General features: G+C 56.0%; 47 protein-coding genes (2 of these 47 cut by a window edge). 19 read left to right on the top strand and 28 right to left on the bottom strand.

Features of this window, described 5'->3' with window-relative positions; genetic code table 11:
* The 3 genes from PSR63_RS23385 to PSR63_RS23375 all read left to right on the top strand — a co-directional run.
* Window positions 1-557 carry the final stretch of an FdhF/YdeP family oxidoreductase gene (locus PSR63_RS23385; protein ID WP_274328093.1) on the top strand. The gene continues 1,627 nt to the left of window position 1, outside the view, so 557 of the gene's 2,184 nt are visible here — the last part of the coding sequence; its start codon lies beyond the left edge, outside the window; its stop codon occupies window positions 555-557.
* A gap of 102 nt (window positions 558-659) precedes the next feature.
* The gene (locus tag PSR63_RS23380) at window positions 660-1,106 is read left to right on the top strand and encodes a MarR family winged helix-turn-helix transcriptional regulator (protein WP_274328092.1); all 447 of its coding nucleotides are present in this window, start codon (window positions 660-662) and stop codon (window positions 1,104-1,106) included.
* A 21-nt stretch (window positions 1,107-1,127) separates the two neighbouring features.
* Entirely contained in the window at window positions 1,128-1,646 is a 519-nt protein-coding gene (locus tag PSR63_RS23375; RefSeq protein ID WP_274328091.1) for a DinB family protein, read from the top strand.
* On the opposite strand, the gene PSR63_RS23370 is transcribed toward PSR63_RS23375, so the two are convergent.
* From PSR63_RS23370 to map, 6 genes are all read right to left on the bottom strand, one after another.
* Window positions 1,643-2,305: a metal-dependent transcriptional regulator gene (locus tag PSR63_RS23370; protein ID WP_274328090.1), complete on the bottom strand. Its 663-nt coding sequence runs from the start codon at window positions 2,303-2,305 to the stop codon at window positions 1,643-1,645. The two genes, PSR63_RS23375 and PSR63_RS23370, sit on opposite strands and share 4 nt — an antisense overlap.
* Window positions 2,306-2,391: 86 nt before the next feature.
* Complete coding sequence (gene cysN, locus PSR63_RS23365; protein ID WP_274328089.1) at window positions 2,392-4,323, bottom strand: sulfate adenylyltransferase subunit CysN; 1,932 nt, start codon at window positions 4,321-4,323, stop codon at window positions 2,392-2,394.
* A gap of 125 nt (window positions 4,324-4,448) precedes the next feature.
* A complete protein-coding gene (cysD, locus tag PSR63_RS23360; RefSeq protein WP_274328088.1) occupies window positions 4,449-5,357 on the bottom strand; it encodes a sulfate adenylyltransferase subunit CysD in 909 nt (302 codons plus the stop codon).
* 171 nt (window positions 5,358-5,528) lie between these two features.
* Window positions 5,529-6,194 (bottom strand): 16S rRNA (guanine(527)-N(7))-methyltransferase RsmG, encoded by a 666-nt coding sequence (rsmG, locus tag PSR63_RS23355; protein ID WP_274328087.1) that lies wholly within the window; start codon window positions 6,192-6,194, stop codon window positions 5,529-5,531.
* Window positions 6,195-6,305: 111 nt separating this feature from the next.
* On the bottom strand, window positions 6,306-7,598 hold the full coding sequence (locus PSR63_RS23350) for a hypothetical protein (RefSeq protein ID WP_274328086.1): 1,293 nt from the start codon (window positions 7,596-7,598) through the stop codon (window positions 6,306-6,308).
* 99 nt (window positions 7,599-7,697) lie between these two features.
* Window positions 7,698-8,495 (bottom strand): type I methionyl aminopeptidase, encoded by a 798-nt coding sequence (gene map / locus PSR63_RS23345; RefSeq protein ID WP_274328085.1) that lies wholly within the window; start codon window positions 8,493-8,495, stop codon window positions 7,698-7,700.
* A 320-nt stretch (window positions 8,496-8,815) separates the two neighbouring features.
* On the opposite strand from map, the gene leuS reads away from it, so the two are divergent.
* The 3 genes from leuS to PSR63_RS23330 all read left to right on the top strand — a co-directional run bounded on the left by leuS (window position 8,816) and on the right by PSR63_RS23330 (window position 13,826).
* Entirely contained in the window at window positions 8,816-11,650 is a 2,835-nt protein-coding gene (gene leuS / locus PSR63_RS23340; protein ID WP_274328084.1) for a leucine--tRNA ligase, read from the top strand.
* Window positions 11,651-11,823: 173 nt separating this feature from the next.
* Complete coding sequence (locus tag PSR63_RS23335) at window positions 11,824-12,372, top strand: inorganic diphosphatase (RefSeq protein WP_144973769.1); 549 nt, start codon at window positions 11,824-11,826, stop codon at window positions 12,370-12,372.
* Window positions 12,373-12,533: 161 nt separating this feature from the next.
* Window positions 12,534-13,826: a glucose-1-phosphate adenylyltransferase gene (locus tag PSR63_RS23330; RefSeq protein ID WP_274328083.1), complete on the top strand. Its 1,293-nt coding sequence runs from the start codon at window positions 12,534-12,536 to the stop codon at window positions 13,824-13,826.
* A 54-nt stretch (window positions 13,827-13,880) separates the two neighbouring features.
* Here PSR63_RS23330 and PSR63_RS23325 read toward each other — a convergent pair whose 3' ends face one another.
* The 7 genes from PSR63_RS23325 to rpsD form a co-directional block, all read right to left on the bottom strand.
* A complete protein-coding gene (locus PSR63_RS23325) occupies window positions 13,881-14,321 on the bottom strand; it encodes a hypothetical protein (protein WP_274328082.1) in 441 nt (146 codons plus the stop codon).
* A 70-nt stretch (window positions 14,322-14,391) separates the two neighbouring features.
* Window positions 14,392-14,799, bottom strand: coding sequence for a hypothetical protein (locus tag PSR63_RS23320; protein ID WP_274328081.1), 408 nt, complete (start codon window positions 14,797-14,799; stop codon window positions 14,392-14,394).
* A gap of 28 nt (window positions 14,800-14,827) precedes the next feature.
* Entirely contained in the window at window positions 14,828-16,138 is a 1,311-nt protein-coding gene (locus PSR63_RS23315; RefSeq protein WP_274328080.1) for an MJ0042-type zinc finger domain-containing protein, read from the bottom strand.
* Window positions 16,139-16,329: 191 nt separating this feature from the next.
* A complete protein-coding gene (locus tag PSR63_RS23310) occupies window positions 16,330-17,712 on the bottom strand; it encodes a 2-oxo acid dehydrogenase subunit E2 (RefSeq protein ID WP_274328079.1) in 1,383 nt (460 codons plus the stop codon).
* Between the two features lie 96 nt (window positions 17,713-17,808).
* Window positions 17,809-20,511, bottom strand: coding sequence for a pyruvate dehydrogenase (acetyl-transferring), homodimeric type (aceE, locus tag PSR63_RS23305; protein WP_443111105.1), 2,703 nt, complete (start codon window positions 20,509-20,511; stop codon window positions 17,809-17,811).
* Between the two features lie 284 nt (window positions 20,512-20,795).
* Window positions 20,796-22,226 (bottom strand): dihydrolipoyl dehydrogenase, encoded by a 1,431-nt coding sequence (gene lpdA, locus PSR63_RS23300; RefSeq protein ID WP_274328078.1) that lies wholly within the window; start codon window positions 22,224-22,226, stop codon window positions 20,796-20,798.
* 199 nt (window positions 22,227-22,425) lie between these two features.
* Window positions 22,426-23,034: a 30S ribosomal protein S4 gene (gene rpsD / locus PSR63_RS23295; RefSeq protein ID WP_274328077.1), complete on the bottom strand. Its 609-nt coding sequence runs from the start codon at window positions 23,032-23,034 to the stop codon at window positions 22,426-22,428.
* Window positions 23,035-23,417: 383 nt separating this feature from the next.
* Between rpsD and PSR63_RS23290 the strand changes: the two genes are divergently transcribed.
* Window positions 23,418-24,719 (top strand): Gfo/Idh/MocA family oxidoreductase, encoded by a 1,302-nt coding sequence (locus PSR63_RS23290; RefSeq protein ID WP_274328076.1) that lies wholly within the window; start codon window positions 23,418-23,420, stop codon window positions 24,717-24,719.
* A gap of 86 nt (window positions 24,720-24,805) precedes the next feature.
* On the opposite strand, the gene PSR63_RS23285 is transcribed toward PSR63_RS23290, so the two are convergent.
* Window positions 24,806-25,648, bottom strand: a complete 843-nt coding sequence (locus PSR63_RS23285) for a hypothetical protein (protein ID WP_274328075.1) — start codon at window positions 25,646-25,648, stop codon at window positions 24,806-24,808.
* Between the two features lie 12 nt (window positions 25,649-25,660).
* Entirely contained in the window at window positions 25,661-26,062 is a 402-nt protein-coding gene (locus tag PSR63_RS23280; RefSeq protein WP_274328074.1) for a VOC family protein, read from the bottom strand.
* Window positions 26,063-26,311: 249 nt separating this feature from the next.
* Here PSR63_RS23280 and tdh point away from each other — a divergent pair, with 249 nt between their 5' ends.
* The 5 genes from tdh to PSR63_RS23255 all read left to right on the top strand — a co-directional run bounded on the left by tdh (window position 26,312) and on the right by PSR63_RS23255 (window position 33,275).
* Entirely contained in the window at window positions 26,312-27,343 is a 1,032-nt protein-coding gene (gene tdh / locus PSR63_RS23275; protein ID WP_274328073.1) for an L-threonine 3-dehydrogenase, read from the top strand.
* Window positions 27,344-27,401: 58 nt separating this feature from the next.
* The gene (locus PSR63_RS23270; RefSeq protein WP_274328072.1) at window positions 27,402-28,589 is read left to right on the top strand and encodes a glycine C-acetyltransferase; all 1,188 of its coding nucleotides are present in this window, start codon (window positions 27,402-27,404) and stop codon (window positions 28,587-28,589) included.
* A 175-nt stretch (window positions 28,590-28,764) separates the two neighbouring features.
* A complete protein-coding gene (locus tag PSR63_RS23265; RefSeq protein ID WP_274328071.1) occupies window positions 28,765-30,072 on the top strand; it encodes a homoserine dehydrogenase in 1,308 nt (435 codons plus the stop codon).
* Window positions 30,073-30,217: 145 nt separating this feature from the next.
* Complete coding sequence (locus tag PSR63_RS23260; protein ID WP_274328070.1) at window positions 30,218-31,420, top strand: cofactor-independent phosphoglycerate mutase; 1,203 nt, start codon at window positions 30,218-30,220, stop codon at window positions 31,418-31,420.
* 73 nt (window positions 31,421-31,493) lie between these two features.
* Entirely contained in the window at window positions 31,494-33,275 is a 1,782-nt protein-coding gene (locus tag PSR63_RS23255) for an aspartate kinase (protein ID WP_274328069.1), read from the top strand.
* 100 nt (window positions 33,276-33,375) lie between these two features.
* Here the strand turns inward: PSR63_RS23255 and PSR63_RS23250 are convergent, their stop codons facing one another.
* On the bottom strand, window positions 33,376-33,777 hold the full coding sequence (locus PSR63_RS23250) for a bifunctional nuclease family protein (RefSeq protein ID WP_274328068.1): 402 nt from the start codon (window positions 33,775-33,777) through the stop codon (window positions 33,376-33,378).
* A gap of 277 nt (window positions 33,778-34,054) precedes the next feature.
* Here PSR63_RS23250 and PSR63_RS23245 point away from each other — a divergent pair, with 277 nt between their 5' ends.
* Complete coding sequence (locus tag PSR63_RS23245) at window positions 34,055-34,855, top strand: trypsin-like serine peptidase (protein ID WP_274328067.1); 801 nt, start codon at window positions 34,055-34,057, stop codon at window positions 34,853-34,855.
* Between the two features lie 45 nt (window positions 34,856-34,900).
* Here PSR63_RS23245 and PSR63_RS23240 read toward each other — a convergent pair whose 3' ends face one another.
* From PSR63_RS23240 to truB, 4 genes are all read right to left on the bottom strand, one after another.
* Window positions 34,901-38,059, bottom strand: coding sequence for a valine--tRNA ligase (locus tag PSR63_RS23240; protein ID WP_274334232.1), 3,159 nt, complete (start codon window positions 38,057-38,059; stop codon window positions 34,901-34,903).
* Window positions 38,060-38,191: 132 nt separating this feature from the next.
* The gene (gene cimA, locus PSR63_RS23235; protein ID WP_274328066.1) at window positions 38,192-39,814 is read right to left on the bottom strand and encodes a citramalate synthase; all 1,623 of its coding nucleotides are present in this window, start codon (window positions 39,812-39,814) and stop codon (window positions 38,192-38,194) included.
* 476 nt (window positions 39,815-40,290) lie between these two features.
* On the bottom strand, window positions 40,291-43,203 hold the full coding sequence (locus tag PSR63_RS23230; RefSeq protein WP_274328065.1) for a DNA translocase FtsK: 2,913 nt from the start codon (window positions 43,201-43,203) through the stop codon (window positions 40,291-40,293).
* A 178-nt stretch (window positions 43,204-43,381) separates the two neighbouring features.
* The gene (truB, locus tag PSR63_RS23225) at window positions 43,382-44,260 is read right to left on the bottom strand and encodes a tRNA pseudouridine(55) synthase TruB (protein WP_274328064.1); all 879 of its coding nucleotides are present in this window, start codon (window positions 44,258-44,260) and stop codon (window positions 43,382-43,384) included.
* A 353-nt stretch (window positions 44,261-44,613) separates the two neighbouring features.
* Here truB and PSR63_RS23220 point away from each other — a divergent pair, with 353 nt between their 5' ends.
* On the top strand, window positions 44,614-45,726 hold the full coding sequence (locus PSR63_RS23220) for a hypothetical protein (RefSeq protein WP_274328063.1): 1,113 nt from the start codon (window positions 44,614-44,616) through the stop codon (window positions 45,724-45,726).
* Between the two features lie 62 nt (window positions 45,727-45,788).
* On the opposite strand, the gene PSR63_RS23215 is transcribed toward PSR63_RS23220, so the two are convergent.
* From PSR63_RS23215 to PSR63_RS23205, 3 genes are all read right to left on the bottom strand, one after another.
* Complete coding sequence (locus PSR63_RS23215) at window positions 45,789-46,202, bottom strand: carboxypeptidase-like regulatory domain-containing protein (RefSeq protein WP_274328062.1); 414 nt, start codon at window positions 46,200-46,202, stop codon at window positions 45,789-45,791.
* Between the two features lie 104 nt (window positions 46,203-46,306).
* Window positions 46,307-47,275, bottom strand: a complete 969-nt coding sequence (locus tag PSR63_RS23210; protein WP_274328061.1) for a DUF1559 domain-containing protein — start codon at window positions 47,273-47,275, stop codon at window positions 46,307-46,309.
* 461 nt (window positions 47,276-47,736) lie between these two features.
* Window positions 47,737-49,263: a class I adenylate-forming enzyme family protein gene (locus tag PSR63_RS23205; RefSeq protein ID WP_274328060.1), complete on the bottom strand. Its 1,527-nt coding sequence runs from the start codon at window positions 49,261-49,263 to the stop codon at window positions 47,737-47,739.
* A gap of 179 nt (window positions 49,264-49,442) precedes the next feature.
* On the opposite strand from PSR63_RS23205, the gene PSR63_RS23200 reads away from it, so the two are divergent.
* A complete protein-coding gene (locus PSR63_RS23200; RefSeq protein WP_274328059.1) occupies window positions 49,443-49,931 on the top strand; it encodes a hypothetical protein in 489 nt (162 codons plus the stop codon).
* Here PSR63_RS23200 and PSR63_RS23195 read toward each other — a convergent pair whose 3' ends face one another.
* Window positions 49,932-51,527 carry a family 43 glycosylhydrolase gene (locus PSR63_RS23195; RefSeq protein ID WP_274328058.1) on the bottom strand — a complete coding sequence of 532 codons (1,596 nt, stop codon included), beginning with the start codon at window positions 51,525-51,527 and terminating at the stop codon, window positions 49,932-49,934.
* Between the two features lie 209 nt (window positions 51,528-51,736).
* On the opposite strand from PSR63_RS23195, the gene PSR63_RS23190 reads away from it, so the two are divergent.
* From PSR63_RS23190 to PSR63_RS23175, 4 genes are all read left to right on the top strand, one after another.
* Window positions 51,737-52,222 (top strand): hypothetical protein, encoded by a 486-nt coding sequence (locus PSR63_RS23190; RefSeq protein ID WP_274328057.1) that lies wholly within the window; start codon window positions 51,737-51,739, stop codon window positions 52,220-52,222.
* 64 nt (window positions 52,223-52,286) lie between these two features.
* Window positions 52,287-52,892 (top strand): YcxB family protein, encoded by a 606-nt coding sequence (locus tag PSR63_RS23185; RefSeq protein ID WP_274328056.1) that lies wholly within the window; start codon window positions 52,287-52,289, stop codon window positions 52,890-52,892.
* A gap of 594 nt (window positions 52,893-53,486) precedes the next feature.
* Window positions 53,487-54,401 (top strand): DUF1559 domain-containing protein, encoded by a 915-nt coding sequence (locus tag PSR63_RS23180; RefSeq protein ID WP_274328055.1) that lies wholly within the window; start codon window positions 53,487-53,489, stop codon window positions 54,399-54,401.
* A gap of 99 nt (window positions 54,402-54,500) precedes the next feature.
* Window positions 54,501-54,902, top strand: coding sequence for a carboxypeptidase regulatory-like domain-containing protein (locus tag PSR63_RS23175; RefSeq protein ID WP_274328054.1), 402 nt, complete (start codon window positions 54,501-54,503; stop codon window positions 54,900-54,902).
* A 67-nt stretch (window positions 54,903-54,969) separates the two neighbouring features.
* On the opposite strand, the gene PSR63_RS23170 is transcribed toward PSR63_RS23175, so the two are convergent.
* The 4 genes from PSR63_RS23170 to PSR63_RS23155 all read right to left on the bottom strand — a co-directional run.
* On the bottom strand, window positions 54,970-55,458 hold the full coding sequence (locus tag PSR63_RS23170) for a hypothetical protein (RefSeq protein WP_274328053.1): 489 nt from the start codon (window positions 55,456-55,458) through the stop codon (window positions 54,970-54,972).
* 124 nt (window positions 55,459-55,582) lie between these two features.
* Window positions 55,583-55,912, bottom strand: a complete 330-nt coding sequence (locus PSR63_RS23165) for a hypothetical protein (protein ID WP_274328052.1) — start codon at window positions 55,910-55,912, stop codon at window positions 55,583-55,585.
* Window positions 55,913-55,948: 36 nt separating this feature from the next.
* Window positions 55,949-56,425: a cupin domain-containing protein gene (locus tag PSR63_RS23160; protein ID WP_274328051.1), complete on the bottom strand. Its 477-nt coding sequence runs from the start codon at window positions 56,423-56,425 to the stop codon at window positions 55,949-55,951.
* Between the two features lie 69 nt (window positions 56,426-56,494).
* Window positions 56,495-57,671, bottom strand: the 3' portion of a protein-coding gene (locus PSR63_RS23155; protein WP_274328050.1) for a CASTOR/POLLUX-related putative ion channel. 794 nt of this gene lie beyond the right edge of the window; only the last 1,177 of its 1,971 coding nucleotides appear in the window; its start codon lies beyond the right edge, outside the window; the stop codon is at window positions 56,495-56,497.

Below are 57,671 nucleotides of genomic sequence, written 5' to 3'. Positions count from 1 at the left end.
ATCGTACTCCCATCGATTGGAAATCGATGCAAGACACGAACAAGATTCGTGCTGCCCTGGCGAAGGTGGTGCCTGGCTTTGAAAAGATCGCCCATATCGACAAAACCAAAGAAGAATTTCAAATCGACGGGCGAACCTTCCACACGCCCAAATTTCCTACGCCCAGCGGGCGACTGATCTTGCATCACGATGAGATCCCTGAGCTAAAAGGGACCGGAAAAAACGAACTTCGGTTGATGACGGTGCGTAGTGAGGGGCAATTCAATACTGTGGTGTATGAAGAATACGACATCTATCGCGGCATCGACCGACGGGATGTCATCGTGCTTCACCCTGATGACTGCAAGCGTCTGGGCGTTGCCGCAGGCCAGAAAGTGATTATCAAGTCGAATATCGGTCAGATCGACAATTTCGTCGTTCACGAGTTTACCGACATCAAACCAGGAAACGCCTTGATGTATTACCCGGAAGCCAATACCCTCGTTTCCCGAACGGCCGATCCCAAATCGAAAACGCCTGCGTTCAAGGGAGTCGTGGTGACCGTTCGCCCCGCTTAGGCTCCCGCCGATTGAATCCCTCCCCATTGAATTGCTTTTGCCCCGCATGCGCCCATCGCTAGAATTGATGTGCGAGGCAACCTCTTTTTAAATACCCTCCGAATGAATTGGAAAAAAGACGACCTGCTCTGCTTTCATCTCGGCGTAGCGATGCGAAAGATTTCGCGAATTTACGCCGACGGTTTGGCAGCGTACGAAGTTACCCCAGCCCAACTGTTTATGCTTTCTTGTCTTGAGTGCCAAAACGGACAAAAGCCAAGTGAACTGGCGGAAGAGGTCCACTTGGATGCCAGTAGCATGACAGGCCTTTTGGATCGTACGGAAAAGGCGCAGCTGATTCGCCGCATGCGAGATCCAGCTGACCGGCGCGCGTTGCGGATTTACCTGACGCCGCAAGGCCAAGAGACGCTGCAGCGACTCAAGCCGGTCATTACCCAGCTACAGGAAAAGGTTCACGAGGACTTCTTTGGCGGTTACAGCGAAGAGCAAGTTTCGTGCTTCTTGGAGATACTCCGCAATGCGGGCTCTTCCCTTGATCGACCTAGCTAGTCCCATCCCAGGAGAGACACCATGTCCATGATCGAGCGTCTACAACATCAACTTGAGTCGGCCCGCGGCTTCACGACAAGAATCCTGGGAGACTTCCAAAAGCCGGAGGATTGGGTGGCGCAGGTCTGCAATCAGAGCAACCATGCCCTGTGGTTTATTGGTCACATGGCCACGACCGACAACTTTTTCATTTCGCTATTAGCCCCAGAGAAAGCGGAGACAAAAGAGAATTATCAAGAGATGTTCGGTTTGGGCTCGACCCCATCCCCCAAGCTGGAAGATTACCCGCCGATCGAAGAAGTCCGAGGGTACATGGACGAGCGACGCCAGGTACTTCTCAAGATACTGGGATCACTGAGCGACGATGACCTGGCGACGAAAACACCGGACGGTACGCCTGACTTCCTGGCAGACTACGGGCAAGTGTTCGAGACCGCCATCTGGCACGAAGGCCTGCACAGTGGGCAGCTCACCATGGTCCGTCGCTCGCTAGGCCATCAGCCGGCAATGACTCCGCCGCCGAGCACACCAGGGGTTTAACTGACGGCGGCGACCATCAGCTTTTCGGCCGCTTCCAATCCCAGCGCCGTGGTGCGGCCCTCGATTTCGATGGTGACGATGCCCGCTTCCACTCGGCTGCTGATCAGCTTCGCTTCGCAGCCTGGCTGGAGCGACTCTTCGCTGAGGTAACGCAGGAAGTCCGAGCTTTGGTCCATCACGCGTACCAGGCGAAACGGCTTGCCAGGCTCCCACTGGGTGAGCTTGACGCCTTGTTCGGTGCGAATCTTTCCGTCGGCCGTCGGAATGGGATCGCCATGCGGGTCGGACGAAGGATACCCCAGAAACTGATCGATCCGATCGACCAGGAAATCGCTGACGGCATGCTCCATGTTCTCAGCCTCTTCGTGGACTTCGTCCCACGCCAGGTCGAGGGTGTGCACCAGAAACAGCTCGATCAATCGGTGGCGACGCAGCACACGCAACGCCAGCTTGCGGCCACTCTCGGTCAGACGAACCCCTTCGTACTTGGTGTACGAGGCCAGACCGGTCTCGCTGAGGGTCTTCAGCATGCTAGTGACCGTCCCCGGCGAGACTTCCAGGGCAATCGCGATTTCACCGGTCGAGGCCGCCTTTTCCGGTGCCTGAAGCGCAATCTGATAGATCGCTTTTACGTAGTTCTCAATCGTCAAACTGGGCATGGGGGTCGGCTCCGGAGAATTCAAGGCACCGGAATTTTAGACGGTTCGCCCCAAGGCGACAATCTGAGGCACCACGCACCGCGACCTTAATCGATCATGCCGCGGGTTTGCAGCATCTCGTAAATCTTGTCGACGCACTCGTCCACGCTTAGCTCGTGCGTGGGGAGAACCAGGTCGGCATTTTCAGGAGCTTCATACTCGTAGCTGACGCCTGGGAAGTTGGCGATCTCGCCACTGTCCGCTTTGGCGTACATGCCCGAGTCTTCTCGTTCGCGGCAAACTTCGATCGGAGCCGAGAGATAGACCGTCAGGAAACGATCGGAACCAACCACTTCGCTGGCTCGCTGGCGAACTTCGGCATTGGGCGCCAGGAAGGCCGCAATACAAAGCATGCCAGAGTCGTTAAGCATCCGGGCAATCTCGCTACCGCGACGCAGATTTTCGCTACGCTGCTCGGCGGTGTAGCCCAGATCCTTGCTGATACCGCGACGGAGGTTCTGGCCATCGAGAACGACGCTCGTCTTCCCTTCGTCGAACAGTCGACGTTCCAAAGCATAGGCAATCGTGGTTTTGCCGGCACCAGTCAAACCGGTGAGCAGCAAGGTCGCTGGCTTCTGACCAAAGCGAGCTGCTCGTTCGTCGGCGGAAACGTTCCCCTTGGTGCTCTGCAGGGTCTCGTCCCCTTCCACGTCCCACAGTTCGTCCGTATCGGTGGCATCGCGATCGATGATCATCCCGGCACCCACGGTGCGGTTGCTCATATAGTCGATCAGAATGAACGCACCGGTCGTCTTGTTCTTTGCGTACGGGTCGTACGAGACCGGTTGATTCAGCTTGATACTGCACCGACCGATTTCGTTGAGCTTCAGGGCCGGCGTGTCTTCGCGATGAAGCGTATTCACGTCGACGTTGTAACGAACCCGCGAGACGGTACCGGTCATCATCTTCGTCGTGTGTTTAACGAAGTACTGCTTACCCGGCACCAGCGGCTCGTCCGCCATCCAAACCACCATCGCGTCGAACTTGTCGTCGACTTTCGGGCGGTTGCCAGGACGCACGATGATGTCACCGCGGCTACAGTCGATTTCATCCTCGAAGGTCAAGGTGACCGACATCGGCGGATAGGCTTCTTCGACATCGCCATCCATTGTGACAATGCGTTTCACCTTGCTCGTCTTCTTCGACGGCAGGACCATGACCTCTTCGCCTGGGCGAATCGTACCGGACGCGACCGTCCCGCAGAAACCACGGAAGTTGAGGTCAGGTCGGTTGACCAACTGCACTGGAAAGCGGAAGTCTTGCAGGTTGCGGTCGGAACCGATGTACAGGTTCTCGAGCATGTGCATCAGCGTGGCGCCTTCGTACCACGGCATCTTCTCGCTCTTCTCAACCAGGTTGTCCCCCTTGAGGGCCGAGAGCGGAATGAAGTGGACATCGTCGGCCGACATCTTAGCAGCGAAGTCGATGTAATCTTGCTTGATCTTCTCGAACACTTCCTGGCTGTAATCGACCAGGTCCATCTTGTTGATCGCCACCACGATATGGCGAATACCCAGCAGCGAAGTGATGAAGCTATGCCGCTTGGTTTGAGTCAGCACGCCTTGGCGAGCATCGATCAGAATGATGGCCAGGTCGGCGGTTGAAGCACCGGTGGCCATGTTGCGGGTATATTGCTCGTGACCTGGCGTATCGGCAACGATGAACTTTCGTTTAGCGGTCGAGAAGTAACGATAGGCCACGTCGATCGTGATCCCCTGCTCGCGTTCTTCTTTCAAACCGTCGGTCAAAAGTGCCGGGTCGATCTCGCCACCGACCGTACCATGCGTGGCCGATTCCTTTTCGATGGCCGCCAACTGATCTTCGTAAGCCGCTTTCGATTCGATAAGCAGCTTGCCCAGCAGCGTACTCTTCCCGTCGTCGACACTACCGCATGTCAAAAATCGCAGCAGTTCCTTCTTCTCGTGCTGAGCGAGATAAGCATTAATGTCGGTCGCGATCAGGTCAGATTTGTGAGACATAAGTCTAGTTTTCAGTTATCAGTGTTCAGTTTTCAGTAGGATTCATGGTTCAGCTTTCGCTGCGATTCAGTCTTCTTCTCTTTGCTGAAAACTGAAAACTGAAAACTGAACACTCGCCTCGAGCGTTAGAAGTAACCCTCTTCCTTCTTCTTCTGCATCGAGGCGCCCTGATCCTTGTCGATCGCGCGGCCTTGGCGTTCGGAGGTGGTCGTCAGAAGCATTTCCTGAATGATTTCGGGAAGCGTATCGGCTTCCGATTCCACCGCACCAGTCAGCGGATAGCAGCCAAGCGTACGGAAGCGAACCATCTTCTCTTCCACCTTCTCGCCGGGCTGAAGGTTGATGCGGTCGTCGTCGACCATGATCCACATATCGTTTCGCCATACGACGGGGCGCTTGGCCGAGTAATACAACGGCACGATCGGAATCTTTTCCAGGTGGATGTATTGCCAGACGTCGAGTTCCGTCCAGTTGGAAAGGGGGAACACGCGAATGCTTTCCCCTTTGTTCACCTTGGTGTTGTACAGGTTCCACAGTTCGGGACGCTGATTCTTCGGATCCCAGCGGTGGTTCTTATCACGGAACGAGAAGACACGTTCTTTGGCTCGCGACTTCTCTTCGTCGCGACGGGCGCCACCAAACGCGGCGTCGAACTTGTACTTGTCGAGTGCCTGCTTCAGCGAGACCGTCTTCATCAAGTCGGTATGGCGGACACTGTCCTCGAACGGATCGATTCCGACCTTTTTGCCTTCTTCGTTGATATGCACGATCAAATCGAGCCCCAGTTCGTTGCGAGCATAATCTTCGCGGAACTGAATCATTTCCTTGAACTTCCACGTCGTGTCGACATGCATCAAAGGAAACGGGGGCTTGGCCGGATAGAAGGCCTTCAGGGCCAGTTGAACCATGACGGAAGAGTCTTTTCCGACGGAATACAACATCACCGGGTTCTCAAACTCAGCCGCGACCTCGCGGATGATGTGGATGCTTTCTGCTTCCAGTTGTTTGAGATGCGTAATCTGATAACTGGACATCAATCAATCGCTGTGGGTTGAAGTTAGGTAGCTTGGCCATTTTGCATCGGGCCAACTACCGCTGGGGTCGGTCTCTCTCTACTGCCTGGGTAAGCCAGGAGAGAATCGTCTGATTATACGGGTCGTAACTAATATCAACAACGACACTAATCGGCCGTAAGTTGAACTGGCTTAAGGCTCTTTGCGACCTTTCGGCCAAACTTTTACGATCACGCTTGGGTGATCATTGCCGGGCGTCTCGTATTCGTGGGCGTTGCGGATCTCAACCCCCTTAGTCACGCCATGATGACGGGCTTCTTTCACTTCTTCGAGCCAGCGGCCACCTTTGATCGTCAGCAGCCGGCCAGCAGCTAGCCAATGCCCATCGAGCCACGTCAGCAGCTTCTTCATCGGCGCAACCGCACGGCATACGACCGCATCGAAGCTGAGGTCTTCGAGGATCTCTTCCGCTCGATTGTGGTAAACGGGAACCTCGAGATCGAGCTGCTCAACGATGGCCTGCATCGCGTGCGCTTTCTTGCCCACCGAATCACACAGTGTGACACGAACGTCTGGCCGCAGGATCGCGATCACGATGCCCGGAACGCCCCCGCCACTGCCCATGTCGAGGATCTCTTCGTTGGGCTTCAATTGGCCGGCCAATGCTAAGCTGTCGATCAAATCGCGGGCAACGAACTTGTCGTAGTCGGTATGCCGAGTCAGATTCAGCGACTTGTTGATCTCCCACAGCACATCGACGTACCGCTGAAGTTGATCGCGGATTTCCGCAGGCAGAGGAGCCCCATACTTTTGCAGGGCATCTTCAAGAGTGGCGCTGGGGGAACCGTCTTCGCTCATACTGGCTTTCAGTGAGAATTCGTCAAACAGACAGGCCGGAACCAAATCGCCTGTCAATTCCCACTATTTGACCATGATTCGCCCATTTGGGCCATGACACTCACCGCAAAGCTACTTCTTTTCGTGCCGTGATAGCACCACAATCCGGTGCGCGGTCAGATGCTGCTTGGTGTATTGATCCAGCGGAGAAATTTGTCCGTAAATGCCGACCTGCATCCGGGCATATCGCCGCAAGTTCAGCCCCGGCGAGGGACTGACGAATTGCAAGACATTCCCCTGAGAGTCGGTCAAGGCGAACGGAGGCGTGTATTGATTGGGATTTCGGGTCGAAGAGGCCCGCGTGATGACCGGCATCAGCCACCCTTTGCCGTCGTAACGTGGGTCGAAGCCATCCTTTTTGAACGAAGCGGCCGGATCGTTTGACGGCTCGACTTCTCCGAGTTCTTCGTCACTAGCCAGTGGGGTTTTCAGCGGAATCGATGAATTGGTCATCGCCTCCTTTGCAGCCAGCTTGCGTTCGTAAAGATCGTTGAATTGGTCGATCTTCTCCAGTAGCAACCGGGCCTTACCCCGCTCCAGCGGCGTTTCCCCTTCGACGATCAGTCGCTTGGCCTGATCTTTCAGAGGTTTGAATTTCCAGTCTTCGACCGGCTTGAGGCATTCGCGACTGACGTGCAGTTCGAGTTCGATCAGGTTCAAACTGGTGCCGGGACCGATCTCGTCCAGCGGTTGCAGTTCTCCGGTAAACGTGGCGCCGGGTTTGTCGGTCTCTTCATCGAAAGACACCGGCCGAACCGCACTCAGCTTCTGCTCAGTCTCTTTCCAGAACTTGTCATCCTGAATCGATTCGGCCATGGCCGCGGAATCGACCGTGGGCCCTTGCGTGCGAGGCTGAATGCCGATGGGTTCAACAAAGTGCTTGTTGATCCAGCGAAACTCACCGGCGGGTGGAGCGATGCGATAGAACGCTTCCTTTTTGCCAGTTTCTGGATCGCGTAGCTCGACAATTCCCAGCACTTCCAGGGGTTCGTCTTGGTCTAACTTAACATGGGTGATGTGGTGCTGGTCGCTAATTTGGCTCCCGACGAACGCCGGTGCTTCGGCTGTCCGAACGTAGGCAATCTGACGATCGTCGCCGTAGGAAAGATCGGCGGCCCGGACCAGGCTGAACTCGTCCTCGGTCGGGCGAATGGCCAGCCAACCGCCGACATCTTCGCGGTAGACATCCACGACCGAATTCTTTTCCAGATAGGCCGTTGGATAGTAGTTCTGCCCCGGTCCGCTACGGGTAAAAACCTGTGCCGTGGTCACGCGTCCTTTGTACGGCTCACTCGCCAGAGCAGTAACCGCACATGGCAAAGTAGCAGCCAGCATTAGCAAGCAAACGGGTCGAAAACAGAACATAGCCGGATCCCTCAGGCAAAAACTTGAGTCATTGCCCGAGGAAATACCAAAAACGCCCGATCGCTGGCAAGATTGATTTCAGTGCTATCGCGCCGCGATTTAGAACTTATGTCCCTTCTGAGGACCATCTTTCGTCATCGAAAGGATCTCAGGACCGTTCTCGGTCATCAAGATCGTATGCTCGAACTGAGCACTCAGGCTACGGTCGCGAGTACGGACCGTCCAGCCATCGGACGGATCGAGTTGCGTAGCTGCTCCGCCAATGTTGATCATCGGCTCGATCGTGAAGCAGACGCCTGGCAACAGGCGAACCGAATGAGCGGCACGTGTTGGGACGTGAGGAATCGAAGGATCTTGATGGAATCGACGGCCGAGGCCGTGCCCGACGAACTCTTCGACGACACCAAAGTTGTACTTCTTGGCTTCCTCGACAATAACGCGACCGATTTCCGAAACGCGGCATTCGGGATAGATCGCATCGATAGCCAGATACAGGCAATCGAACGCACACTGCGTGACCTGCTTCGCTTCAGGAGTTACTTCCCCAATCAGAAACGTTTCCGACTGATCGCCATGCCACCCGTCGACAATCGAAGTCAGGTCGACATTGACGATGTCCCCTTCTTTCAGCTCGTATTTGTCGGGAATCCCATGACAAATGACTTCGTTGATGCTGGTGCAGCAGCTCTTGGGGAAGCCTTGGTAATTCAAACAAGCAGGCGTGTGGCCATGATCGAGGGTGTACTCGTGCACCATCCGATCGATTGCCTCGGTCGTAATGCCCGCTTTGACGTGAGGGCGTACAAAGTCCATTAGTTGCGCGTTGAACTGGCAGGCAACTCGCATCGCGTCCCGTTCGGAATCAACTAGCTGAAGATGACGTCGTCCGTGAAGCATAAGGATTCAGGGGTTCGTGTTGGGGGAAGGTTGTTCGGCAAACCAGCAGTCTACCAGGGTAATCGACTCTGCAACATGCAATTCTCTCGAAATCCTTGCACAGATTTTATCCACCAGGTGGATTTAGCGCGAACGTTCCGGAGAACCAACGGGGTCCTTCAATTGTCAGTTTTCGAGAGGACCATTAGAATCGTTACCTTCGCGAGACTGCGGGAAAGCCCTATGTGATAACATTTTGCGGCGATCCCTGCCCATCGACCCAACTTGCAAGTAGACCAAGCTGCGGCAAGACCGCATATTTGACGACTGGATTATCACCCATGCCTCGCTACAACCCGGCCCAGATCGAACCCAAATGGCAGAAATACTGGGACGAGAATCAAACTTTCCGCACCCCTGACCTCCCCAAAAGCGAGAAGCTTTATGTCTTGGATATGTTTCCCTATCCAAGTGGTGCAGGTTTGCATGTGGGGCATCCGGAAGGTTACACGGCAACCGATATCGTCTGCCGCTTTGCCCGCATGCAGGGCAAAAGCGTCTTGCACCCGATGGGCTTCGACTCGTTTGGCCTTCCGGCAGAAGAATATGCCATTAAGCACAATGTCCATCCTCGCGAGACGACCGAGAAGAACATCGGTGAGTTCGTCCGCCAGTTGAAGATGCTTGGCTTCAGCTACGACTGGCAGCGGCAGGTCGCCACAACTGATGTCGACTACTTCCGCTGGACGCAGTGGATTTTCCTCGTACTTTTCGACACATGGTACGACCACGACGCCGGCAAAGGCCGCCCCATCGCCGAGCTTCCGATTCCTGACGATGTGAAAGCCGAAGGAGCCGAAGCCGTTCGCGATTACCAGGACGAGCATCGCTTGGCCTACGTCAACGAGGCTCCGGTCAATTGGTGCCCCGCGCTTGGCACCGTGCTTGCGAACGAAGAAGTGATCGACGGCAAGAGCGAACGTGGCGGCCACCCGGTTCAACGTTTGCCGCTTCGCCAATGGATGCTCCGCATTACGGCCTACGCCGAGCGGCTCGAAAGCGATCTCGAATCGCTCGACTGGTCCGACAGCATCAAGCAGCTTCAGCGTAACTGGATTGGCCGTAGCATCGGGGCGGAAGTCGATTTCTTCCTTGGTACCGCCGAAGAGTACACCCCCTGGGAGATTGAGCGAAAGAAGCTTGGCTATCCTCGCAAGCCTGGCACCGATGTCCTTCGCGTGTACACAACGCGGCCTGACACGCTCTTTGGGGCGACCTACATGGTCATCGCGCCCGAGCACCCGCTTGTCGATCAGTTGACCACCGCCGAGCAATCCGACGCCGTCCAGAAGTACTGTCAGGCAGCCGCGTTCAAGTCTGACTTGGAACGCACGGAGCTTGCCAAAGATAAGACCGGCGTGTTTTCTGGCTCGTATGCCATTAACCCAGTTACCGGCCAGCCTGTGCCGATTTGGATCGCGGACTATGTGCTCGCCAGCTACGGCACTGGGGCCATCATGGCCGTTCCGGCACACGACGATCGCGACTTCGAGTTCGCGCAAAAGTTCGACATCCCGGTGATTGCCGTGGTCGATCCCGGCGACAAGTCTGACATCGATCGCGACGCGGTCCTTGCCGGGAAGGCCTGTGCGACTTTCGATGGCGTGGCGATCAACTCCGGCAAATACAACGGCATGAAGACCGCCGAGGTCAAAGCGCAGATCGCTTTAGATCTCGAACAAAACGGTCTCGGCCGCGAAGCGACCAACTTCAAACTCCGCGACTGGCTCTTCAGCCGTCAGCGTTTCTGGGGCGAGCCCTTCCCGATTCTCAAAGAACTTGACGAAAACGGCGAGCCCAACGGCAAGATCCGAGCCGTGCCGGTCGACCAGCTTCCGGTCGACTTGCCACAGATCGAAGATTACAAACCGATTGGGCGACCAGAACCGCCACTCGAGAAAGCGGATGACTCCTGGCTTTACCCGGTGATTGACGGCGTGAAGTATAAGCGGGAAACGAACACCATGCCGCAGTGGGCCGGCTCGTGCTGGTACTACCTTCGCTTCATCGATCCGAAGAACAACGCGGTCTTCGTTGATCCTGAAAAAGAAAAGGCCTGGATGCCGATCGATCTCTACATTGGTGGTGCCGAACACGCCGTGCTTCACCTCTTGTATGCCCGCTTCTGGCACAAGGTGCTTTACGACCGCGGTTACGTCTCGACACCCGAACCATTCCAGAAGCTCGTCAACCAAGGGATGATCTTGGGCGAGATCGAGTACATGGGCTTCCAGCTTGAGGATGGCAGTTGGGTCGGCAGCAACCTCGTGAAGAAGCAGGAAGACGGATCACTTGTTGACGACAAGGGCAACCCGGTCAACTCCGTCGCATTGGCTGAAGCAGACGTCCTCAAGAAGGGCGACGGATTTGTCCTGGCCGCGGATAACAACATTCGGATCGATTCGCGGGCTCACAAGATGTCCAAGAGCCGCGGTAACGTGGTTAACCCGGATGACGTCGTCCGCGATTTCGGTGCCGATAGTCTTCGTCTTTACGAAATGTTCATGGGACCACTCGAAGCTACCAAGCCTTGGGCGATGGATGGTGTGAAGGGGGTTCGTGGCTTCCTCGATCGAGCGTGGCGAATGCTCATCGACCACAACGCGGAAGAGGTTGTTCTCAACGCAGCCATTCAAGACGTCGAGCCAACCGAAGAGCAGAACAAGATGCTCCATCGCACGCTCAAGAGCGTAACGAATGACCTTTCCAATATCAGTTTCAACACGGCCATTGCCCGCTTGATGGAGTTCACCAACTTCTTCACCAAGGAATCGACACGGCCGAAAAAGGCCATGGAATGGTTTGCGTTGATGCTTTCTCCCTTGGCACCTCACTTAGCCGAAGAATTTTGGCAATTGTTGGGCCACAGTGACACTTTGGCCTACGAGCCATGGCCACAGTTTGTCGAGTCGTACACCAAGGACAACGAGATCGAAGTCCCCGTGCAAATTATGGGGAAAGTTCGCGGCCGTATTACGGTTCCAGCCGACATTAAGAAGGACGATCTTGAAGCTCTCGCAAAGTCGGATGCTCGCGTCCAAGAGCTTCTGGAAGGAAAACAAATCGTGAAAACGATTGTCGTTCCGGGTCGTCTTGTAAATTTCGTCGTGAAATGAACTTAGCTTCCTTCCCCTGCGGTTGACGCGGCGCAAGTTACGACGGATGCTTACAAGCAATGATTCGCTTCCGTTAAACTATGGTTAACAGCGGAAGCCGGACCGAATATGGCAATTTGGCAAAGCTATTGGAGTCAGGAAAAAGACCTGATTCTTGAGGAAGATTCGCATCTATGACGCACGCTTGGCACGACGTGACCCCCGGTGAAGACATCCCTAGGGAATTCTGTGCGGTCATCGAGATCCCGACCGGATCCAGCATCAAGTACGAACTGGACAAGGATACGGGTCTGTTGCGGATGGACCGCATGCTTTATTCAGCCGTTCACTATCCAGCGAACTACGGCTTCGTCCCGCAAACACTTGCCGAAGACGACGATCCGCTCGACGTGCTGGTCCTGTGCCAGGAACCGGTCGCTCCGCTGACGTTGATCACCGCACGAGCGGTGGGTTTGATGACGATGGTTGATAGCGGCAAGCTCGATCATAAGATTATCGCCGTCGCGGTGACCGATCCGGAATATTCTTCCTACAATGAAGCGATTGATCTGCCTAATCATCGCCGGAACATGTTGCGGCGCTTCTTCCAAGATTACAAGATGTTGGAAGGGAAATCGGTTGAGGTCGACGAGATTCTTCCATCGGAATTAGCTCTACCGATCATCAACGAAGCACTGGAACGCTATAGCGAACAGCGTCGACGCGGATTTTATCGGAAGTAAGCGTCGTATCCGTTGCGGCGCGATAATTGCATAAAGTTACGCGAATATTGGGTGGGTCGATACGCATCGGCTTGCGTACCTGCGACGCTGCCCGTTATCGTTCGAACGCCAACAATTGAAATATCACCCAATGCTTTTCTTCCATAGAGAGAAGGTGACCTATGCGTAATGTCATCTGCCTGGTGCTGGGCGGTGGCCGTGGAACCCGGCTTTACCCTTTGACTAAATACCGCTCGAAACCAGCCGTTCCGCTGGCGGGCAAGTACCGCTTGATCGATATCCCTCTCTCGAACTGCTTAAACAGCCAGATGAATCGCATCTATGTGCTGACGCAGTTCATGTCGGTCAGTTTGCACCGTCACATCCGCCAGACCTACCGCTTCGATCACTTCAGCGGTGGTTTTGTCGAACTATTAGCCGCTCAGCAAACCGCGAGTGAAGGTTCTGACTGGTACCAAGGCACTGCCGATGCCGTTCGCAAGAACTTGCGTTACATCCAGCAGCACGGCATCGACTACGTCTTGATCCTTTCCGGCGACCAACTGTACCGCATGGATTACCGCGAGATGCTGAACTCGCACATCGAATCCGGTGCTGACGTCTCGATCGCAGGCCTGCCTGTCCACTCGAAGGACGCCAGCGGTTTGGGGATCATGAAGATCGACGAAACAGGCCGCGTCAATGGTTTCGTCGAGAAGCCCAAGACACCTGAAGAACTGGCCCATGTGCGAACCGACCCTGCCTGGATCGATGCCCGTGGCATTACATCGAACGGTCGTGATTGCCTGGCGAGTATGGGCAATTACCTGTTCAACCGGGACACCTTGGTTGAACTGCTGGAAAAGACCGACTACCAGGACTTCGGCAAGGAGATCTTCCCTGCAGCGATTCGAGCGAAGAAAGTGCAGATGCACATGTTCGACAGCTACTGGGAAGACATCGGGACGATCAAAGCCTTCTACGAATCGAACCTCGCCACGCTGGCCCCAACGCCTCCGTTCGAGTTCGTTGAAGAAGAAGCTCCGATCTTCACGCGGGCTCGTTTCCTGCCACCCACGATGGTCATGGAAGGCAATTTCGCCAACAGCATGATCGCTGATGGTTGCCAGATCGGCAAAGGCTGCACCATCAAGAACAGCGTGGTCGGTCTGCGTAGCGTGATCGAAGAAAACGTTACGATCGAAGACTCGGTTCTGATGGGCTGCGACTACTACGCGACCCGCATGGAAACTGAAGCCGACGAATCGTCCGGTCGACCTCGCATGAAGATCGGCTCTGGCAGCGTTATCAAGGGAGCCATCGTCGACAAGAATTGCCACATCGGCAACAACGTCCACGTGGTGAAGACCGATGACCTGGTGGACAAGGAATACCCAGAAGGCGTCACCGTCGTCGACGGAATCCCCGTCGTCGAAAAGGGTGCCTGCCTACCCGATGGCTGGACGCTAACCTAAGCGAAAGCTTCCACGAAGTAAATCTCTAGTTCCCTCTCCCATGAAGGGAGAGGGCTACGGTGAGTGATTCTCTTCGTCCTCACCTACCTTTGGTGAAACATCTACCTTAGTGCGATTGCTCGATATCGCACCCCAAATCGCCAGCGGAAATGCGATATAGTTGGCCACCTCAAACCAAATCGGATACGGCAGCATCCATTGGTTGAATCCCACCGCGACGAACAGCAGCGCCCCGACCAACAGTGCCGCGAATGACCCGCCAATCTTTCGCGCGATCCAGCAACTACAAAAAACGACCAACGCCCACATGGGCACGACGGCGGCCAAGACCCAGGCCGGGTATTTCTCGACGTGTGCGCAAACCTCTTCTTCCGTTCCCTCAAAACCTTCTGGAAACGGATGCACCACGGCGCTGAATAATTCGACCGCGATCACCAACAGAAAAGCGATCGCCAAGCCAGCAAGTAGCCCAAGGATGGCGCGAACAAGTACCAAGCGTTACTCTCCCATTCCAGCGGAATACTTGCAGGTGCTTCGTTTAGGAAGCAGAAGGACCTGAGCCATTCTACTCGACGGCATTGGATTCTGCCCAAGTCTGAAGTTCTTTCAAGTCCTTTCGTTTTGGGCGAAAGGACTCGGCCCTTAACAGTTTAAACACCTCTTGTGCCAACGCCTTGTGGGAACCCTGCTGGAAGCTCTCGTTATCGATCAACATAGCAACGATATGCAGACCAAGTTTCTGGGAACGCTCGCAATCTTGTTGTAGAAGATCCAGCAACTGCTCATCGGTCGGCCGGCAAACCGAGATGATGCAGGCCGCATCCTTTGGCCATAACTTGTACTCATCGAACGCCTGAACGAGGTGTGGCACCAAGGCGTTTGCTTCCGCAGGCGCAAGCTCCTCGATCAACGCGACATGCTTCTCGAGTTGTCCGCTATCGATGATCTGCTGAACAAGCTGACTGGCGTTCATGAGAAGACCAGGACGTTGATTGGGAGTCTTAAGGAAGCGTTATCGACTTCAAGCGAATCCGCCGCTGTTCCACCAGGACCTCGTCGACCTCACCAAAGGTGATCTTCGCAGCCAGTTCGTTGACATCGCCATCGTAAGGAAACACGATGACGCGCTCACGAATTTCTGGATCTAACCAATGCGCATACGCCTGGGCAAACATCCAAGGTTTGATGATTTCTCGAATCTTCTTGAACTGTTCCGAACTGATGGATTTGCACTCCAGACGTACCATTTTATCCTCGCCGTATCTTTTCTTCATGTCATTGATCGCATCCTGGGCAGGATCTCGCCGGTACGATCTGTCTGGCATGCCGGGGTTAAAACCTGGGCCAAACGGGTCGACAGTTCGGTCGCTGGGGGGCCGCTCGGAGTCTGGCATTGGCTGCCCAGACGGCTCGTAAGGCGGTTCATTTGAATTGGCGTTGGCAGCCGTAGACTCTTGAATCTCGTGTTCTTTAGCCTGCTGATCGTTTCTTTCTGCTTGAAGACGGCGATCGATCTCGGCCTGTTGCTGTGGCGTCCGGCTGTTCGCCTCATTCAACACGGCCACCAACTCCCCCAAAGCCGAATGGTAGTTCAGCGCCGCGGTGGTAACTTCAGGGCTCCGATAGTTCGCGAGTTTTGCTCCTGCTGCTTTCATCCGAGGCAACAAGCCGTCCGTCATCGGCTTGACCTTCTTCTCCATTCGCTTGTGCATGTACTCTGGCAAGGGCTGGATATCACGGATCTCAACTGCGTATGATCTTAGCTCGCTCGTCATTCCTACCAGGGTTGTGATGAACTTGGGAATATCGCCCTCTCCGTTGATGCCCTCGATCGCCGCGAGGAACTGCCTCGTACTTTCAAATTGTCTTTCCATCACAGCAAGATGGGCGGCAAAGGCCAAGTCATCGCTCGATGCTCCCTGGCCGCCGCCAGAGGGAGCCATGGAAGACAACGCCGAGATGGCGAAAATGACGACGACAACCAGGACCAAAACACCAGCCCCGCCCAGCACCAGTGGCACGATCGGCAGTGAACTGGACGAGCTGCGTTTCTTCTTGGGAGGTAGCGTCCCCAACGCAGGCCCCGATGACGCCGGCACGGATGTCGGAAAGTCACCAAACAGGTCATCGCCCAGCGGATCACTAGGCGAAGCCAGCATAAAGTCATCCTCGGGAGGCGGATCGGCTCCTTGGATTTCCGCAACGAATTTCTCAGAGCACTTCTTACAAGTGACCCGTCGACCAGCGAGCTTCTGATCGGCAACCGGATATTTGGTGCTGCATTTCGGACAGATAATGTGAAGCTTAGCCATGACCACCAATTCGCAGGATGAAGAATCAATTGGCGTCGATTATAACCACCAGAAATAGCCTATCGCACTCCATTCTTTTGGGTGGCCCACAACTTGGTAGCAACGCTGCTAATTTCCCACAAAAAAAGCCCTCTCGCGATCGGTCAACGCGAGAAGGCTTGTTCGTTCTAATATCGATAACGCTCGGGGAACTAGGGAGCCATCAGCAACTTGCTGGGGTTCTCTAGAAGACCCTTTACGTCGTTCAGGAATCGCTGGGCAGTTGCACCATCGACCAGGCGGTGATCGTACGACAGACTCAGCGGCATCATCAGGCGAGCCACGATCTGGTCTTTCACGACGACCGGCATCTTTCGCGAGCGGCCAACCAGAAGGATGGCGACTTCGGGAACGTTGATGATCGGGGTGCTGTACGTACCACCGATGGCACCCAGGTTGCTGATCGTGAAGGTGCCGCCTTGCAGGGCCGACATCTCGAACGTGTTGCCACGAATGTCGGAGGCCGTTTGCTGAAGGTTACGAGCGATGTCGGGAATCGACAGTCGATCGGTGTTCTTCATGTTCGGCACCATCAGGCCACGCTCGGAATCGACGGCGATCCCGACGTTCACATAGTCTTTGTAGATGACCTGCTCTTGTTCCATGTCGATCGTGGCATTCAGTTCCGGGTGCTCACGCAGAGCAACGGCAACGGCCTTGATCAGGAACGGCATGGTGGTCAGCTTGACGCCAGCTTCGGCGTAGTCGTCCTTGCTTTGCTGACGCAGCTCTTCGAGGGCCGTGATGTCCGCGTCGTCGAAGTTGGTAACCCGCGGAGCGGTCGTCCAGCTCTTGCTCATTTGAGCCGCAGTGACCTTGCGGATCTTCTTCATCTTCTCGATGCGAACCGGACCGTACTTGTCCTCGTGTGCTTCGCCGGTAAGCGATGGCAACGAACCAGTCGCCGCCGGAGCGGAAGCCGCACCTGACTTCGTAGCGGAACCGCCACCCTGGTTCAGGTCGCGAACCGTTCGCAGAACGTCGTCCCGTTCGATACGTCCGTTGGGGCCAGAACCTTGAACGTTACGCAAATCGACACCCACTTCGCGGGCAAAGCGACGCACGGCTGGGCCAGCAGGCACGCTGTCATCCGCAGCAGGCACTTCCGCCACTGGCGCCGGTGGGGGCGTAACAGGAGCAGGTGGTGCGAGTGGCTTAGGCGGCTGAGGAGTTGGTTTGGGGGCTTCCGCTGCGGGGGCAGGTTCCGCGGCCTTTGGCGGAGCGGCAGGCGGCTCGGGTTCCGGAGCCTTCTCTTCCTTTGGTGGTTCTGCCGCTGGAGCAGCTGCACCGCCGGAACCGGCAGCATCGAGTGTCACGATCGGCGCGTGAACAGCCACGGTGTCGCCAGCCTTGACGTGGACCTTTGCGATCTTGCCCCCTTCGGTGCTAGGGACGTCGACCGTAGCTTTGTCGGTTTCGATTTCGATCAGGGTTTGTCCCTTTTCGATCGTGTCGCCAACCGAAACATGAACGGCCAGCACGTCTCCCGATTCAATTCCATCGCCCAGATCAGGCAGTTGTACGTCTATCGCCATGGTGAATAACCTTGCTTGGAATGCGTATTTCAAGTCGCGTGGAAAAGCGGTCGTCGGCCAGGGGTCTATCCGGCCGACGATGCTGCCAATGTGCCGTTAGGCAAAATACGGATTTGGCTTTTCCGCGTCGTAGTTTAAATCCTTGATCGCCTGAGCGACTTCGGTTCGCTCGATCTTGCCGGTGCGCGCCAGCTCGTAAAGCGTGGCGATGACCACCGATTCAGCATCGACCTCGAAGTGACGACGCAGAGCTTCGCGAGTTTCGCTGCGGCCCATGCCGTCGGTTCCCAGAGCAACCATGTTGCCAGGCAGGTAAGGACGGATCTGTTCGCCCCAAGCCCGGACGTTGTCCGAAGCCGAGATGAAAGGTCCATCGACCCCATCCATGACCGTCTCGATGTATGACTTCTTCGGCTCTTCGGTGGGATGGAACATGTTCCAACGTTCGCACGTCTGAGCATCGCGACGCAGCTCGGTATAGCTGGTAACGGCCCACACGTCGCTGGCAATATTGTACTTCTCGGCCAGGATCTGAGCGGCGTCGAGCACGCAGCGGGTAATCGTTCCACTACCCATCAGCTGAACCGTCGCACGGGCCTTGTCGGCATCTTGCGTCTTCAGCTTGTAGATCCCGCGAATGATGCCCTCTTCGGCACCTTCCGGCATCTCAGGCATCGCGTAGTTTTCGTTTCCTACCGTGATGTAGTAGATGGCCGTTTCGCCTTGTTCGTACAGCTTCTTCATCCCGTCAAGCGTGATGACCGCTGTTTCGTAGGCGTAGCATACGTCGTACGAGCGAACCGTTGGGAAGGCAATCGCGTTCAGGTGGCTGTGGCCATCCTGGTGCTGCAGGCCTTCACCGTTGAGGGTCGTACGACCGGCGGTACCACCGATCATGAAACCCTTGGCACGCGTATCAGCCGCACACCAGACCAGGTCACCGATCCGCTGGAAGCCGAACATGCTGTAGTAGATGAAGAACGGAATCATGTTGATGCCGTGCTGCGAGTACGAATTGCCGGCCGAGATGAACGACGACATCGAACCCGCTTCGGTGATCCCTTCTTCCAGGATCTGACCGTCTTTGGCTTCCTTGTAGTACATCAGCTGATCGGAGTCGACCGGCTCGTACAACTGGCCAGAGTGGGCATAAATTCCAACCTGGCGGAACATACCTTCCATACCGAAGGTACGCGATTCGTCGGGCACGATCGGCACGATGTTCTGGCCGATGTTCTTGTCCTTGCACAGCTTGGAAAGCAGGCGGACAAAGCCCATCGTGGTCGACATTTCCTTCCCCTTGCTACCACCGAGGAATTCTTTGTATTCCTCCATGGTCGGGATGGTGGATGTCGGGTGAGTCGTCGGACGGGAAGGAACCGGGCCGCCCAGTTCTTCGCGTCGCTTCTTCAGATATCGCATCTCAGCGCTATCTTCCGGCGGACGGTAGAACGGAGCCTTCACGACCTCTTCATCCGAGATCGGAATGCTGAAGCGAGTCCGGAACTCTCGCAGTTCCTCTTCATTGAGCTTCTTCTGGTTGTGGGTAACGTTACGACCTTCGCCGGCTTCGCCCAAACCATAACCCTTGATCGTCTTGGCGATGACGACGGTCGGCTTGCCTTTGCACTCGGTGGCAGCTTTGTAGGCCGCGTAAACCTTTTCTGGATCGTGACCACCGCGAGCCAGCTTCTGGAGCTTCTCGTCGGAGTAGTTCTTCACCAGTTCCAGCAGTTCAGGATACTTGCCGAAGAAGTGCTTACGGATGTAATCGCCAGACTCGACGACGTACTTCTGGTACTGACCGTCGACGACTTCTTCCATTCGCTTAACCAGAAGGCCGGTTTTATCGGCTTCCAGCAGCGGATCCCAATCGCTTCCCCAGACCACCTTGATGACGTTCCAGCCGGCACCGCGGAAGACGGCTTCGAGTTCCTGAATGATCTTGCCGTTACCACGGACCGGACCATCGAGACGCTGCAGGTTACAGTTGATCACCCAAGTCAGGTTATCCAACTGCTCACGCGAGGCGAGGCTGATCGCACCCAAGGTTTCTGGTTCGTCGCATTCGCCGTCGCCGAGAAACGCCCAGACGCGAGTCTTGCTGGTGTCTTTCAGCCCTCGGTCATGCATGTAGCGATTGAAGCGAGCCTGGTAGATCGAGCAGATCGGCCCCAAACCCATCGAAACGGTTGGGAATTCCCAGAAGTCTTCCATCAGCCACGGATGCGGATAGGACGACAGGCCCATTTCCGGTTGCAGCTCGCGGCGGAAGTTCTCCAGGTTCTTTTCGGTCAGACGACCTTCGACAAACGCTCGCGAGTAAATACCCGGCGAAGCGTGGCCCTGGAAGTAAACCTGATCCCCTTCGTAGCCGCTTCCACGACCACGCAGGAAGTGATTGAAAGCAACTTCGACCAGCGTGGCGCTCGAGGCGAACGTGCTGATATGACCACCCAGGCCATCGAAGTTTTTGTTGGCCCGCGTGACCATCGCCATCGCGTTCCAGCGGATGATACTCTTGATACGGCGTTCAAATTCTCGGTTACCGGGATAAGCCGGCTGTTCCGAAGAATGAATCGTATTGATGTACGGTGTATTGGCTGCAAACGGCACGTCCACGCCGCGTGCGTGGGCTCGGTTTTCTAATGCCGAAAGAAGAAAGCGAACCCGGTCATCGCCTTTTCCTTCCAGAACGTAGTCGAGCGAGTCGAGCCATTCTTGCGTTTCGGCTGGGTCCACGTCTTGGGAAAAGGTCGACGGGTTGTTCCGCATCAAATTCTCTTCCGCAGGCATCATTTTGGCGTTCGCCATGCAACTTCCCTTTTTTCAGTCCGTTGCTTGCGCCAGGGAAAAATTTCTTCCATCGCGACTTCATGCGCGACGTTCGTCTGGCGAAGCAACCCTCGATTAACTTATCTCAAAGATCAATCTCGGTTTAGGCCCGAGGCGGGCTGAGAGCTTGAATTCTACCGCGCTGACCGTATTTGTCAGCGAGTGGTAGGCGAACCCTCTCCGTCTTCTGCAGACAGCAGAATCGGCACAAGCCCAAATAAAACCACAAGTTGTTTAACGCTAAGACGTTACGACTTCTTCTTTGGCTTGTAAATTTCGGTAGCTGTTCCGAAAAATACCTCGCCAGCGTTCATAACGGTCTCGCTCAAGGTCGGATGGGGGTGAATTGTCGAGGTCAGATCAAAGACTTCGGCTCGCATTTCTAGTGCCAAAACGGCCTCAGAAATCATTTCACCGGCACCTGGACCAACGATTCCACAGCCTAGAACGCGTTGGGTTTCAGGATCGATAATCCACTTGGTCAACCCATCGGTGCGTCCCAATGCTTGAGCACGACCGCTGGCAGCCCATGGATACATGGCCACTTCGACCTTCTTGCCCATCGCCTTGGCTTCGTCTTCCATCAGCCCTGCCCAGGCAATTTCGGGATCGGTGAAGATCACAGCAGGAATGGCAGCAGGCTCGAAGGAAACCGGATGGCCCAAGATGGCCTCGACGGCGGCACGCCCTTCGTGCGTCGCTTTGTGGGCGAGCATTGGGTTGCCGGTCACGTCACCGATTGCCGAAATCTTCGGATCAGCCGTGCGAAGCTGCTTGTCGACACCGATGAAGCCGCGTTTATCGACAACGCACTGCGTATTTTCTAGGCCAATTCCCTTGGTATTCGGCCATCGACCGATCGAAACCAGGACGCGGTCGTACTTGAACGTACCGAACTTGTTCGGCCCCTCGAATGCGACTTCAACCTGACCGTCGCGATCGCCCAGGGATCCAACCTTGGTATTGGTGAAGATGCGACCCTCGAACAGCTCTTCCAGCTTCTTAGCGAGCGGCTTGACTAGGTTACGGTCGGCACCCGGCAGAAGACCGTCGGTAAGTTCGACCACGCTGACTTTGGTACCGAGATGGGCGTAAACGGTACCCATTTCGAGGCCAATGTAGCCACCACCGATGACCAGCATGGTTTCCGGGATGTCTTGCAGCTCGAGAGCGCCAGTCGAGTCCATCACCCGTGGCGAGTCGATCTGGAAGGCCGGCGGAACGGCAGCGATCGAACCCGTCGCGACGATGGCGTGATCAAAGGTCAGCTTGCCACCTTCGGGAATGGAAGGATCGTCCCCTTCAAATTCCAGGGTGCTCGAATCGACAAAGCTGGCTTTGGCCTTAATGATGGTCACGTTTCGCTTTTTGGCGAGCTGACCCAGGCCGGTCGTCAGGGACTTGATGACCCCTTCCTTGCGGGCACGAAGCTTGTCGAGCTCGATCTGAGGTTCGCTGAACGTAACGCCCCAGTCCTTGTTCAACTCTTGAACTTCATCAATCACGCGTGCGACGTGCAGAAGTGCTTTGGACGGGATACATCCACGCAACAAGCACGTTCCCCCGAGACGCGGTTCTTTTTCAATGAGGGTGACTTCCATTCCTTCGTCGGCAGCCAAGAATGCTGCTGCGTAGCCCCCGGGACCACCACCGATGACCGCCAATTGGGTATGAGCCATGATGTCTCTCTAGCAAATTTACTAAGGCAAAGTTGAGTTACTGACTTGAGATGCGGTAGTGGGGAGATGCTTCTCAAGTTCCACAGGTAACAGTGGCACATTGAACCAAAAAAAAAGGGACTCCGCGACGGGCTGTCGTGCCGGAATCCCTTTGAAATCTGCGAATTGCTGCGAATTGCCGAGAAATTGGTCTCGGAAATTAACGCGACATGAATTCGACCACCATGTTCACGTCCACCGGCAGGCTGATGTCTTCCGGGCCGGGAACGGCGTCGTAGGTCACCGACAGGGTTTCCGGGTCAGGCGACAGAAACGCAGCTGGCTCACCGGACGAATCAGCGTGAATGCTGCGGTAAAGGATTTGCAGCTTTTCACGACCGCGGACGCTTACCACGTCGCCGGGACGCATCTGGTAGGATGGCTTGTCGACCTTGTGGCCGTTTACCAGGAAGTGACCGTGCACGATCCCCTGGCGAGCCTGGCAACGCGTCAGGGCCAAACCGGCACGACGAACGATGTTGTCCAAGCGGCGTTCGCACAACGACAACAGGTTTTCACCCGTGTTGCCCTTGCTGTGCTTGGCGTGGGAGAAATAGCGACGGAGCTGCTTCTCACCAATGCCGTAATAGTGCTTGATCTTTTGCTTTTCCATCAAAGCAGCACCGTAGTTGGACGGGCGCTTCGGGCGATTGTGCATGCCTGGGGGGTTCGGCCGACGATCGGCAGCACGCATAGCGCCACGGCTTTCGTAAATTACGGCACCGAGACGACGGTTGATTTTGGCCTTGGGACCTGTGTAATGGCCCATGTGCGATTCACTCCTAAGATTCAATTTCCAGGAATCACCATACCGCCCTAAGGCGACGAAAACGTGATTCCTACATCCACGTTTGTTCCCTGGCCAATACCTTTGACCGGGTGGAAACCACACATTGTGCCGCAGCTATGCATCTTTGACAAGGGGCTCCGACGGCCCTTAAGGGAAAATCGAGGCCTCTCCTGGATGTCTAAAAACCCGCCACAACTGGGGCATTCAACCCATTTCCGACAATTAAAGTCGATAAAAACGTGATGTATCGTGACATGAAACTTTGTATCCTGGAGATACAGCTGAGAGACTAACTCTCTTCCCACCAGCCTCATTCATGGCTCCCCCCTCTTTTAGACTCAACTTGCCTGAAGGATTCCTGCATGAAGAAACCAGTGTTAAGCCGTCGTTCTTTTCTCCAAACCTCTGCCGCGGCTGCCATGGTCGCCGGAACTGGCTTTCATCAGTTGGCCTCGGCTGCTGAATCGAAGTCCGCAAACGAAATTTTAGATATCGCGTGTATCGGCGTCGCGCACCGAGCTGCCTCGAACGTGAGCGGTGTCAGTGGCCAGAATCTGGTCGCCCTGTGCGATATCGACGACAACTACCTGAACAAGGCCGCGAGCCAATACGACAAGCACAAGTCGAACAAATACAACGATTTTCGCGTTCTCTTGGACAAAGAAAAGAATATCGACGCCGTTGTTGTCAGCACGCCCGATCACACGCATGCTCCGGCTTCGATGTGGGCGATGCATCTTGGCAAGCACGTCTACTGCGAAAAGCCGATGACCCATACGGTCCATGAAGCCCGCGAGATGACCGACTTCGCGGTCAAAAACAAGCTGGCCACCCAGCTTGGTACCCAGATTCACGCCGGCAACAACTATCGCCGCGTTGTCGAAGCGGTTCAGTCGGGTGCGATTGGTAACATCCAGCACGTCGATGTCTGGGTCGGCAAAGGCTGGGGTGGCGGTAAGGTCCCAACCGACAAGCCACCTGTGCCCAAGGGCGTTCACTGGGACCTCTGGCTCGGCCCAGCATCCTACCGCGACTATTCACCGGTCTACATGCCAGCCCAGTGGCGACGCTGGTGGGACTTTGGCGGCGGTACGCTCGGTGACATGGGTTGCCACTACATCGACTTGGTCTTCTGGGCTCTCAAACTGAAGTACCCCACGAAGATCGCAGCCGAAGGCCCAGAGCCTGATGCCCACACGGCCCCGATGGGACTAACCGTGAACTACGAGTTCCCCAAGACCGAAGTTGCCCCGGCAGTCACCATGAAGTGGCGTGACGGCAACCACAGCCCCAAGGAAATCGAAGGGCACAAGGTTCCCGGCTCAGGCGTCATGTTCCATGGCGACAAGGGCATGATGCTGGTCACCTACGGCAACTTCACCCTGCTGCCACAGGAAGAGTTCAACGGCTGGAAAGCTCCTGAACAGACTATCCCCAATTCCATCGGTCACTACGAGGAATGGATCAAGGCCATCAAGGAAGGTACGCCGACGACCTGTAGCTTCGACTACAGCGGCCCGCTGACCGAAACGGTTCTGCTGGGCAACGTTGCCTACCGCAGCGGTGGCCCGATCGAATGGGACGCCAAGAGCCTAACGGTCACCAACAACGACTCGGCGAACCAGTTCATCGAGCGAAAGTACCGTGAAGGATGGCGAATCTAAGCGTTCGCTTGAGTAAAGACTAAGAAAAGAGCCTCAGAACCAAATCGTTCTGAGGCTCTTTGTCATTCTTGAGTTTGAATACGAGATTAACCTTCGGGGGGAGAAATCACATTCACTCTCGTACCGCAACGGAGATGGATTTGATCTAGATACGTGCTGGAGTCACGATACGAAAACTTACTTCGGCAACCGGGGCACTCGACAAAACCCGCGGTATTCGGCGTGGCATCGCCTACTGGCATGGCGGCGTAGGCATCTCTCACCCACTGCTGCTGGGCCTCAAAACAATCCGAACAATGAAGAAGACGACGCTCGTCTAACGGCACACCACAGCAGGGAAATTCGCGACGTGCATCCAACCACTGCTCAAGATGGCAAGTGCGGATTAGATCCGTTAGCCGATGCCCACTGACCCGTTTGGTTGTGACAGGCGTTTGATGAACAGGGCAAGTCTTGGGATAAGGCTCAAGGACATCCTCCCTCTCCTCCAGATGAAATGGAAAATAGAGCCACGGTAGCAGGGACTTTGCTTTGCTCCAAAATGAACTATTCCACTGGGCATCAAGGTAAGTGAGAGGTCTCTTGACAATATTCTTCCAAGTCACGCCTGGGAAAATAGTTATCTCCGAATGCTCAGCATCAACTGTTCCATAGGCTTGCACGGTTGGCAGCCAGCAGAATAACCCCTCGGACAGATAGTCTTCTGAATACTTCACCAAATCGTACACAGGAACATGAAACGTTCCTTCCAGTGATTCGTAGCATCCAAACACCCGAGACGACGACTCAGGGAACACCTCAATCGTTGCGATAGCCACATCGCTCAATGACTTTAATTGGATCTTACCGATATGGGAGCGCCTCGCATCGTACTCAAGCTGTCGTCCCAACCGAAGGAACTCACACAAGTCTTCAGGCAATTCCGCCATCACGAGCCCCTTCTAATCAACAAACGGCGGATCCGCCGGATAGACAGCCACTTCAATTGTGTGCCCATCCGGATCCTGGAAGAACGTTTGATGCACGTTTCCGGCGTTGACGCGTTGAATGTATTCGATGCCGTGCTCGTTGAGGATGTCGACCAAGTCGCTGTTGTCGTCGACGGCAAATGCGTAGTGGTTTGCCCGCGAGTTCGGGTTCTCGCCGTAGTCTCCGAGGTGTTCCGTTTCCAGGATGTGAATCTGAATGCCGTATCCCACCAGCCAGGCTCCGGGGAAATTGAACGGAGGGCGTTCGACTTCGCGAAAACCGAGGACGTCACGGTAGAAGCCGCAAGCAACGCGGGCATCGCGAACAGCCAGGGCCAGGTGATTCAAGCTCTTGATCGGAATCGGGCGGGGCATGGGGCAATCTCTTGCGAAGGACTTGTTGTTGTTCCGCTCTAACATAATCTAGCCAAATGGCCTCTCGCCATGGGTACAGTTCCCACTGTCACCAAACGGTTGTTTAGCTGTTAGCGAATTCCGGCAAACATCCGCCAACTTTGTTGGCCCAGACGGCTTGTTTGGCATTCGCACGCGGCAGGTCGGCGTTACAATCAAAGCTTGGACTCAATGTTTAACTTTGCGCAGAAGCTCCTTTAGGTTCGTTTCATGAAAGCGCTCGTCAAGCGTCATGCAGAAAAGGGATTGTGGCTGGAAGATGTCCCGGAACCAGCCATCGGCATCAACGATGTTCTGATCAAGGTGCTCAAGACAGGCATCTGCGGAACCGATGTCCACATCTACAAGTGGGATGCCTGGGCCAAGAAGACCGTGCCCGTTCCGATGGTCGTCGGGCACGAGTTTGTCGGCGAAATCATTGAAGTCGGCTCCAATGTCGGCATCTTCGAGCCCGGTCAGATTGTCAGTGGTGAAGGCCACGTTGTCTGCGGCCAGTGCCGTAACTGCATGGCCGGTCGTCGCCACCTATGCTCGGAAACGGAAGGGATCGGCGTTAATCGCCCCGGTGCTTTTGCCGAGTACATCTCGATTCCGATGACCAACGTCTGGCATCATGCCGACGATATTCCGCTGGACGTGGCTTCGATCTTTGATCCCTTCGGCAACGCAGTCCACACGGCCCTGACCTTCCCTGTTCTGGGCGAAGACGTCTTGATCACCGGTGCCGGTCCCATCGGCTGTATGGCTGCCGCCGTGTGCAAACACGCTGGGGCACGCTTCGTAGTCGTGACCGATGTGAACCCTTGGCGCCTGGAACTAGCCAAGAAGCTGGGTGCGACGCGGGTTGTCGATGTTCGTAATGAGAAGCTATCCGACGTTCAAAAAGAACTCGGCATGCACGAGGGTTTCGACGTCGGCCTGGAAATGTCCGGCAACGACACGGCCTTCCGCGATATGATCAAGAATATGTGCCATGGTGGCAAGATCGCGATGCTCGGTATTCCGCCTGATGATATCGCCATCGACTGGAATGATGTCATCTTCAACATGCTGACCATCAAGGGCATTTACGGTCGCCAGATGTATGAAACTTGGTACCAGATGACCGTGCTGCTGCAAGGCGGACTCGACCTCGATCCGGTCATCACGCACCGTCTGCACTACACCGAATTTGAAAAAGGCTTCGAGGCGATGTTCTCCGGACAATCCGGGAAGGTCGTGCTTGATTGGACTGAGAAATAATCCCTCACCCTAGCCCTCTCCCTTCAAGGGAGAGGGGACAAGATTACGAGACATTGCGATGTGGAATGAAGAAGTAAAGTCGCGTTACTCAGGTATCCTCGACGAGATCCGTGAAGCGGGCTTATACAAGAGCGAGCGTACGATTCTTTCGCCGCAGAAGTCGAAAATCGACCTGCCTCAGCAGCAGCATGTGCTGAACATGTGCGCGAACAATTACCTGGGTCTCTCCGATCATCCCGAGATCATCGCCGCCGCCAAAGACGGTCTCGATCGCTGGGGTTACGGGCTCTCTTCCGTCCGTTTCATTTGTGGAACGCAACAGGCTCACGAAGACTTGGAAGACGAAATCTCTAAGTTCCTGGGCATGGAGGATACCATCCTCTATTCGTCCTGCTTCGATGCCAACGGCGGGCTGTTCGAAACGATCCTCGGCCCCGAAGATGCCATCCTGTCCGACGAGCTCAATCACGCCAGCATCATCGACGGGGTTCGTCTCTGCAAAGCGAAGCGGTTCCGCTACAAGAACAACGACATGGCCGACCTCGAGGCCAAGCTGAAAGAAGCCGCCGACGCACGCGTCAAGCTGATCGCGACGGACGGCGTCTTCAGCATGGATGGCTACATCTGCAACCTGCCGGACCTGTGCGACCTGGCCGATAAATACGGCGCGATGGTGATGGTCGACGACTCGCATGCCGTCGGCTTCATGGGCAAGACCGGCAAGGGAACGCACGAGCATCACGACGTGATCGATCGTATCGACATCATCACCGGGACCCTGGGCAAGGCCCTCGGTGGTGCTTCTGGCGGTTACACCAGCGGCCGGAAGGAAATCGTCGACCTGCTGCGTCAGCGTTCGCGACCTTACCTGTTCTCGAACACGCTGGCCCCACCGATCGTCGCTGGCTCGCTGAAAGCCTTGGAACTGATCCAAAGCTCGACCGAACTCCGCGACAAGCTGGAAGCCAACACCAAGTTCTTCCGCGAAGAGATCGCCAAGCTGGGGCTCGATGTGCTGCCAGGCGAACACCCGATCGTGCCGGTGATGTTTTACGACGCCAAGGTCGCGGCCGAGTTCTCGGAGCGGCTGCTTAAGCGCGGAATCTACGTGATTGGGTTCTCGTACCCGGTCGTTCCGCAAGGCAAAGCTCGCATCCGCACTCAGGTTTCGGCTGGGCATTCGATCGAAGAATTGAAGTTCGCCGTCGAGCAATTCGCGGCCGTGAAAGAGGAGCTGGGACTCTAACTTCCCATGCCGCCCAAGGGACCACCTTCCCCAAGCTGCGCAAAATGACGCGCAGCTTGGCCCAACCTATTGGCGGGCAACAACTTTAGCCCAGTTGACTAGTCGGCCTAAGGCAACCTAGGATGATCCCTTTCACCATCGATTTCGTTCATCCTCATAGCGTTTGTCCATACCAATGCACAAAACGAAGGTCGCCATCGTCGGCTTAGGAACCGTCGGAGCTGGCGTCGCTAAAATCCTACTCGACCATGGTGACCGCACGGCACGTAACGCGGGCACTACCCTATGGTTAGAGAAAGCCGTCGTTCGCGATCTCAATCGAGATCGCGACTGCGAATTACCCGACGGCGTGCTGACAGACGACCTGAGCGAAGTCACCAACGACCCGGAAATCAAGGTCGTGGCGCAGTTGATTGGGGGGATCGAGCCCGCCCGAACCATCATGCTGCAGCTGCTGGAAAGCGGTAAAGATATTGTTACCGCCAATAAAGCATTGATCGCCGAGCATGGTGCCGAGTTGTTTGCCCGAGCCCGCGAGTTGGGCCGTAGCATCGCCTTCGACGCCGCCGTGGCCGGTGGGATTCCGATCATTACGAATCTCAGCCAGTGTCTGACGGCGAACCAAGTCAGTTCGCTTAGCGGTATCTTGAACGGCACGTCCAACTTCATCGCTTCGGCCATGGAAGAACAAGAGGCAAGCTACAAGTGGGCCGTTAAAGAAGCCCAACGACTTGGCTACGCCGAAGCCGATCCGACGATGGATGTCGACGGTACCGATGCCGCCCAAAAGCTGGCGATCCTCGCCCACATTGCTTTCGGCATCAAAATCGATTGGAAATCGATTCCCCGCGAAGGGATCGACAAACTGCTGCCGGTCGACATTCGCTTTGCGAAAGAGCTCGGCTATCGCATCAAGCTGTTGGCCTCGGCCCAACTGAGCGACGACGGGCTGGAACTACATGTATCGCCATCGCTGATCCGCGCCGGCGAACCGTTGGCCGAAGTGCGTGGTCCTTTCAACGCGATCAGTGTCGAAGGGGATCAGGTCGGACCGTTGTTCTACTACGGGCAAGGTGCCGGTCAGAAACCAACCGCTTCCGCCGTGGTCGCCGACATGATCGATATGGCCGTCGGACGCACGGCCCTGACCTTCCGTACGCTCAAGCTGTTCACCGAGAACCACAGCGACGTGCAGATGTGCTCGCCCGATCAGATTCGCGGCCGACATTACTTCCGCTTCAGCGTCGAAGACCGTCCAGGCGTGCTGGCCGAAATTGCCCGCGTGCTGGGCGAACAAGGCATTTCGATCGCCTCGGTGATTCAGCACGAGCCAGAGAACTTCGACGGCGACACCAAGAGTTACACGCCGCTGGTCATCATGACGCACATGGCCACGCAGGGCCAAGCGGCTCGCGCGCTGGAAGTGATCAGCAAAATGCCCACGGTCAAACCGGGTGCTCGCAAGATGCTGGTTCAGGACTAGCAAAGCGTTGATAAGCATGTGCCGGCAAGCGGCACAGTAGACGCGGGTTCGATTTAGCAAACGTAAACCAGGTACGCTCTGGCAGGATGCCGGCGGAACCCCATATCTCGGTCATGCCCAACCCCAACAAGGAGATTCGGGAAAAATGAAGTACGCGATTGTCATTCCCGACGGCTGCGCCGACGAACCTCAAGAGTCGCTCGGCGGTAAAACTCCCCTGGAAGCTGCCAACGTCCCGAACATGGACGCCGTTGCCAAAGCTGGCGTCGTCGGTCGCGCCGATAACGTCCCCGCGCATTTGCCTGCTGGTAGCGACGTGGCGAACCTGAGCCTGCTCGGCTACAGCCCGCTGGAGTACTTCACCGGCCGCGCCCCGCTGGAAGCGGCGGCTCAAGGTATTCAATTGGGTGCCGACGACTGGGCTGTCCGCTGCAACCTGGTCACCATCGAAGACCAGATCATGAAGAGCTTCACCGCCGGGCAGATCTCGTCGGAAGAAGCCAAGGCCCTGCTCGAATCGGCCCAGGCAGAACTGGCCGGTGAAGGAGTCGAGTTCCACCCTGGCGTCAGCTACCGCAACCTGCTGGTCTACCGCGGCCAGGGCCGCCCTGCCCCGTTCAGCATGGACACCCGTACGACACCGCCACACGACCTGAGCGATAAGTCGGTTGCCGATAGCTATCCGCGTGGACTGGGCAGCGATTGGCTTTCCGACATGATGAGTCGCAGCGTCGAACTGTTCGCCGATCATCCGGTCAACAAGAAACGGATCGCCGAAGGCAAACCTCCGGCAACCAACATCTGGCTATGGGGCCTGGGCCGCCGCCCTGCTCTGACGCCGTTCAACGAGCTGTACGGCAAGACGGGCAAGATGATCACAGCAGTCGACCTGCTGCGAGGTCTGGCAGCACTGATCGGCTGGGACCGCATCGAAGTTCCCGGTGCCACCGGCTACACCGACACCGACTACGCTGCCAAGGGGCAGTATGCGATCGACGCGTTGGATTCGACCGATGTGATCTGCGTGCACGTCGAAGCAACAGATGAAGCCTCGCACGAAGGGGATATCGAAGAGAAGATCAAGGCCCTCGAAGCGATCGACGGAAAGATCGTCGGCCCACTGCATAATGCGTTGAAGAAGTATGGCGATTACCGGATGATCGTGCTGCCTGACCATCCGACGTTCTGTCGTACGAAAACCCATAGCCACGGCTTTGTCCCGCTGACCATGTGCGGTAGCGGCATCGAAGCCGACGCGTTCGAGGCTTACAACGAACGCAACGCCAACGCCTCGTCGCTAAGCTTCGACGAAGGCTGGAAGATGATGCCATACTTCCTCGGCGTTTAAAACGCTGACTCCTGGCGGTTGTCAGAGTTAGTATCTTTGCCAAGTCGAAATTTATTACGGATGACACGATCCCATGTCATTGATTGTTCAGAAGTTTGGAGGCACTAGCGTCGCCGACTGCGAGAAGATTGTTTCCGCAGCGAGAAAAGCGATTCGCGCCCAGCGAGAAGGCCATCAGGTTGTGATGGTTGTTAGCGCGATGGGTAAGAACACCGACGTCCTGGTCGACCTCGCCCAGCAAGTAAGCGACAACCCACCCGCTCGCGAGATGGACATGCTCCTCTCGACCGGCGAGCAGGTCAGTGTCGCTTTGATGGCCATGGCCATCGACGCGCTCGGCTCGAAGGCCGTCAGCCTGACTGGTGCTCAAATCGGTATCCGCACCGACAGCACCCACACCAAAGCCCGTATCCGCTCGATCGAAACGTCCCGCGTCAAACAGCTGTTGGATGACGGCAATATCGTCATCGCCGCTGGTTTCCAAGGTATCGACGAGAATCTCAACATCACGACCCTTGGCCGTGGTGGTAGCGATACGACTGCGGTCGCCTTGGCAGCTGTGTTGGATGCCGACACGTGCGAAATCTACACCGACGTCGATGGCGTTTACACGACCGACCCGCGCGTCCTGCCCGACGCTCGCCGCGTTCCGCAGATTGCCTATGACGAAATGTTGGAACTGGCCAGCCTGGGTGCCGGTGTGATGCACAGCCGTTCGATCGAGTTCGCCAAGAAGTTCGGCGTGCCGATCCACGTTCGTAGCAGCTTCACCGATGTCCCTGGAACGCTGATCGTCCACGACCCGGAATCCGGTACACGCCCGGTCAGTGGCGCGGCGATTACCAAGAAGGAAGCCCGGATCACGCTCGAAGGCATTCCGGACGAACCGGGAATCTCGCTGGAACTGTTCAGTCGCATCGCGGCCAAAGCGATCTCGGTCGACATGATCGTCCAGAACATCAGTAAGGACGGCAAAGCCAACATCAGCTTCACCGTCCCTCAGGAAGAGCTGAAAGTTACGCTCGACGCCGTCAAGCAAGCCTCCGAACTGCTTCAGCCAGAGAACGTCACCTACGACGAACATGTCTCGAAGGTCTCGGTGGTTGGTCTGGGGATGGCTACGGTTCCTGGCGTCGCCGACAAGATGTTCCGCGTGCTTGCCGAAGAAGGCATTAATATCCAGGCCATCTCAACCTCTGAAATCAAGATTTCGGTCCTGGTCAGCCAAGCCGATGCTCAGCGAGCGTTACAGGCCGTTCACAACGGCTTCGAACTCGACATCACGCCCGAAGATTCGCCGACCGAAGTCAGCTCGGTGCGCGTTCGCGACGTGACCGATCCGGCGATCGTCGTTCAGCGGCTTCGTGAGATGGAAGACCTGGCTATCGACAACATCGAACTCGACCGCAGCCAATCCCTGCTATTGGTTCGTCGTGTGCCCGACCGGCCAGGGATCGCCGCCCAGGTGCTTAATGCAGTTGCCTCGAAGGCGATCAACATTGACGTGATCATTCAGAACGTCGGTCGTGACGACAGCGCCAACCTCAGCTTCACCTGCCCAGTGGCCGACTATGAAAAGGCCTATGCGGCGTTGGAAGAAGTCGTCCAAGAGATGGGCGAGGGAGAAATCGAAGGCAACCGCGAAGCGGCCAAGCTTTCGGTCAGCGGTATCGGCCTGCGAAGCCACACCGGTGTCGGTGTCCGCATGTTCCAGGCCCTCAGTAGTGCCGGCATCAACGTCGACCTGATCAGCACCTCGGAAGTCCGTGTGAACGTCATCGTCGACGAACACGAAGGGCAGCCAGGCCTGAAAGCGTTGGAAGCCGCATTCAAGGACGTGTTACTGGACACGTGAATGCGTCGGCCTGTCTCATAAGATCTGTCGCGAACCAAGCAGAAACGAAAAGGGCCACCGGAAACGATGGCCTTTTCTTCTGTCACTTGGCGAGGAAGTGCTAAACTTCCGATTCTTCCAGAACGTGCTCTTCCACGTAAATCGGCAGGTGTGGCTGGCTGGTAACCGCTACGGCGATGGCGTCGGAAGGACGGGCATCAATCGAAACCAGTTCGCCATCGACCTTCACGCGAAGGTTGGCAAAGTAGGTTCCTTCCTTCAGGTCATTGATAATGACGCTGTCCAGTTCGCCACCCAGACGCTCGACGATGCTGACGATCAAGTCGTGCGTCAACGGGCGAGGCGGGACGAAGTCCTTCACGCGGCGGTGAATACTGGTCGCTTCGAAGATACCAATCATGATCGGAAACTGGCGATCTCCGTCCACTTCCTTCAAGTAGATAACCTGCTGGTCGTTAATCTCGCTGATAATGATCCGCGAGAGTTCCATCTGGATCGGCATAAGGGGATCTGATCTTCTTCAGGGAATTCTCGTTCAAGGTACTCGATTATATCCCTGGAGTTTCTCGTGGGAACAGTCCCCAATCTAGTTCAGTCTGGCAAGTCGTAAGGTTCAGATCGGAAGAAAAGACTTTTAACGGTCACCACAGCCATTCGCAAAAGTATACATTCCTATTACAGTAGTAATCTGACCACCCAGTGCTGATTTACCTTCCCTATGCCCCCGACTAGATTTGTCCCTGCCAGGCCGTCACACCGTGAACCCAGATTTGCCCGCTATGCTACGAACATTTTCACGCTTGCTCTTTCTGTCCTGTTTGACCTTGTTCCTGCTCGGATCATCATCGCTACAGGCCGAGGTCGAAGACCTGAACACGCAGATGCTGCGTGCCACGGTGAAACTCAGTCATAGCGATTCCACCGGGACCGGCTTCATCTTGACGCCCGATCAAGGCAAAAACTTTTTGCTAGTGACGGCGAACCATGTCCTCGACAAGACGACTGGCAATGAAACAACCATCATTTTCCGCAGCAAGGTCGCCGAGGGTGAGTACAAGAAGCTGCCGACCAAGCTCAGCATTCGGAAAGATGAGAAGGCGCTCTGGACGAAGCACCCCAGTGAAGATGTCGCCGTGATCGCGGTAACGCCACCAGAGGGCGCCGACCTGGCGCTGGTTTCCACCGATCTGTTGGCGACCGATGAAGAACTAAGACAAACCCACGTTCACCCTGGCAAACAGATTGTCTTCCTTGGCTACCCCCACCGGGAAGAAGCAAGCGAAGCAGGCTTTCCGATTCTTCGCGATGGACCAATCGCGACCTTCCCTCTGCTGCCGACACAAAAGACGAAGACGTTCTACGTAAGCAGCGACATCTTCAGTGGCGACAGTGGCGGCCCCGTCTACACCTCACGTCCTGACAGCACGGCCCCCATGATCATGGGAGTCGTCCATGGCCAACGCTTCGTGCATAACACCGTGAAAGGAGACTACATCACGGTCAAAACGCACCACCAGTTTGGCTTGGCCATTGTGGTTCATGCGTCGTTTATCATCGAGACGATCGGCCTGATGAAGTAACACGAGCCACCAGAGTCGGCTCGTGTCGATTGCTTGGCGGTCGATCTACTTTGCGGCCGACTCGCGTAGCTTCGCCAAAGCGGCCTGGGTGCGTGCGAGCTCTAGCTTCGCTTGCTCCAGGCTCTCACGTTCGCGGGCCACAACATCGGCCGGCGCACGAGAAACGAAGCTTTCATTACCAAGCTTCTTCTCTTTGCTGGTCACCAATTGCAGTTGTTTTTGCTCCAGCTTTTCGTTCCGTTCGATTTCGGCCTCGACATCAATGAAGTCCTTCAGGTCGACGAAGATCTCCATATCCCCGACCGTGATCGTGGCGTTGGTTTCCGGCACGACCACATCCTTACCCAGACCGCAGCTCTTGGCGTTGGCCATCGAAAGGAAATACGGCGACATCGTTTCCAACAGCTTGGCGGTCGGCTCGTCACAACGAATGACGAACTCGATCGTGTCCTTAGGAGCGATGTTCTGACGGCTGCGAATCTCACGCAGGCTGCCGAGCGTCTCTTGGAACACGGAGAACTGGCGTTCGATCGAGCGGTCTTCCCACTTGGAATCGATCTCGGGCCAGGTCGACTGCATGATGCTTTCGGTCGCCTCGACAGGCGATTCGATCCCGCGCACAGGAGCGATCTTGCCGAGCGTTTGCCAAATCTCTTCGGTGATGAACGGAATGATCGGGTGCAGCAGACGCAGCATCGCATCGAGCACGTAAGTAATCACGCGCTGAGCTTCTGCCCGCTGACTTTCGTCCTGGAAGCGTTCCTTAAGGATTTCCACATAGAAGCTGCAGAACTCGTCCCAAGCAAAGTCATAGGTTGCTCGAGCCGCATCGGCGTAGCCGTAGCTCTCGTAGCACTTGGTCACTTCCTGGCTCACCGTGTATAGCCGCGAAAGGATCCAGCGGTCTTCCAGTTGCATCTCTTCCGGCGACACGTTGCCTGGCGTGTACCCTTCCAGGTTCATCATCGTGAACCGGGCAGCGTTCCACAACTTGTTGCAGAAGTTACGTCCCAGCTCGAAGCGTTCGCTCACGACGGGACCACGTGGGAGGGCCTTGTCTTCCTCGGTTTCGGCCCACTGCGTACTGAATGGCTTGCCACACTTCTTGCACTCGACGCGTGGAAGCTGACGATTCTTCTTCGTCTGATCGATCAGTGCATCACAGTGCGGGCACTCGAACTGCACCGGCATACGCACGTCTTGCGTTTCGGTGGTCAGGTAGGCCAAACCGAAGCGAAGCGAGTCGGCACCGAACTTGTCGATCACGTCCAACGGATCGACGCCGTTCCCCTTCGACTTGCTCATACGCTCGCCCAGACCATCCAGAATGGTTGGGTGAATGAACACTTCGCGGAACGGCACTTCGCCCATGTTGTTCAGACCAGCCAGCACCATGCGAGCCACCCACAGCGTGATGATGTCGCGGCTGGTGATCAGGGTGCTGGTCGGGTAGTAGTAAGCCAGTTCTGGCGTCTGTTCCGGCCAGCCCAGGGTTGAATGCGGCCACAATGCCGAACTGAACCAGGTATCAAGCACGTCTTCTTCGCGCACAAAGCCCATGGCCTCGTACTTTTTGGCGAGTGCTTCGTCTTCGTCCGCAATGCACACGTGCACTTGAGAGTACGGCATGGCAACGCGGACGGCGCCTTGGATGGTGCCTGACTTCTCGGCCACTTCCAACTCTTCGTCACGTTCGACCTGGAAGTTGGCCTTGCCACTCTTAATGTCGGGGTCGGCTTCGAGCTTCGCGATCAGCTTTTCGTGCTCTTCCTTGTAGGTGCACTCGTGCGACCAGATCGGAATCTGATGCCCCCACCACAGCTGGCGGCTGACAGGCCAATCGCGTTTTTCGCTCAACCAGTCGAGGTAGCCGTTGGCGTATCGCGACGGGAAGATCTTCACGCGACCATCCTTCACGGCGTCCATGGCGCTTTGGGACAGCTGGTCCATCTTGATGAACCACTGGTCGGCCAGGTAAGGCTCGATTGGGGTCTTACTACGATCGGAATAGGCCAGCTCGATCTTGCGGTCTTCGATCTTTTCCAAGAGGCCAAGCTTGTCGAGATCTTCGACCACAGCCTGCCGCGCCTTGGGAATGGTCAGCCCGACGTACTCGCCGGTCGTCTCATTCATCGTACCGTCGGCATTCAAGATGTTGATCATTGGCAACTCTTGCCGGCGACCCACCTCATAGTCGTTGGGGTCGTGAGCAGGCGTGATCTTCACGCAGCCGGAACCGAGTTCGGGCTTGGCCCATTGATCGGCCACCAGTGGAATCTCGCGATCGACCAGCGGCAGCATCAGCTTGCGGCCAGCGAGGGCCATATCACGCAGCTTGATCAACTGCGGTAGCATCGACTCGCGCCGCTCGACAATCTGATCCAGTTGTTCCTGAACTGCTGGTTTCTCTTTGCCAGGGGCTTCCTTGAGCTTCTGCTTCAGCTCGGCTTCGATCGAGTCGAGGGCCTTAGCCGGATCGGGATGCACGGCCACCGCCGTATCACCCAGCATCGTTTCGGGACGCGTGGTGGCAATCGTCACAAACTCCGGTTCGCCGGGCTGCGGGTCGATCACCGGGTACTTAAAGTGCCAGAAACTACCATCGGTCGTTTCGTGAAACACCTCGTCGTCACTCACGGCCGTTTGCAGGAACGTATCCCAGTTGACCAGCCGCTTACCTTTGTAGATCCACTGCTTGGCGAACAGATCATAGAAGGTTCGACGCACCGCCCGAGCACATGTATCGTCGAGCGTGAATCGCGTTCGTTCCCAGTCGCAGCTACTGCCGAGCCGCTTGAGCTGGCCGAGGATGCGCTTTTCGTACTGGTCTTTCCAATCCCAGATACGCTTGACCAGTTCTTCACGCCCCAGGTCATGTCGGCTCTTCTTTTCCGACTCGAAGATCCGGCGTTCCACGACGGCCTGAGTGGCGATACCGGCGTGGTCGGTGCCTGGCATCCACAGGGTGTTGAAGCCCTTCAGGCGTTTGTAACGAATCAACACGTCTTGCAGCGTGTTGTTGAGCGCGTGCCCCAAATGCAACGCCCCAGTCACGTTGGGAGGCGGGATGACGATCGTGAACGGCTCGCGATTGGGGTCGGGCTCGCTATGAAAGAATCCCTGCGATTCCCAGTATTCGTAGATTTTTGGCGAGATCGAAAAATCAAATCGATTGGGAATATCCTGAGCGGAAAACGCCACCAGTATGACTCGCTATGTGTTTAGTTTTCGGTGTGATTGTTCAGTTTTCAGTTCCCTTGCCCGGGTAAGTCGGGACGAAGGGACATGAATGACGGCGGTGGAATCCCTTGCCGATTCCGCCTTCAATTTGACTGGCTAATTCGTCGCTGCGACTTCAGGATTAGTCGGCTTTTCGTTTGCCGCTTCGTCCTTGTGCAGCTTGTATTCGACCGCATCGACCAACGCATTCCAGCTGGCCTGGATGATGTTTTCGCTGACGCCGATGGTTCCCCAGACGTCGTGCTCGTCGCTACATTCGATCTGTACACGCGTTCGAGCTGCCGTGCCTGCTTCGCTGTTGACCACGCGGACCTTGTAGTCGACCAGCTTCAACTGGTTCAGGTTCGGATAGGTTTCCAGCAGCGCCTTACGCAGTGCTGCGCTCAGCGCGTCGATCGGGCCATCCCCTTCACCTACCTCGTGCTTGATCCGATCGGCAACATCAAGCTTGACCGTCGCCTCGGTGGTTAGCTCCAGGTCTTGATGGTGGACGACGTCTTCGACTTCGACGTGGTACTTGAGCGTGCTGAAGTGCGGATTGAACGTTCCCAAGGTCTTGCGAACCAAAAGTTCAAACGACGCTTCGGCAGCTTCGAATTGGAAGCCTTGGTTTTCCAGTTCGACCACGCTGGCCAGAATCTTGTCCATGACCTCGCGGTCTTGCTCGATATTCATCTTGGTCGTCAGGGCCATGATGTTTGAGCGACCCGAAAGTTCGCTCACCAGCACGCGGCGTTCGTTGCCGACGGCTTCCGGCGAGATGTGCTCGTAACTGGAAGCTGCCCGGTTCACGGCGTGCACGTGCATTCCGCCCTTGTGAGCGAAAGCACTCTGGCCCACAAAGGCCTGATTGTTACGTCGATTGACGTTGGCCGTGTCGTAGACGAATCGCGACAGCTCGGTCAGATGCTCGAGTCCATCGCCACCAAGGACTTCATAGCCCTGCTTCTTGAGCGCGAGGTTTGCCACGCACGAAATCAAGTCGGCGTTGCCACAGCGTTCGCCGAAACCATTGATGGTTCCTTGGATCTGCTGGGCTCCGGCATCGACTGCGGCCAAGGCATTGGCAACAGCCAGGTCGCCATCGTTGTGGGTATGGATCCCTACCGGTACGCCAAACTCCTTCAAGGCGTCGATCGCGGCCTTGGTCAGTTCGGCGATTTCTTCGGGCAAGCTGCCGCCGTTGGTATCGCACAGCACCACCATGCGAGCACCAGCCTTGGCGGCGGATTGAATCGTCTGAGCGGCGTACGCGGGGTTCGCCTTCCAGCCGTCGAAGAAGTGTTCGGCGTCGTAGATGACTTCGCGTCCCTCGGTCACCATCAAGCCGACCGAGTCCTCGATCATCGCCAGGTTCTCTTCCAAGGTCACCCGCAAGACGTCGGTCACGTGGAAGTCGTGCGTCTTGCCAACGATCGTCAGCACGGGCGCGCCCGAGTTGAGCAGGGCCTGCATACCGGGGTCGTCTTTGGCGTCCATCCCCTTGCGACGCGTCATGCCAAAGGCGCAGACCTTGATCTGCTTCAGGTCCATCTCTTGGACACGGCGGAAGTATTCGGCGTCTTTCTCGTTAGAAAGAGGATAGCCCCCCTCGATGAAATCGACCCCGATTTCGTCCAGACGCTCGGTAATGGCCAGCTTGTCCTGCAGGGAAAAGCTGACGCCTTCTCCTTGGGCGCCGTCACGCAAGGTCGTGTCGTAGATTTCAATCTTTTTCATGGGGCGATCCGCTCAAGTGGGACCAATACGCCTGGGCAAGCCAGAAGCATCGGTTCAACAAAAAAGCCCTGAAACCGTTTTGGCGTCAGGGCTTACCTTTGAATCATTCGTGTTCGCAGTCCCTACGCCGAGGTTGTGGGTACTCCCACAATGCTAATCGTGCTTACTACGGTAATGTCAGTAACGGGCTGCAACATGGTATCCCCGAAGGGCTATTTTTAAGTCTTTTGAAGTCGTAAGTTTAGGTGTGGCAATAAGAACTGTCAAGTTGTGGCTCGTTGTCGCCCCCTGGCAGGATTCTCCCACTTTGCGAAAGACACACGGCGATACCGTCAGGCTCGTTTTGCTTTCCAGAACTTTCGTGGGGGCCGATGTGTCGGGTCAGCAAATCCTTCGCTGCGGCGTCGATCGGCGATACTGACGGACAAAGCATGTGATGCTGTAACTCGTGTAGCAGGCACGACTTCAGCTTGACGCTAAGCACTCTCTTCGTAGTACTTGCCGTCTTCTTCGTCGTCTTCCTCCTCGTACTCTTTCTCTTCCTCGTACTCCTCTTCGGATTCTTCTTCCTCGTACTCGGCGTCCTCTTCTTCGTACTCTTCCTCTTCGTATTCCGCTTCTTCACCGTCTTCGTATTCGGCTTCTTCTTCGTCCTCGTACTCCGCCTCTTCGCCGTCTTCCTCTTCGTATTCGGCTTCTTCTTCCTCGTACTCTTCGTATTCGGCCTCTTCGTTGACTTCCTCTTCTTCCTCTTCGTCTTCCACCAGGTGCGGACGAATCTTGTTCGAGCGTTTCGCTTTTGGCGCAGGGGCTTCTTCTTCGACCTCTTCACTCGCCGCAGCGCCGCCGGTCGATTGTCCCGACTTCATCAATTCCCACTCTTCTGGAGTGATGATCACTTCGCGGGCCTGCGATCCGTTGTACGGTCCCACGATTCCGTCTTCGGCCATGAAGTCGATCAGCCGGGCACCACGTCCGTACCCCACACCCAAAGCTCGCTGCAGTAGCGACACACTGCCGCGCTGCTCGGCGACGATCACATCGACCGCTTGCTCGTAGAGATCGTCGCGTTTCTTCATCTTGGCCGGGTCGGCGGTCGCGCCGTCTTCGACCTTCAGCTGAACGAGTTCCTTCACGAAGTCTTGTTCGCCAGTACTCACGAACTCGACCACGCGGTTGATTTCTTCGTCGGACAGGTACGTACCTTGACCACGCATCAGGGTCGAGGTGCCTGGCCAGAGGAAGAGCATGTCACCGTTACCCAAAAGCTTGTCGGCACCCATTTCATCGAGCACCACGCGGCTGTCCGTACGGCTGGCAACCTGGAAGGAGATACGTGCCGGCAAGTTCGACTTGATCAAACCGGTAATAACATCGACCGTTGGCTTCTGCGTGGCTAGGATCAAGTGAATACCGACCGCACGCGACTTCTGGGCCAGGCGAATAATGTGCTGCTCGACCTCTTTGCCGGCCGTCATCATCATGTCCGCGATTTCGTCCGCCACGATTACGATGTACGGCAGGTGTGTCGCGACGTTGTTACGTTCACCCTCGTCTTCGGCACCCATGCGATCCCAGATTTCTTCTTCACCCAGCGCGTTGAAGGCGCTCAAGTGACGCACGCCGACCTGGGCCAGCAGCTGGTAACGCTCTTCCATCTTCTCGACCGCCCAAGCCAAGATGGCTTCGGCCTTCTTCATATCGGTCACCACTGGATGCATCAGGTGCGGCAGCGTGCGGTAGCAAGAGAGTTCGACCATCTTCGGGTCGATCATCAGCATCCGCACTTCATCCGGGCGACGCGTCATCAGGATGGAAGTAATCAGCGCGTTCAAACAGACCGACTTACCGGTACCTGTACGACCGGCGATCAAAAGGTGAGGCATCGAAGCCAAGTCGACCGCGAGCGAGTTGCCTGAGACGTCTTTACCCAGGAAGATCGGCACCTTCATCTTGCCGATACGACCGCTGGCTTCTTCCATCACCTCGCGCAGGCGAACCATCTGGCGTTCGTCGTTAGGCACTTCGATACCGACGGTATTCTTACCGGGGATTGGGGCCACAATACGCACGCTCGGCACACGCAGGGCAATCGCTAAGTCGTCGGCCAGACCGGTGATCTTCGAGAGACGCAGACCGGCTTCCAGCTCGACTTCATACTGGGCAATGACCGGGCCGGTTTCGATTTCGACCACCTTCACATTGAAGCCGAAGTTGAGGAACGTCTTCTCCAGGACCTTGGCCTTCTTGCGGACTTCGCGTTCCTGCTCGTCGAACGAGAAGTCGTCGCTCTCGATCAACAGCTCGATCGGAGGTAGCTCGTAGTTCTTGGGATTGGTCTGGCCATTGGCAGCATTGTCGAGCTCGCTCATCACGTTCTTGCGGGCATCGTCCTGCTGCTGCTTCTTGCTGTTGCGGTTCTTGACCGACAGCGCCGTTTCTTCCGGCTTTTCGACGCGCGTGATGGGGACTTCCTCGTCCGCTTCTTCTTCGCCGAGTTCCTCTTCGACTTCTTCGTCGATCTCTTCTTCCTCTTCGTACTCCTCTTCCTCGTATTCCTCTTCGTCGCCGGCAGCTTCCTCTTCGAAGACCTCTTCGCCATCTTCAAACGGAATCTCTTCGTCGACGTCGGTCTTGATCTGACGACCACCGATCTTGATACGGACGCCCTGTTCGTCGTATTCGACGTCCTCTTCTTCGTATTCTCCCTCTTCACCATCCAGGCCAAATTCGGCCAATAGCTTTGCCTTGCGTTCTTCCTTCAGACGCTCGCGACGCGTCTTCCAGGCAGCCGCTCCGGCTTGTGTCTTTTCCTTGGCTTTCAGGAAGCTCCACACCGTGAGACGAACCAGCTCGTACTCGGTACACAGCAGCAGACCACACGCTGTTACCGCCAGGCACAGAATCACCGCCCCGGTCGTTGCGAAGTGCTCGCTCAAGAATTGCTGACCGATCAGGCCCAGCCGTCCGCCGGAGCTACTGATTGGACCAGGCGAAGCACCGGGAGCAACGATCGTTACCAGCGTGGTAATGCCCATCAAGGTCATTAGCCAGCCAATCAGACGGGCAGCTGGTGACGTGATTTCTTTCCGCATCAATAGAATGACATCGAACGCGGCCATGCTGACCACAGCGAAGTAAGCCCCGACTCCCAGGGTCACTAGTAGAAAATCAGCTGCCAGCGCTCCAACGCCACCACACAGATTGTGCACCTGGTGCGGTTGTGGATACGCGACCTGATCAGGCTGATAGATCGCAGAGAATGGAGCAGGCAGCTCGCCGATGGCATCATCCGGGCGATACGACAGCAGCGACAACGCCAAGAAGATTGTCAACGCAGACAATCCAATGGCGATCAAGTCTCGCTGGATACTTCGTTCTTCGAACATGCACGGTGCCGGGAAACTGGGGAGATCGATAGCAACTGACCCGAGCTCACACTCGCGTTACAGCGCTCCACTTTCCTCCTTCGGCACTGCTAGCGATGAGGCCGCAGTTCGTTTTTCGGCCATAAGCGCGATTCGCTAACGCTCAGATCCGAAACGTGCCGCACTTTCGATACAGTCGTTACAGGTAGTCGTTGGCAAAGTTGCGAATCGTCCGCCACCCGCCCTCTTTGCCAGGCACAAGCACCGCGACCAGTTCGCCAGCGGTGGTCATCGCGGCGACTTCCTCTGCAGCCGCAGGCACCGAGACTTCGATCAACTTCCCCTGGGCCAGCCGGAGGATCTCTTCCTGGCTCACCGTTGCGTGGGGCAGTTGCGAGACCGCCAACGAGGTTGGCTGCAGCGAAGCGGCCAACTTCCCGCGACTTAACTGATCGTCTGGCTGAAAGGCGTCCGCGATTTCAAAACTGCCGATCGCCGTGCGGACTAGCTCGGACATGATCGCCTCGGTCCTCAGGTCTCGCGCGATGTCGCGTCCCAACGAACGAATATACGTACCACTGCCGCACTTGATACGCATCCGGAGTTCCGGATAGTCGTACGCCAGGATCTCGATCGCGTAGACTTCGATCTCGCGGCTGGCCAGTTCCACTTCCTTTCCCTGGCGAGCCAAATCGTAGGCCCTCTTGCCCGCGACTTTCAACGCCGAGAAGGCCGGGGGCACTTGCTGAATTGTTCCCAGATACATGGGCAGCACGGCTTCGACCTGGTCGCGTGAGGGCTGAGGAGGATCGTCGAGCAGCTGCACATCGCCTTCGATATCCTCGGTATCGCTTTGCCGTCCCAGCAGAAAGCACACCTCGTACGTCTTGGGCATTCGCTGAATGAACTCGATCAGCTTCGTACCGTGACCCACCGGACAAACCAGCACTCCGGTCGCCAGCGGATCCAACGTGCCGGCGTGCCCTGTCTTGGCTGGGCGCACCAATCGCTGGATGATGTTAACCACATCACGTGATGTCTTGCCGGCCGGTTTATTGAGATTCAGAATTCCGTGCATTCTGCCTGCTGCTATAGCGATTCCAGTCTTCCAGATCGAATCCATGGTTTTAACCGCCCATGGCAGAATCATCAACGGTCGGCGACATCGGGCGGCGAAGTGTTTGCCGATTTGGCGATCTAGAAAAAGGAGTGACTCTTTCACGAAAGTGACGGCGGCTAACCCCCTGTTCCCCATCGAAATCTCAAGATTTAAATAGTTAGGGTCACATCCATAAAATAGAATACGAGTAGCAAGGTTGCATTCGTCTGGGCACGTTGAGTCACCTTAGTGCCCGCCCGCAGGAGGTCTCCAAGCTCGGATTCTAACGCGAGGTCCAACCAATGTTCTCGGCATGGCATGGGTCGTTTCACGTGCGGCTGATACTTGGCGTATTTGCCTCACTTTGCCTTGGTTCGATAGCGGCAGCCCAGGATGCTTTATCCCCACCCAGCCCAGACCAAACGGCAACCTCGGTCACAGCTCCGAGCGACCAAGGGGCGGCGGTTAATCAAGATACGCCAGTGGCCCCGGTTCAAGCACCACCCCCGGAACTATCTCGGCCCACAGTGTGGGGCGAACCAACCGAGGTAAAGGTCGGTGTGTTCGTGATCGACGTCGATGAGGTGAACTCGGCCGATCAGAACTTTGCCGCCAGCGTCTACTACATTGCGCAGTGGCAGAATCCATTTTTGGAGCACCCTGGCCCCGGCCCGAGAGTTTGTTCCCTGACCGAAGTGTGGAATCCCCGGCTGACAATCGTCGGCCAACAGATGGCCTGGAAGTCGTATCCTGACTCGGCTGAAATCCAACCGGACGGAACGGTAACCCTTCGTCAAAAGGTTTGGGGGCGTTTCTCACAGCCGCTGAAGCTACAGGATTTCCCCTTTGATCGGCAGGTGCTTTCCATTCATTTGGCTGCCGCAGGCCTCTCGGAAGAAGACGTCGCGATTGTGCCCTATACATTTGATTCAGGTGCCGATTCTGCGATTGCCGAACAGTTCTCGCTCCCTGATTTCAAGGTCGATTCTTTCGAGGCATCACCGAAGCCATATACGCCAGGTGCACTGGACCAAGGCGTTGCCGGGTACGAACTCAAGATCGAAGTCGTTCGGCTGACGATGTACTACCTGCTGAAGGTGATCATCCCACTCTGTCTGATCGTCATCATGTCCTGGCTTCCACGCTGGATATCACTGGATCAAGCCGGCACCAACATCGGTATTTCGACCTCCGCGTTCCTAACCCTCGTGGCGTACATGTTTGCGATCACGATGCTCTTACCGCGGGTATCGTACGTAACGCGGATGGATCGATTCATTCTTCTGTCGACCATGATCGTGTTTCTCGGCCTGCTTCATACCGTAGCCGACAACTACCTTCTCAATCATGATCGCAAAAAAGTTGCTGAGCGTTTACAGGCCTGGTCGCGTGCCGTCTATCCCCTGTTCCTCGTGGCCGTGCTGCTACTTTCATTTGTCTTTTAATACGATGCATCGGTGATTGATGCATCGTAGGATGTGGGCGGTGGTCTGGTAGACAGACCAAGTTACTTCTTGAGCTCGAAGTTGACTTCGTTATCGCCGATCGATACTTCCGCCGTCAGTGGCGTCGTACGAATGCTGCGATACTCCTTGGGAACGTTGGGCATGTCCTTCGGTTTGAGAACCGGAGCGACATCCGGACCAATCGAAACCTCTACTTCCGGCGGCACGATAAACGCCTTGTACGTTCCTGGCGGAATTCCACCAGCGGCGGTCACTTCAAACTTCCCTTCCGCGTCAAGTTCGTCACTGACGCTCAGCCCGCTTTCTTCCCCACGAAAAGAGATAGTCCCTTCGGTAACCGGGGCGCCATCGTAAGTGACGGTTCCATGGATGGTTCCCAAGTCTTCATTCTTGTTGCATCCGAAGAGCGCCAAACCCAAGACAACGGCGAATGATAGCTTCAAAGACGAATTCATGGCTCATTAATCCTGACAGAGGTGTTTGCAGCATGAAAAAGTAAAAGCCGCCGCCTGAATGGGTGCCGGCGGCGGCTTTACTGGAGTTTCACGAGGAATTGGAATTAAGGCAGCGAGATAACATTGCCGTCATCGCGATCCACCATGTTTTTCCAAGTTTGGACATCGATCGTTTCCGCAAGGAAGTTCACGTGGCCGTCCAGCCCCAGAGCCATGACACCGCCGGGATGTGCCGAGATGATCGGCGTATTGCATTTGTTGATCCCCATGGTCGTTCCGTCATAGATCCGGACTCCCAGGCCGCCGATGATGGTCGTTTCGTTCCAGCAACGATTGGCCGGATCGACGACACTGCCGTTGCCTTTCACTTCCTGGAGACCGTTGGTGCCTTGCCAGCCACCATCGTTGTGCGAAGCACGGGTGTCGTACTTCGTGCCACTCGAGTTAACCACGTAGTCGCCTTGTTCGCCAACGATGATCGTGTTCGACGTTCCATCGGTGCATGCCGACATATTGAGTGCTCGAACGCGAATGATCATGCCACCGCCCGAGATCGGCGAGTTGCCACCATTAGTCGAGTTGTCGGTCGACGAGTGATTGTTCGATCCGGCAATGGCCACGTAAGAAGGTTCGATCTGGTCGGTCGCCCCATTCGAGTTGGCCTTGTTCAGGAACGTAGGCATCGGCGAGGAAGGACAAACCATGTAATCAGGTGCAAAACCATCCAAGACGTCTTTGTTGTTTAAAGCCGCGGTCGAGGTCGAACCCATCCAAAAACCACCGCCATCAACTAACAAGCGATCGTAAGCATTTCCCTGCTCGCAGAACGGCAACAGAAACACCCACCAGTTCGCACTGTGACCACCCTTGGCGGCTTGCGGAGGCAAGACACGATAGGTGTCGTGATAGTTATGAAGCGCCAAGCCGGTCTGCTTCATATTGTTCGAGCAGCTCATGCGGCGAGCAGCTTCTCGGGCCTGTTGAACGGCAGGCAACAGCAACGCGATGAGAACGCCAATGATCGCAATGACCACCAGCAATTCCACCAGCGTAAAGCCACGTTTTCTGTTCATAAAGATACCTCGATGGTTGGCCGGTCATGAGCAGTGGGGCATAACCGAGCAGGATAGGAATGTATGATTCGCAAGCGACAGACGGAAAAGGCTGGGAGAGGGAACTGCTTCATCAAAGCTACTAATACAACTCAAGACGAAGCACGCCAGAATCGTGCTATACACCGACGAAAAGGAAAGAAGAGCAACGAAATTATTCTAACAATAGCGCAAATAAATCTCAATGGACCTAACGCTGCCGCTACGGGCTATTAAGAGTTGTTTCGCAGTTGCTGGGCCATTTTATTCCCTATTCTCAGGGTGATATAAAATCACCACTTGCACACTGGACATTTTCTCGAATGCCCATACACCACCCTAATGGAACAGGAAAACAACTCAATCGAATGCAACCCCACAAGGCTATACAGCATCCACCCACAAGCACAGCATCTCTAATACAGCTACAGACACGTAGCGGCCTAGCCAAACGTTCGTTCGGCACGTTCCATCAGCGTATGCCGATCAAACTTACCGGTCCCCGTTCGCGGCAATGCGTCAAGAAAGAGGTAGTGGACCGGGTTCTTGTAGGCAGCAAGATGTTGCCGCACGAAATCTCGAATCGCTGCTTCCGAATCAGCACCGGCTCCTTCGGCTAAAGCAACGCAGGCAACCGGAACTTGACCGTCGTGCGGATCACGCACGCCGACCACAATCGAAGCATGCACCAGCGGGTGCTCGTCGAGGACGTTCTCGACTTCGGCAGGTGCGATGTTCGATCCGCGACGGATGATCATCAACTTCTTGCGGCCCACAAACCACACATACCCTTCCGCATCTTCATAGCCCAGATCGCCGGTATGCAGCCAGCCGTCGCGAAAGAGTGCGTGCGTTGCGTTGTCATCGTTCCAATACCCGATGGTGGCCGACTTCATCTTCAGGACGATCTCGCCGTGTTGCCCAGCTTCGCAGTCAGTGCCATCTTCGTTAACAATCCGCAACTGGGTTCCTGGTGTGGGAACACCAAGCGATCCCCACTTGCGGGTTCCGTAACGAGGATTGGCAGAGTAGTAGCAACCCACTTCAGTCATGCCAGCCCCTTCCATCACTTCCCACCCCAAAAGGTCACGAAAGCGATGATGCAGGTCGGCCGGCACGCTATCGCCAGAGCCAATAGCGTTGTTCAAGGTGGGCAACCTGTGCTGCTCTTGTTCCAGGTACTCAATGAAATCGAGTAGGTCACTGGCAAGTAGACCGTACTCGGTTACGCCGTACTTGGTGATCGCCTCGACTGCTCGGGCAGGCGTCGGCTTCATTTCGAGAAGCACCTTGCTACCGGCTAACAGGGCAGGCAGCATCTGCGTTTGCAAGCCACCAGCGTGACTGATCGACTTGCCGACCAGAACAACATCCTTTGCTTGAAAGTCGAATAGCTTTCGTGATTGATCAATCGCGCTATAGACCCCTTCGTGCGAATGCATGACTCCCTTGGGATGCCCGGTACTGCCCGAAGTAAACAGGATCAGCGCGGGATCGTCCGCGGCCACAGGCGTAGGCTCGGCAATCGTACCGGCGGTAAGCAGCGAGGCAAACGCCCTGGACCGTTCGGCTTCATCCCCCACGACCACCGATACAATGTCTTTTGCCTGAATGACGGGCGCCACCGTGTCGGCCTTTTCCCCGGCATAAACCAGCAGTCTGGCCTGGGTGCGGGCAACGACATCTTCGACTTCCTCGGCCACGTAACGATAATTGAGCGGTACCGCGATCGCTCCGATGCGATAGCAGGCCATGGTGACGAACACCGCCTCAACACAATTGGGCAGATACCAGGCCACACGATCCCCCTTGGTGATCCCCAGCGCGTGAAGCCCTGCCGCAACCATTTGAATGCCGTGATCTAGTTCCGCGTAGCTCAGCTCACGCTCGCGCGACCTCAGAGCTACCTTTCCCGACGAGGCTTCCAGTGCCGAACTAAGTAATTGTTGCAGCGAACGATAAGTGGCCATCGATGCTCCCATGCCGATTCGCGATAATGTCGCTGGTGAGACTTGCCTTAAAGATAGCCCTGACAACGGTGAGCCGCGAATAAAAATGTCGTAACCTTCTCGGCAATGTGTCATCTTAGTGCCCAACGCCAGGCTACCTGCTCGGCTCCACAACATCCCACATCACGCGGAGACCACCCATGCTGACCAGCGCCGTTGCTATCAATCAATTCCAACTCGCCGGTTTTCAGAAGATTGCGGCTGACGTTCCCGATGCGGCCCTCTACCAGCCGGCAGCCGGTCACCAGCATTTACCAGTGTGGGTGATGGGGCACTTGGCACTGACTGGCGAGATGGGTGTGCAAGCACTGGGCGGATCACTAACGCACCCCGATTGGATGCCGCTGTTCGCACCCGGCAGCTCCGGCGAAGTCCCGGTCGAGACAGGGCTCACGAAGCAAACACTGATCGATGCCGTCACCAGTGCTTATACGCAGTTGCAGAAGATGGCTCTCGAAGACGCAACGCCTGAGCTTCTTGCCCAACCGCATGGTATCGGCCTTTTCGATGGCTCGCCGATTCAAAACGTCGGGGATGTCATCACGCTGCTGCTAACCAACCACTTCGGCTTTCACCTGGCTCAGCTATCGAGTTGCCGCCGCGAAGCAGGCTTCGCTCCGCTGTTCTAACTACGGCGTTATCGGCTCGATGGAAAGCTGGCGAAACTCGACGCGTACGTCGTCACCACGAACGCCCAGCTTTCCTGCCGCAAACGTTTTATCAACGACGGTGAGCTTGGGGTTCTTCATGTCCGTGATGTAAACCTTCAGCTCGCTTCCATCCGCTGCAACACTCAGGTCATGCCACTGGCCCATAGCAACATCGATTGGCGCTTTGGCCAGAGGTGTGATCCTGTTGCCATCGCATCGCGCCAGAACCAAGTCACCGCTGGTGGTGATGTTGGCCACGTAGCCTTGGAAATTGTTTCGTCCGATGCCTGCGTTCTGGACGCGAAAGATCACGCCTGCTGCGCCTTTGCCTCGTTCGATCTGAATTTGCGTTTTCAAAACGAAGTTGTCGTATGTATAGCCGCGAAGCAAGATCTTATCACCAAAGCGCCGATCGGCGTCTGCACGAAGCTCGCAAACTCCGTCTCGAAATCGAAGTGTCCGCCCGTTGAAGAAGTGCAGCTCTTCCCAGGCATCAGGCGAAGCGAAGCCATCGTCGACCGCAACGCCCTGTTTTAGTTTGGCCTCGCCTGAAGGCCGCGAAAGCGGCTCACCCCAAGCAGCCGGCTGGCCTGCTTCCGGCATGCCAGCTTCATTCCAGGTCACTTTCTTCAAGCTGATGCAGCGGTTCCACGAACCCTTCGCATCGATCGAGCTGTGAAACGCCAGCCAGTCCTCGGTGCCATCGGGTGAAGCCACCAGGCAGCCATGTCCAGGTCCGTAAACTTCGTTCGCCCGAGAGAACCACGGTTTGTCCTGCTTCTTCCAAGCGGACGCATCCAGCGGGTCATCTCCTTCCAGTGTCATCAGCCCAAAGCAATAGTCAGGCGTCCACGATCCGCTGGCAGCGTAAATGATCATGGTCTTGCCATTGCGGCGCAGCACCTGGGCGCCTTCATTGAGCCCGGCCGGGCGGCCAGCCGTTTCCCAGGGGTACATCTTCGTCGAAAGGTCAACCACGTCGCCGATGAGCTTTGTGGGAGACTCCATCTCGGAAATGAACAGGTGCTGCGTGGAATCAGGATCGGTACCGACCGGCCAGCCTGACCAGATGCAGTAGCGCCGGCCGTTGCCGAAGGTCGCAATGGTCGCATCGATCGCCCAGGCAGGCGTATCAAGTTCCGCAGCGATCGAGTACGAACCAAGCGGATCATCGCTGTCGGCTTTCAGCACAACGACGCGATGCTTGGCGTTGTCGCCGTCGTCGGCACAGGTATAGATGTACCAACTGCCATCCAAGTAGTGGATCTCGGGGGCCCACCACTGAGCGCGATAGGGGCCTTCGTCCGGAGCAGAGAAAACGTCGCGGTGAATCCCGCGATCGGTGAGCGACTCGCTGCGATAAACGCGAATGCCACGATCGTCACGAATACTGGCAGCCTGATAATAGGCCCCATCCGGCCCCACCATGATGTAAGGGTCTTGCCCGGCATAAACTGGGTTCACGAACGTGCGGGTTTTCTCTTCTGCCGCGGCCACGCCGGCGAAAAGAACAGCAGCCACCACTGCCAGTGCGTACAGGCGATGGTTACAAGCGATCGGTTGTGTTGATTGCATTACAGGTTCTATCCATTTCAGCCAAGAACTACCGTCTCGGAAAATAACCCAACCGTGGACGCGTCTGCAATTGCCAGCGACTGGTTTATGCCTGAAAACGTGGAGCGATCAAAAGGGATCGTATGCAAATTGAGTCTTAACGATGACAATCTGCTGGGGAGATAAGGAAACGACGCTCGGCTTGGTATATGCTGAGACGAATCCAGGGCATGAAGCCTACAGCAACGATTGTTTCGACCGACTTCTTTTTCACAGCGAGCCCCATGAACATCCAGAGTCGTGCATTGCGTGGCTGGACCTTGCTGATTTGCGCCGGTATCTCGATGCTCTGCATGTCGTGCGTCAAACGCCAATCGCTTGTCGAGAAATATCAACACATCAACAAGAGCATGATCGGCGATCCTTATCATGCCATGCTGGAGTTTTTCCACGAAAGAAACTCCGGCTACAGCTTCGCGTTGGCCACCATCAGGCCGTCGAAATTCGATATTTACTCAAAGACCCAATTGAGCTTCACAACACAGGAAGTCTATTTCGATGGCCGCGCGCATGCGATTCCCGATTTGAAGGGGCAGTTGATTGTGCTGCAGGATGATGAAGAGAAGAAGGTGATCCAGTTATCGGATGACTTTGACTTTGATACTGCTGAGAAACAGATCAGTGCGATTCTTGATGAATTAAATCAGGCGGAGTAGCACGGAGCCACTCTTTGAATAGCCAGTTCGCTGTCCGGTCATCAAATCGTAGAAAGTGCCCAAGATGACGCCATCGACGTTTGAACTGAATTATGAATTGACCTCCGAAGACGTAACTGCCTGGAAGAATTTCTGGCACGCGAACTTCGTTGCCCGACTGATGCAGCACTCCCGGGTTTTCAACCTGTTCGTTCTCATTCTCGGTGCGATCATCGGGCTCGCCGTCGTAGGTGTCTTCCGTCTTATCGTTTGGGCCGCTGGCCTCACATGGGACCCGATGCTGTACTGGCTCTATTTCTACGGCGCGATTGGCGGCGTCGTGGTGACGTTCGTCGTTTTTAGAAGCAAACGTAGCGAGTTCGGTAAGAAGCTGATTAAGAGACTCTCGAGGGACGGCCTCAGCGAGAAGGACAAGGATTTCCTCGGACACCGAACACTGACGGCCTCCATGGATGGCTTCACGATCGAGAGTCCACAGGGTTCCACCACCAGAAAATGGAACGTTGTGAATTGCGTCCACGTAACGGAAACGCACGTGTTCATCCAGGCCGACGTCGCCGTCGTCGTCCCCCGGCACGCATTCTCGACCGATACCGACCGCGATCAGTTCATCGAAGCCGTCATGAACTGGAGCCAGCAGGTACCAAGCGAAGACAACACCACGGAATGATTACCACTCCGGATCGTACGAGGCTACAGCTCACCTTCGTCAAGAAGCAACGGATCTCCGTTTCTACAAGCACGTTTGCCAGGTAACTCGAGTGCGCTATCGAGGGGACAGCCTGCGAGATCACCTAACGCAGTCCCAAGAACCTGCGACTTCGACAACAGGAAACAGGGGTCATGGTACTTCTTTGTGCCATGACGCGGCACCCACCGGCAGGCGATCATACTCAATAGCCGTGAGTTCCCTAACGATTATTTAGTAACGAGCTGCCATATTTTTTGCGGAAAATGACACATAAATCTGGCCGATCAGCCCGTTGAGCATCAGCACCAAGTGCTTTCGAGTTCGCTATCGGCCCAAGTTCTGTAGCGAGCGAGGCTAACGACGAATCCCCCACTGAGTAGTATTTGACGTACTCATGAGTTTTTTTACGCACCACATTGCCACTCGTGCATAGTTACGGGCATTTTCTTTTCCCTTGCAGCATGATTTCGCGTGAAAACGTCCGTTGACTGTCTCCAAGGCCATTGTTAGCCTAAAAGTCAGTGATTTTGAGTTTTCTTTTCTTTTCCGTTCTACTCTTTCGTTGGAAACACTATGCGCGCGAAGTTTATGAACCGAGGTTTTACCCTTGTCGAGTTGCTGGTGGTCATCGCGATTATCGGCGTTCTGATTGCCTTGTTACTGCCAGCCGTCCAGCAAGCCCGAGAGGCCGCTCGCCGGATGCAGTGCAGCAACAACATGAAGCAGATTGGCCTGGCACTGCACAACTACCACGATACCTATGGCGCCATGCCAGCCGGTTGGCTTTATCGCGGTGGAAATGGCAAGTGCAATTACGGCTGGGCCGTGGCCATTCTCCCCTTCATCGAACAGCAGAACTTTTACGATCAACTCGACCCAGGCAACACACCGCTGTACAACCGCTACAACAGCAGTGCCACAGCCGCGGATAAGGCCTTGCTGCAACAGCGAATCGAGGCCTACATCTGTCCTTCGGACGCTGCCCCCGAACTTGCCCAAAGTCAGAAGTTCAGCGGCACCGATCATTTTGACGTTGCCGTGGCTAACTACGTCGGCTGTGCTGGCTGGAGCAACACGCCCAACTATCCTGTTAAGAACCTCGATGCCGGCGGTCTGCTGTGGGGCAACAGCTTCCTCAACTTCTCGGACATTACCGACGGGACCAGCAACACGCTGCTCGTCGCCGAGCGTGAGTACCCCAAGGGACGGGCCGCAACCTGGCTCGGGGCTGGTAAGAACGACAGCTTTGGCAATGAGTCGACACTTCGTACGGTCTTCCGCGCGGCGTTTACGATGAACTTCGACTATGCCGCCGCCGGTCAGCCACAGAATGCCGGCAAAGGCTGGTCAAGCCTGCACCCTGGTGGCGTGATGTCGCTCACCGCGGATGCTTCGGTCCACTTTGTTCCCGAAACGACCGACAAGAACAACGTCTTGAAGCCGCTTAGCCTCCGCAACGATGGTACCCCCTTCGAAGCGCCCTTCTAAGCCAGTCTGAATCGTTGTTTCTATTCTTTTTGCAATCCAAGCGACAACACGAACCCTGCGTGTTGTCGCTCTGGTAGCTCCTATCTCAAGGACCTGATCATGCGTCTGCAGTTTCACACTGCTTCCACACTAGCCCTGCTTACGATTTTGACGTGTCTTGTTGGTTGCTCCGGCGGCTCGATGGCTCCGGTCCAAGGCGTCGTCACGCTGGATGGCAAGCCCATCTCCGGTCTCGAAGTCAACTTTGAGCCGACCGGCGATACGACCGATCGAACGACCGCCACCGGCTACACCCAGCCAGACGGGAGTTACTCCCTGGTGTATCCAGGCTACAAGACCGGGGCTCCCCTGGGCGACTATATCGTTCGCATCGCTGGGGGTGAATCGCTCGACGATGGAACCGTTGTGCGCGTTCCCTCCCAGTACAACAAGCAGTCAGAGCTAAAAGCAACCGTCACTTCCGGCGAGAACAAGTTCGACTTCGATCTGACAACCAAGTAATCGAAGTCGACGCTTGATGTTATATAGGCTGGACCAAAACCCAGCCTATTTCTTTGCGCTGGGCGATTTAGCGACCGCCGCGTCCCGCTTGGCCACCCTGGCCTCCGCGACCGCCTGCGGGCCCGCCAGGACCACGGCCGACAGCAGGCATCGCGTTTTGATCCTGCTGCATCATGGCGCCCATCTGTTGCCGCTGCGCATTCGCGGCGGCCGCTTGCTGTTGCATCATCATCTGCCGCAGGCCTTCCAAGGCCAACTGCAACTCTGCTTGATCCAAGGCATTGCTGCCGTCGGCGTCGTACTGAGTGAGCAACGCCTGGGCGAGCTGTTCGATGGTCGGCATGTTCTGCTGCCCCACCATGTTGCCACCCATCCCGTTACCACGCTGGGCATTGCCGTTCGCCACGCCTGCTGCCTGTTGAACGCCATTGTTCGCGTCGGCGGCACCACGCTGTTGTCCCCCCTGCTTCTTAGGCCCGCGAGCAACCGCCAATGAGACGCAAAGAGCCAGGCAAACGATCGCCAGACAAGACACCATGCTTCGTTGATTCACCATGAAGAGCACCATTTTGTACGCAAGAAAGTAAGGGGGAAATCGACTGGCCTGCTGCCAGCCTACCGACTTGCTGCAGGCGATACCCAATTTTGGCAAAAGAATTACGGCAAAACCCGTAGGAATCTTATTGGCGCGTCTCAAAGACGGTAAGCACGACCGTCGTGACGAACGCAATCGCAATGGGCGCGAGAACGATCCCCAATCTTGTGACCAAGCCGTTACCATCATCTCTCCGAACTACAACGGAGAGTTCACGCCGAAACAACCAGAGTCCGCAATCGAAGCATCCCAGTAGGAACAGGGCCAAGCTGCCCCATCGCCCGCCATCTCCCGGAGCCGCGAACAGGATAAGAAAATGCAGCATGATGACGACCACGACCAATTCGCCCAGCTTCTTCAAAAGCACTGGCGCGAAGAACAACGCGGTCACGAAGATCAGTAGCAGAATCAGCATGCATTTCAGTCTACGTACTTCGTCCAATTTCGTCAGCTAATGCGGCAAACGAATCTCAACCCCATAGCTGGGCGCCACTGCCAATAGCTTGCGAATCTCTTCTTCCGTTGGTGGCTGCGGCTGCTCGTCGGGGCTGGTCAGTACCTTGCCCACGTCCAGGAACATCTTTTCCAGGCCGGCCGGGGCGACCGTTAGCAGCATCCGGGCAGGCTGGTCGCTTTCGTTCTTGAAACTATGCAGGGCGCCGATGGGGATGTTCACAAACGTGTTGGGGCCGGCGACGATCGTTTCGTCTTCCAAACGAAACGTGATCTCTCCTTCGAGTACGAAGAACGACTCTTCTTCCCGGCTATGAACGTGCGGCGGTGGACCACCGCCAGGCGGAACGGTCGCGTCCATCGTCGCGTACGCCCCGCCCGTTTCGTCGCCGGTGGCCAGGTAGCGGTAAAGATCGCCCACGACGGCAACACGAGTACCTTCGGTGGCAGGACGAATTGTAGCGGGGTGCATCATGCAATTGGTTCCTTCGGGTATCTATCGAAGCATTGTCAAAGGTAGTCCAGTCTATCAACTAGCTTCGCGTTAAGTCTCATCCTCCGAAACCACCACCAGGCGGTCTTCCGCATTTAAGGTCCACTTCGTGTTCTTTTCAGGGATCAGCTTCACGCCGAAGTTCTGGTTCATGTTGTTTTCTAACGCCTGAACTTTCACGCCAATGCATACTTCCTGGCGCTGCTGGGCGATATCCATCATGTCGGCGAAGGTGACTTCCACCGGGAACGAATCGAAGTAGAGTCGGGCTGGCTTCAGGTAGATCTCGGAACCATCCTCGGAGAACAGGTCGTCATACACAGCCTTGATGCTGGCCTCTTCGCTGATCTGGGCCAGGATCGTGCTGACGAAGCGGTTCGAGATGATGAAGTCGTGCACCCCTGCCCTGGCGACCAGCTCCTGATTGTCGGAGTCCATCACCTCGGTAATGATCTTGGTCTTGCTCGTGTCGATGCCATCCCCAGCTTCCGAGAAGATCTTCCGCAGCAGAATCAAGATGACGATCGTCTCGGAGTCGGAGGTTTCCGAGTCGGCTTCAACATCACCGGAACTCAGGATGATGATGTTGTCGTAGTGAAACGGCTGCAGCGCCGTCAGCGAAGGAATATCCGTCGGGTTCGACTCGATCAGGCGAACGGTCATATGTTCGAGTTCGGCATCCAGTTGCACGACCTTTTCTTGAATTGCATCGTTCGGCTCGCGAAGCATGATATCGATCTGCGAGCCAGGCTGAACGTAGTCGGCATATTCGCGAACGATCAGCGGCAGCTTCTCGTTCCAGCCGATCAGCAGTTCGCGTTCAACCGTCTGCTCGCTCTTCTTGCCGTCGGCCAGCTTCAGCCCGTTGGGCTTGGCGACCGCGTCTTTGACAAACTCGATCGTCGAATCGTCTTCAGCCAGAATCAGAATGTCGTCCTCTTCGCCGAGCACCATGCTGGCTTCAGGATTGATCACCACCGTGCCGTCGACATGCCGCAGGCCAATCGGTACGCCATCGGGGAAGTGATACATTACCTGGCCAAACGTGATACCGTTCCACGGGGCCTGGTGGAAGTAAAGCTCGCAACCGTCGAACGACAGCATCTCGGCATACACAACGCTCAGCCCCAGCGAACGGCTCGTCTGCACTAGCAGCTTGGCCAAAATCTCTTGCCCGTCGATTGCCGTAACCTCGGACGAGATGTCTTCGGCAATGTTGCGGCTCCGC

The organism is Bremerella sp. P1 (assembly GCF_028748185.1).
Taxonomy (GTDB): domain Bacteria; phylum Planctomycetota; class Planctomycetia; order Pirellulales; family Pirellulaceae; genus Bremerella.
The sequence above is the reverse complement of the archived record's forward strand: the minus strand, read 5'-3'. Positions and strand labels throughout refer to the sequence as shown.

Bases quoted from the DNA above. Each gene is read 5' to 3' on its own strand.
- PSR63_RS23170 (WP_274328053.1), bottom strand. From the start codon at position 55,458: ATGGTGAATCAACGAAGCATGGTGTCTTGTCTGGCGATCGTTTGCCTG.
- PSR63_RS23280 (WP_274328074.1), bottom strand. From the start codon at position 26,062: ATGCCCCGCCCGATTCCGATCAAGAGCTTGAATCACCTGGCCCTGGCT.
- rsmG (WP_274328087.1), bottom strand. From the start codon at position 6,194: ATGAGCGAAGACGGTTCCCCCAGCGCCACTCTTGAAGATGCCCTGCAA.
- PSR63_RS23180 (WP_274328055.1), top strand. From the start codon at position 53,487: ATGCGCGCGAAGTTTATGAACCGAGGTTTTACCCTTGTCGAGTTGCTG.
- PSR63_RS23330 (WP_274328083.1), top strand. From the start codon at position 12,534: ATGCGTAATGTCATCTGCCTGGTGCTGGGCGGTGGCCGTGGAACCCGG.
- PSR63_RS23380 (WP_274328092.1), top strand. From the start codon at position 660: ATGAATTGGAAAAAAGACGACCTGCTCTGCTTTCATCTCGGCGTAGCG.
- PSR63_RS23375 (WP_274328091.1), top strand. From the start codon at position 1,128: ATGTCCATGATCGAGCGTCTACAACATCAACTTGAGTCGGCCCGCGGC.
- PSR63_RS23335 (WP_144973769.1), top strand. From the start codon at position 11,824: ATGACGCACGCTTGGCACGACGTGACCCCCGGTGAAGACATCCCTAGG.
- PSR63_RS23255 (WP_274328069.1), top strand. From the start codon at position 31,494: ATGTCATTGATTGTTCAGAAGTTTGGAGGCACTAGCGTCGCCGACTGC.
- PSR63_RS23320 (WP_274328081.1), bottom strand. From the start codon at position 14,799: ATGAACGCCAGTCAGCTTGTTCAGCAGATCATCGATAGCGGACAACTC.
- PSR63_RS23250 (WP_274328068.1), bottom strand. From the start codon at position 33,777: ATGCCGATCCAGATGGAACTCTCGCGGATCATTATCAGCGAGATTAAC.
- PSR63_RS23315 (WP_274328080.1), bottom strand. From the start codon at position 16,138: ATGGCTAAGCTTCACATTATCTGTCCGAAATGCAGCACCAAATATCCG.
- PSR63_RS23285 (WP_274328075.1), bottom strand. From the start codon at position 25,648: ATGGCGGAATTGCCTGAAGACTTGTGTGAGTTCCTTCGGTTGGGACGA.
- PSR63_RS23195 (WP_274328058.1), bottom strand. From the start codon at position 51,527: ATGCAATCAACACAACCGATCGCTTGTAACCATCGCCTGTACGCACTG.
- PSR63_RS23185 (WP_274328056.1), top strand. From the start codon at position 52,287: ATGACGCCATCGACGTTTGAACTGAATTATGAATTGACCTCCGAAGAC.
- PSR63_RS23210 (WP_274328061.1), bottom strand. From the start codon at position 47,275: ATGAACAGAAAACGTGGCTTTACGCTGGTGGAATTGCTGGTGGTCATT.
- PSR63_RS23350 (WP_274328086.1), bottom strand. From the start codon at position 7,598: ATGTTCTGTTTTCGACCCGTTTGCTTGCTAATGCTGGCTGCTACTTTG.
- tdh (WP_274328073.1), top strand. From the start codon at position 26,312: ATGAAAGCGCTCGTCAAGCGTCATGCAGAAAAGGGATTGTGGCTGGAA.
- PSR63_RS23230 (WP_274328065.1), bottom strand. From the start codon at position 43,203: ATGTTCGAAGAACGAAGTATCCAGCGAGACTTGATCGCCATTGGATTG.
- PSR63_RS23310 (WP_274328079.1), bottom strand. From the start codon at position 17,712: ATGGCGATAGACGTACAACTGCCTGATCTGGGCGATGGAATTGAATCG.
- PSR63_RS23260 (WP_274328070.1), top strand. From the start codon at position 30,218: ATGAAGTACGCGATTGTCATTCCCGACGGCTGCGCCGACGAACCTCAA.
- PSR63_RS23245 (WP_274328067.1), top strand. From the start codon at position 34,055: ATGCTACGAACATTTTCACGCTTGCTCTTTCTGTCCTGTTTGACCTTG.
- PSR63_RS23200 (WP_274328059.1), top strand. From the start codon at position 49,443: ATGCTGACCAGCGCCGTTGCTATCAATCAATTCCAACTCGCCGGTTTT.
- PSR63_RS23290 (WP_274328076.1), top strand. From the start codon at position 23,418: ATGAAGAAACCAGTGTTAAGCCGTCGTTCTTTTCTCCAAACCTCTGCC.
- PSR63_RS23215 (WP_274328062.1), bottom strand. From the start codon at position 46,202: ATGAATTCGTCTTTGAAGCTATCATTCGCCGTTGTCTTGGGTTTGGCG.
- truB (WP_274328064.1), bottom strand. From the start codon at position 44,260: ATGCACGGAATTCTGAATCTCAATAAACCGGCCGGCAAGACATCACGT.
- PSR63_RS23190 (WP_274328057.1), top strand. From the start codon at position 51,737: ATGAAGCCTACAGCAACGATTGTTTCGACCGACTTCTTTTTCACAGCG.
- rpsD (WP_274328077.1), bottom strand. From the start codon at position 23,034: ATGGGCCATTACACAGGTCCCAAGGCCAAAATCAACCGTCGTCTCGGT.
- cysD (WP_274328088.1), bottom strand. From the start codon at position 5,357: ATGTCCAGTTATCAGATTACGCATCTCAAACAACTGGAAGCAGAAAGC.
- aceE (WP_443111105.1), bottom strand. From the start codon at position 20,511: ATGATGCCTGCGGAAGAGAATTTGATGCGGAACAACCCGTCGACCTTT.
- PSR63_RS23205 (WP_274328060.1), bottom strand. From the start codon at position 49,263: ATGGCCACTTATCGTTCGCTGCAACAATTACTTAGTTCGGCACTGGAA.
- lpdA (WP_274328078.1), bottom strand. From the start codon at position 22,226: ATGGCTCATACCCAATTGGCGGTCATCGGTGGTGGTCCCGGGGGCTAC.
- PSR63_RS23175 (WP_274328054.1), top strand. From the start codon at position 54,501: ATGCGTCTGCAGTTTCACACTGCTTCCACACTAGCCCTGCTTACGATT.
- PSR63_RS23370 (WP_274328090.1), bottom strand. From the start codon at position 2,305: ATGCCCAGTTTGACGATTGAGAACTACGTAAAAGCGATCTATCAGATT.
- map (WP_274328085.1), bottom strand. From the start codon at position 8,495: ATGCTTCACGGACGACGTCATCTTCAGCTAGTTGATTCCGAACGGGAC.
- cimA (WP_274328066.1), bottom strand. From the start codon at position 39,814: ATGAAAAAGATTGAAATCTACGACACGACCTTGCGTGACGGCGCCCAA.
- cysN (WP_274328089.1), bottom strand. From the start codon at position 4,323: ATGTCTCACAAATCTGACCTGATCGCGACCGACATTAATGCTTATCTC.
- leuS (WP_274328084.1), top strand. From the start codon at position 8,816: ATGCCTCGCTACAACCCGGCCCAGATCGAACCCAAATGGCAGAAATAC.
- PSR63_RS23160 (WP_274328051.1), bottom strand. From the start codon at position 56,425: ATGATGCACCCCGCTACAATTCGTCCTGCCACCGAAGGTACTCGTGTT.
- PSR63_RS23165 (WP_274328052.1), bottom strand. From the start codon at position 55,912: ATGCTGATTCTGCTACTGATCTTCGTGACCGCGTTGTTCTTCGCGCCA.
- PSR63_RS23270 (WP_274328072.1), top strand. From the start codon at position 27,402: ATGTGGAATGAAGAAGTAAAGTCGCGTTACTCAGGTATCCTCGACGAG.
- PSR63_RS23265 (WP_274328071.1), top strand. From the start codon at position 28,765: ATGCACAAAACGAAGGTCGCCATCGTCGGCTTAGGAACCGTCGGAGCT.